The sequence below is a fragment of the Nonomuraea sp. NPDC052265 genome, assembly GCF_044547985.1.
Lineage (GTDB): Bacteria > Actinomycetota > Actinomycetes > Streptosporangiales > Streptosporangiaceae > Nonomuraea.
Genome location: NZ_JBIUBJ010000014.1, coordinates 1 through 56,390 on the forward strand (window position 1 = coordinate 1; position 56,390 = coordinate 56,390).

Consider the following 56,390-nt stretch of genomic DNA (forward strand, 5'->3'; position numbering starts at 1 on the left):
TATGCATGTAATTCATGCACTGGCTTTTAACACACTGTTGAGTTCTCAAGAAACGGACGCGTACTTCCTCACCAGAACCCGTTCCCGGATCCCCGCTCGGAGGCGCTCATTTCGTCTTTTCCATCTTAGCAAGTCCGCCGATTTTGTGTCAAATCCGGAGACTTGAACAAACCGGGCCAAACCTGCGTAGGATTGGATGCCTCGCTTCCGAGGCAACCCTCGTAACTTACCGTGTCATCCGGCACCTGTCGAATCAACCGATTATTCGGCGTGCTTCGGGCGCCTGAAGACAACCCATGCCAAAGCGCGTTGAAGCGCCTCGACCGAGGTGGCTTGTCATCTCAAGGGGCTTGTCCTGGAGCCCGTCCGCCTGTCGGCGTCCGGCTCGCTCCGGGGACGAAGTGAAAGATTAGGTCGCGATCCGCGACACGTCAAATCGCCGGACGGGGACACGGCGGAATGTGGGGCGGATCGGGGGGTGACGGTGTTCGTGGCGGGCCGGCGATGCACGAGTGAAGAGTGCGGTGGGGCGTCGGTAGAGGGTGGGCGGGGTCGGCTCGGATGTGGTCGGCATCAGCAAAGTTGGGACGGTTCGTCGAGGGCCTTCTGCGGGGGAGCACGAGGATGCGTAGCGCACGGCGTCCTGATATGTGGTGTTCGTCGGGTTGCACAGCAGGGGGTCGGTGCCAGGCCGGCGCGCCCGGCGTCGGACGGGCTCTTGCTTGAGGTGGTGACAGGCGACGGCGCCCTCGCGGACACGGGCCGTCAGTGGCGCGGACGGGCGTTCGTAGGGGCGCGTATTCTGCCCCGGTGACCACTGCCGCCACAATCGTTCCCTCTGCCCCGCCGGCGATCCGCTCCCGCTCCTCCGCCCCTTGGTGGATGGCTTTGGTCGCGGGGGCGGTGGCGTTCTCGGGGTCGGGGGCGGCCACCTTGAACGGTGACGAGCTGGCGACCATCAGTGCGGCTTCCCGGTCGCTGCCGGGGTTGTGGGAGTTGGGCCAGAACATCGACGGGCACTTCCTGCCGTACTACCTGTTCATGCACTTCTGGGTGAAGGCGGGCACGGCTGAGCTGTGGTTGCGGTTGCCGTCGGCGGTGGCGATCGGCGTGGCGGCCTGGTTTCTCGCTGACCTCGGGCGGCGGCTGCACAGTGTGCGGGCGGGGGTGATCGGGGCGGCGCTGTTCGCGATCCTGCCGTCCGTTTCCTATTACGGGGCTTTCGCCAGGTCGTATGCGTTCGCGGCGGCCGCGGTGGTGTTCTCGTTCTGGGCGCTGCATCGGGCGGTGGAGCGTCCGGGTGGGCGGCGGTGGGTAGCGTACGGGGTGGCGGTGGCGCTGGTGTGCTGCACGCATCTGTTCGCGGTGCTCGCGCTGCCCGCGCATCTGGCGCCTGCCCGGCGTGGGCAGCTGGTGCGGATGGCGGTGGCGCTGGGGGTCGGAGGGCTGCCCGCGGTCGTGCTGGGGCTGGTCGGGTTCGGGGAGCGGCATGCGATCAGCTGGATCCCGCAGCGGGGGCCGGAGGTGTGGCTCAAGTTCCCCAAGATGGCGGCGGGCTCGGCCGGGCTCGGGGTGCTGCTGTTCGCGGTCGCGATGGCCGGGGCGGTGGTGATGTGGAGGTCGACGGCGGGCCGGGATCCGGTGCGGGGGGACGAGGAGCATTCGTCGGAGCACGGACGGGTGCGACAGGACGAGGGGCGTTCGCGGGGTCGGGGGTTCGGAGAGGGGGGCCGGTGGGCTGTCGCGGGGGTGGGGTGGCTGGTGTTGCCGCCGCTGTTGCTGCTCGCGGTCTCGCAGTTGGTGACGCCCGCGTACGTGGACCGGTATCTGTTCGTGACGGCGCCGGCGCTGGCGCTGCTGGCGGGGGTGGCCGTGGCGGCGGTGCCGCGTTTCCCGGTGCCGGCGGGGGTGGCGATCGTGCTGGTGGGGGGCCTGCTCGCGGTCCCGGACCACCTGACGGTACGCGAGGAGAACGGGCGGTTCGAGAACATCCCGTGGGCGTTGCGGGTGGTCAGGGCCGAGCCCGGGGACGCGATCGTGTACGGGCAGAGCCAGCTGCGGGCCGGATTCGGCTACTACGCGGACTCCGCGATGCCCGACGACGTGCTGAAGACGGGTGAAGCGCCCGAGCCCGACGGCTTCGGCTTTCCGGAAAGGTCGGAGGTCGCGGCGGCGTTGGAGGGGCGCGAGCGGGTGTGGGTGGTGTGGCGCGGCACCAAGCAGGCGGGGTTGCAGGGCGACTCCGTGCCGCGGGTGGCGCAGGTGCGGCGGGCGGGGTTCGAGGCCGTGTCGGTCAAGCACTCGGCGGACCTGCCGGGGCTGACGGTGGCCCTGTTCGAGCGGAAATGACGGAGGCGGGCCCCGAAGGACCCGCCTCGCCGTTACGGGGTCAGGCGACCTCGACGCCACCGATCGACTTCTTGCCGCGGCGCAGCACCATGAACCGGCCCGCCAGCAGGTCGGACGCCCCCGGCACGTACGCCTCGTCGGTGATCTTGACGTTGTTCAAGTACGCGCCGCCCTCCTTGACCGCGCGCCTGGCCGCCGACTTCGACTCGACCAGGCCGCTGTCGGCCAGCAGGTCGACGAAGGTCGCGCCGAGCTCGGTGACGGTGGCCTTGGGGACCTCCGCCAGGGCGGCCTCCAGGGTGGCGGCGGGCAGCTCGTCCAGCGAGCCCTGACCGAACAGCGCCTTCGACGCGGCCACGACCGCCTCCAGCTCGGCGCGGCCGTGGAGCAGCTCGGTCAGGTCTTCGGCCAGCGTGCGCTGGGCCTCGCGCGCGAAGGGACGCTCGGCGACCGCCTTCTCCAGCTCTTCGATCTCCTCACGGCCGCGGAACGTGAACACCTTCAGGTAGTGGATCACGTCGCGGTCGTCGGAGTTGAGGAAGTACTGGTAGAAGGCGTACGGGGAGGTCATCTCGGGGTCGAGCCACAGGGCGCCGCCGGCGGTCTTGCCGAACTTGGTGCCGTCGGCCTTGGTGATCAGCGGCTGGGTGAGGACGTGCACGTGGCCGCCCTCGACGCGGCGGATCAGGTCGGCGCCCGCCGTGATGTTGCCCCACTGGTCGCTGCCGCCGAGCTGCAGCGTGCAGTTGTAGCGGCGGAACAGCTCAAGGAAGTCGTTGGACTGCAGGATCTGGTAGCTGAACTCGGTGTAGCTGAGCCCCTCCCCCGCCAGCCGGGCCGAGACCGACTCCCTGGCCAGCATGCGGTTGACCGGGAAGTGCTTGCCGATGTCGCGCAGGAAGTCGATGGCGCTCAGCTCGCCGGTCCAGTCGAGGTTGCTGACCAGGCGCGCCGGGTTGGCCGCCGCGTCGAAGTCGAGGAACTTGCCGACCTGGCCGCGCAGGCGCTCGACCCACTCGGCGACGATCTCGCTGGAGTTGAGCGAGCGCTCGGTGTTGCGTCCGCTGGGGTCGCCGATCAGGCCGGTGGCTCCGCCGACCAGGCCGATCACGTTGTGCCCGGCGAGCTGGAGGCGGCTCAGCGTGAGCAGCGGCACGAAGTGACCGACGTGCAGGGACGGCGCGGTGGGGTCGAAACCGCAATAGGCCGTGATCGGCGCCTTGGCCATGGACGCCCGCAGGGCGTCGATGTCGGTGGACTGGGCGATCAATCCTCGCCACGCGAGGTCGTCGATGATGTCGGTCACGGTGATGTGGCTTCCCTGAGTCGGATGTCGGTGCCTTTAGCCTGCCCGATCAGTGCGCCTGCGCGCCACTTGGATACGCTCGGTGTCCATGTGGAGGGTCCGTCGGGAGCTGGCCGTTTTCAAGATCTTAGGGGCTCTGGCGTGCGCCGGGCTCGCCGTCTTCTGGTGGGTGGCCGGGGACGTGCGCGGGGTGATCCTGGCGGTGCCGGCGGCCGTTCTGGTGGGCGGGATGGGGCTGCGCGACCTGCTGGTGCCGGTGCGGCTGGCCGCCGACGCGGACGGGATCACGGTGGTGCACGGGTTCGCCGGGCGGCGGCACGTGCCGTGGGAGGCGGTCGAGGACGTCAAGGTGGACGTGCGCAGGCGGTTCGGGTTGCGCAGCGAGATGCTGGAGATCGACACCGGCGACCACCTGCACGTCTTCAGCGCTCACGAGCTGGGGGTCTCCCCCACCGAGGTGGCCGCGGAGCTGCGCCGGCGCGGCACGTGAACCCGGTACGGCGAGACGGTCGGGTCGCCGTCGATCCAGAACCGCCACGGGGTCTCCTTGGCGGTCGAGACGCCGGTGCGCGGGCCTGACCTGATCGTGCCGGGGTCGGCGGGCCGGCCTTCGAGGACGGCGGCCGAGCCGTGGGGCAGGCCGGTGAGCCAGGTGGCGTGCTCCGGTCCGGGGCCGGGATGCCCGGCAATCCCAGGGTTCTCGGGGTTTCCGGCGTTCCCGGGGGTCCCGGTGAGGGGCGGCAGGGCGGTGGGTGAGCCTTCCCAGATCGCGTCGAGGCCGTTGTGCTCGCGCAGCAGGCCCAGCGCGACGGCCAGCCTGGCGGGGCCGCGGGCCAGGTCGCGGTCCGGCACGCCCCTGGCACGTCCGGCCGCGGTGGCCCGTCCCGCGTCGGAGGCCGGGGCGGGGGTGCGGCGGGTGCGGGCCTCGTCGAGGCCGGCGACGATCTCGCCGGCGCGGACCAGCACGGCCGAGCCGTGGCCCTCGGGCAGGCAGACGAGGTTCGCGCAGAAGTGCATGCCGTAGGTGAAGTACACGTACAGGTGGCCGGGCGGGCCGAACATGACGGCGTTGCGGGGGGTCCTGCCGCGGTAGGTGTGGGCCGCCGGGTCCTCGCCGGGGCCGCCGTACGCCTCGACCTCGGTGAGGCGGACGGCGACCGGGCCGTGCACGAGGACGCGCCCGAGCAGGTCGGGCGCGACCTCGTGCGAGGGCCGGTCGAAGAAACTCCGCGGCAGCGGCGCGGCGCTCAGCTTCCCGAGGCCCATGCCGCCTGCGCGTCGACCGCCTCGCGCAGGGCGACGAGCTGGTCGCGTACGCGGTCGGGCGCGGTGCCGCCGTGGGCCTTGCGGGCCGCCAGCGCGCCGGGCACGTTGAGCACGTCGCGGACGTCGGGCGTCAGGTGCGGCGAGACCTTGGCCAGCTCGTCGTCGCTCAGGTCGCCGAGGTCCTTGTCGTTGACCTGGCACCAGACCACCAGGTGGCCGACGGCCTCGTGCGCGTCGCGGAACGGCACGCCGCGCCGCACCAGCAGCTCGGCCAGGTCGGTGGCCAGGGCGAACCCGTCGGGCGCCGAGGCCTCCATGCGGGCGGTGTTGACGCGCATGGTCGCGACCAGGCCGGCCATCGCGGGCAGGACGAGCAGCAGCGTGTCGACCGAGTCGAACACCGGCTCCTTGTCCTCCTGAAGGTCGCGGTTGTAGGTCAGCGGCAGGCCCTTGAGCGTGGTCAGCATCGACATCAGGTTGCCGATCAGGCGTCCGGACTTGCCGCGGGCCAGCTCGGCGACGTCGGGGTTCTTCTTCTGGGGCATGATCGACGAGCCGGTGGAGTAGGCGTCGTCCATCTCGATCCAGCGGAACTCCTGCGAGGCCCACAGGACGATCTCCTCGCCCAGCCGCGACAGGTGCACGCCGATCATCGCCGCGTCGAACAGGAACTCGGCGGCGAAGTCGCGGTCGGCGACGGCGTCCATCGAGTTGGGCGCGGCGGCGGAGAAGCCCAGCTCCTCGGCCACGGCCTGCGGGTCGAGCGGCAGCGAGGAGCCCGCCAGGGCGCCGGAGCCGAGCGGGGAGACCGCGGCGCGCTTGTCCCAGTCGGTGAGACGGTCGATGTCGCGGGTGAAGGCGTGGACGTGGGCCAGGAGCTGGTGGCCGAAGGAGACGGGCTGGGCGTGCTGCAGGTGCGTCATGCCCGGCGCGGCGGTCTCGGCGTGCTGCTCGGCCTGGGCCATCAGCGCGGTCTCCAGCTCGACCAGGCGGGAGACGATGCTGCGCACGTGGTCGCGGAGGTAGAGGCGCAGGTCGGTGGCGATCTGGTCGTTGCGGCTTCGGCCCGCGCGCAGCTTGCCGCCGAGCGAGCCGAGCCGCTCCAGCAGGCCGCGTTCCAGCGCGGTGTGCACGTCCTCGTCGGCCACGGTCGGGCGGAACTCGCCCGCCTTGCAGGCGGCCTCCAGGTCGTCGAGCGCGCCGATCATGCGCTCGAGCTCGTCGTCGCTGAGCAGCCCCGCCCTGTGCAGCACGCGGGCGTGCGCCCTGGACGCCGCCAGGTCGTACGGCACCAGCCGCCAGTCGAAGTGCACGCTCACCGACAGCCGGGCCAGCGCGTCGGACGGACCGCTCTCGAAGCGTCCGCCCCACAGCCGCATCGGCTTGCCATCACTCACCGTCATCTCCTCCATTTCCCACGCGACCATAGTGCAACTCAACCCTTCTTGGCGTCAGGGGCGACCGCGATCCCGGCGACCGGGCTAACCACGCCGGTCCGCCACGCGCAGCAGCGCCTCCGCGACGGCCTGGCCGCCCGTCGGATCGCGGCTGATGACGAGGATCGTGTCGTCGCCCGCGACCGTGCCGAGGATGGACTCCCAGTCGGCGTGGTCGATGGCGGAGGCGAGGAACTGGGCGGCGCCCGGCGGGGTCCTGACCATGACCAGGTTGGCCGAGGCGTCGGCGGCCACGAGCAGTTCCTCGGCGATGCGGTGCAGTCGCGCCGCCGGGGTCTCGCCGCCGCCGGTCCTGGTGAGCGGGATGCGGTCGCCGCCCTCGCCGGGCAGCGCGTACACCAGGGAGCCGTCGTCGGCGCGCAGCTTGAGCGCGCCGAGCTCGTCGAGGTCGCGGGAGAGGGTGGCCTGGGTGACCTCGACGCCGCTCTCGGCCAGCAGCTTGGCCAGCTCGGGCTGGGAGCGCACGGCCTTGCGTTGCAGCAGGTCGGTGATCTTCGCCTGCCGCGCGGCCTTGGTCATCGGGATGGTCATCCGCGCGCCACCAGCCAGTGGAGCAGGGCCTTCTGCGCGTGCAGCCGGTTCTCCGCCTGGTCCCACACGACGCTGGCCGGGCCGTCGAGGACGTCGGCGGTGATCTCCTTGCCGCGGTAGGCGGGCAGGCAGTGCAGGACGATCGCCTCGGGCGCGGCGTGCGCCAGCAGCTCGGCGTTCACCTGGTACGGCGAGAACGCGGCCGCCCGCTCCTCCTTGCCGCTCTGCCCCATCGACACCCAGGTGTCGGTGGCGATCACGTGCGCCCCCTGGACGGCCTCGGCCGGGTCGGTCGTCGCGGCCACCGATCCGCCGGTCCTGGCCGCGACGTCGGCGGCCTGGCCGAGGATCACGGCGTCGGGCTGGTAGCCGGCCGGGGCGGCGATCCGTACGTGCATGCCGGCCGTGGCGCCGCCGAGCAGGTAGGAGTGGGCCATGTTGTTGGCGCCGTCGCCGACGTACGTCAGCCTCAGCCCGGCCGTGCCGCCCAGCCGCTCGCGGACGGTCTGCAGGTCGGCGAGGATCTGGCAGGGGTGGAAGTCGTCGGTGAGCGCGTTGACGACCGGGACCGCGGAGGCGGCGGCCATCTCCTCGACGAGCCGCTGCCCGGTGGTGCGCCACACGATCGCGGCCACCTGTCGGTCGAGCACGCGGGCGATGTCGGCGGTGGGCTCGCCCCTGCCCATCAGCACCGCGACGTTGTCCACGACGAGCGGCAGGCCGCCGAGCTCGCCGATGCCGGTGTGGAAGGAGACGCGGGTGCGGGCCGAGGGCTTGTCGAACAGGACGGCGACGGTCTTGGGGCCCTCGAACGGCCGGTAGCCGAACCGGTCCTTCTTCATCGCGGCGGCCAGGTCGAGGACCTCCGCCTGCTCCTCCGGCGTCAGGTCGTCATCCCGCAAGAAGTGTCTGACCTGCGCCGGGTCCGCGCGGTGCCGGGTCACGCCGACGCCTCCTCGAGGATCGCGGGGAACGCCTCGACGAAGGCGTTCACCTCCTCGTGGGTGACCACCAGCGGCGGCGCGAGGCGTACGGCGTCCGGCTGGAGGGCGTTGACCAGGAAGCCCGCCTCGGCGGCGGCCTGCTGCACGCGCGCCGAACGCTCCTCCTTCAGGACGACGCCCAGCCACAGGCCGCGCCCGCGCACGCCCTTCAGCAGCGGGTGGCGGATCGCCTCCAGGCCGCCGCGCAGCCCGGCGGCCACCGACTTGACGTGGTCGAGGTCGAGGTTGTCCAGCACGGCCAGCGCCGCCGCGCACGAGACCGGGTTGCCGCCGAACGTCGAGCCGTGGTCGCCCTTGTCGAACAGCCGGCCCACCTCGCCGAACCCGACGCACGCGCCGATCGGCAGGCCGCCGCCGAGCCCCTTGGCCAGGGTCAGGATGTCGGGCGTGACGCCGTCGGCCTGGTGGGCGAACCAGTGGCCGGTACGGCCGATCGCCGACTGGATCTCGTCGGCGACCAGCAGCGCGCCGGTGGCGTCGCAGATCTCGCGGGCGGCCTCGAAGTAGCCCTCGGGCGGCGGGACCACGCCGGCCTCGCCCTGCGTCGGCTCCAGGAACACCGCGATGCAGTCGCCGGTCACGGCCTCCTTGAGCGCGTCGGCGTCGCCGTACGGGACGAAGCGCACGTCCACGGGGAACGGGCCGAACTGGTCGCGGATGGCCTTCTTGCCGGTCAGCGACAGGGCGCCGATCGTCCGGCCGTGGAAGCCGTTCTCGGCGGCGACGAAGTAGGAGCGGCCCTCGCGCCTGCCGTACTTGACGGCGAGCTTGTAGGCGGCCTCGTTGGCCTCGGTGCCGGAGTTGGCGAAGAAGATCCGGGCGGGGGCGTTGAGCAGGTCGAGCAGCCGCTCGGCGAGCAGCACCTCGGGCTCGTGCAGGAACAGGTTGCTGGTGTGGGCGAGCGTGGCGACCTGCTTGGAGACCGCCTCGACCAGGGCGGGGTGGGCGTGGCCGAGCGAGCTGACCGCGATGCCGCCGATGAAGTCGAGGTACTCCTTGCCGTCGACGTCCCAGACGCGGGTGCCCTCGCCGCGGGCCAGGGCGATCGGGGGGACGCCGTAGTTGGGCATGAACGCCTGCTCGAACCGCTCGTGGAGGCTCATGAGGGCATCACCATGGTTCCGATTCCTTCGTTGGTGAAGATTTCCAGCAGCATCGAGTGGGGCACGCGGCCGTCGAGGACGTGCGCCTGGGGCACTCCCCCGCGCACGGCGGTCAGGCACGCCTCCATCTTGGGCACCATGCCGCTGGACAGGGTGGGCAGCAGCTTCTCCAGCTCGTCGGCGTCGAGCTGGTCGATCACGTCGGTGTCGTCGGGCCAGTTGGCGTACAGGCCCTCGACGTCGGTGAGGACGATCAGCTTCTGCGCCCCCAGCGCCACGGCCAGCGCGGCGGCCGCGGTGTCCGCATTTACATTGTAGATTTCTCCGTCGGTGCCGGTGGCGACGCTGGAGACGACCGGGATGCGGCCGTCGTCGATCAGCGCGCGCACGGCGCCCGGGTCGACCTTGACGATCTCGCCGACCTGGCCGATGTCCACCGGCTCGCCGTCGACGATGGCGGGCTTGCGCTCGGCGGTGAACAGGCCCGCGTCCTCGCCGGACATGCCGACCGCGAACGGGCCGTGCCGGTTGACCAGGCCGACGATGTCGCGGCCCACCTGGCCGACCAGGACCATCCTGACGACCTGCATGGCCTCGGGCGTGGTGACGCGCAGGCCGGCGGTGAAGGTGGACTCGATGCCGAGCCGGTCGAGGGCGCTGCTGATCTGCGGGCCGCCGCCGTGGACGACCACCGGGCGCAGGCCGGCGTGGTGCAGGAACACGACGTCCTCGGCGAAGCCCTCCTTGAGGGACTCGTCGGTCATGGCGTTGCCGCCGTACTTGACGACGACGGTCGCGCCGTGGAAGCGGGTCAGCCAGGGCAGCGCCTCGATCAGCGCCTCGGCCTTGGTCGCCGCGGTGACGGCCCTCATGAGGAGTACGCCGAGTTCTCGTGGACGTACTCGGCGGTCAGGTCCGTGGTGTGGATCGTGGCGCTGTGGCGGCCGGCCGACAGGTCGATGGTGATCGTCACGTCGCGAGGGCGCATGTCCACCTTGGACCGGTCGTCGCCGACGGAGCCGTCGCGGCAGATCCAGATGCCGTTGATGGCGACGTTGACGCGGTCGGGCTCGAAGGCGGCCTTCGTCGTGCCGACGGCGGCCAGGACGCGGCCCCAGTTGGGGTCCTCGCCATGGATGGCGCATTTGAGCAGGTTGGAACGGGCGACCGTGCGGCCCACCTCGACGGCGTCGTCCTCGGTGGCGGCGCCGACGACCTCGACGGCGATCGCCTTGGAGGCGCCCTCGGCGTCCACGAGGAGCTGCCTGGCCAGGTCGGCGCAGACCTCCTGCACCTTCTGCCCGAACTCGGCCAGGTCGGGCCTGACCCCGGCGGCGCCGCTGGCCAGCAGCAGCACGGTGTCGTTGGTGGACATGCAGCCGTCGGAGTCGAGTCGGTCGAAGGTCGTGGCCGTGGCGGCGCGCAGCGCGGTGTCGAGCTCCTCGCTGGTCAGGTCGGCGTCGGTGGTGATCACGCAGAGCATGGTGGCCAGGGCGGGGGCGAGCATGCCGGCGCCCTTGGCCATGCCGCCGACCATGTAGCCGTCGGCCCGCTTGAAGGAGATCTTGGAGACGGTGTCGGTGGTGCGGATGGCGTCGGCCGCGGCCAGCCCGCCGTCGCGGGAGAGCTGGCCGGCGGCGGTCTGGACGCCGGTCAGCAGGGCCTCCATCGGCAGCCGCTCGCCGATCAGCCCGGTGGAGCAGACCGCGATCTCGCCCGCGCTGTCGCCGATGACCTCGGCGACCTTCTCGGCGGTGGCGTGGGTGTCCTGGAAGCCCTCGGGCCCGGTGCAGGCGTTGGCGCCGCCGGAGTTGAGCACCACCGCGCGCAGCCGCCCGCCCGCCAGGACCTGCTGCGACCACAGCACGGGGGCGGCCTTGACGCGGTTGGCGGTGAAGACGCCCGCGGCGGCGCGGCTGGGGCCGTCGTTGACGACGAGGGCCAGATCACGGGCGTCGCCGGACTTGATGCCCGCGGCGACGCCCGCGGCCCGGAAGCCCAAGGGGGCGGTGACACTCATGGTGCTACTCCTGTCAGGGGAAGGCCGAGCTCTTCCGGCAGGCCGAGGGCGAGGTTGACGCTCTGGATCGCGCCTCCGGCCGTGCCCTTGGCGAGGTTGTCGATGGCGATGACGGCGACCACGCGGCCGGCGCGCTCGTCGAGCGTCACCTGAAGGGCGGCGGTGTTGGCGCCGTACGTCATGGAGGTGGCCGGCCAGACGCCCTCGGGCAGGAGCCGGACGAACGGCTCGGCCTTCAGCGCGACCTCGTAGGCGGTGCGCAGCGACTCGCGGGTGAGGCCGGGGGCGGCGGGTGCGGTGCAGGTGGCCAGGATGCCGCGGCTCATGGGGGCCAGGGTGGGGGTGAAGGAGACGCGTACGGGGGCGCCGGCGACGGCGGACAGCCCCTGTTCCATCTCGGGCGTGTGGCGGTGGACGCCGCCCACGCCGTACGCGCCGACCGAGCCCATGACCTCGCTGCCCAGCAGATTGGGCTTGAGCGCCTTGCCCGCGCCGCTGGTGCCGCTGGCGGCCACCACGACCACGTCGGGACCGGCCAGGCCCGCGGCGAAGGCCGGCCACAGGGCCAGCAGGACCGAGGTCGGGTAGCAGCCGGGGACGGCGATGCGCCGGGCCCGCTTGAGCACCTCGCGCTGGCCGGGCAGCTCGGGCAGGCCGTAGGGCCAGGTGCCGGCGTGGTCGCCGCCGTAGAACTCGCGCCAGGCCGCGGGGTCGGCGAGCCGGTGGTCGGCGCCGCAGTCGACCACGATCGTGTCCTCGCCGAGCCCGGCGGCGACGGCGGCCGAGTGGCCGTGCGGCAGCGCGAGGAAGACCACGTCGTGCCCGGCGAGCACGCCGGGCGTGGTCTCCTCCAGGACGCGGTCGGCCAGCTGCGGCAGGTGCGGCTGGTGGGCGCCGAGGAGGCTGCCCGCGCTGGAGGCCGCGGTGAGCGCGCCGATCTCGAACCCGGGGTGGCCGAGCAGGAGGCGGAGCAGCTCACCTCCGGCATAGCCGCTGGCTCCCGCGATCGCTGCTCTCATCCGGCTCTCCTGCATATTCATGCACCCTATCTCATGACCTTGCTTGTGAAGATGATGCACTCAAGAGGATGATTATGCAAGCTGAGACGGCCCGCGCCGGTGACAGGGGCATGTCCCAGCCCTTTCCAGGCCAATCCCAAGTGGCGGGCGGGATGCTGCCGGGCATGAGCGATTTCCTGTCCGATCTCACCTTCGTCACCCCGTCGCGCGGGCGCGGTCCCGGGCCGTTCGGGCGCGCCGTCCTCGTGCTGCTCTGGGTGGGGATCTGCGTGCTGCCGGCGGTGCTCTCCGTCCCGGACTTCCGGCTGGCGACCGGCCGGACTGGCACGCCGGGGACGCTGACCGTGCTCTCCTGCGCCGACCTGGGCCAGGGGCGTTACGACTGCAAGGGACGCTTCACGCCCGACTCCGGTGGCCCGGCCGTCCCGGTGGACGCCTCCCCCGACTCCGAGGCGGGCGACGTGACGCGGGCGCAGCTCACGCCCGAGGGCGACCGGGCGGCGCCGGCGGGGACCAGGGGTGTGCTGGCCGCGGCGGCCCTGCCCGGGGTGGGGCTGGGCGGGATCGGGTTCCTGCCCTACGTGCTCCTCTACTGGGCCGGGGCGGGACGGCGGGCCAGGCGGGCAGCCGTGGCGGCGGGCTGCGTGATCACCGCCGCCGGGCTGGTGCTGACGATCGCGGGAATGGCCGCGGCCTACTCGTGAGGACGCCGCCACGGGCCCGTGACGGCGAAGAGGCGGTCGGCGGGCCGCCGGAGGGCGGCCCGCCTACGGGTCATCTCAGGAAGGCGGCGGCGACGCCCGCGTCCACCGGGACGTGCAGGCCCGTGGTGTGGGTCAGGTCGGACCCGGCGAGCGCGTAGACCGCGGCGGCCACGTGCTCGGGCAGGACCTCGCGCTTGAGCAGGGTGCGCCGGGCGTAGAACTCGCCCAGGCGCTCCTCCTCCACGCCGTACACCGCCGCGCGGTTGGCGCCCCAGCCGGAGGCGAAGATGCCCGAGCCGCGCACCACGCCGTCGGGGTTGACGCCGTTGACGCGGACGCCGTGCTCGCCCAGCTCGGCGGCCAGCAGGCGGACCTGGTGGGCCTGGTCGGCCTTGGCCGCGCCGTAGGCGACGTTGTTCGGCCCGGCGAAGACGGCGTTCTTGGAGGAGATGTAGACGATGTCCCCGCCCATCGCCTGGCCGATCAGCACCCGGGCGCATTCGCGGGAGACCAGGAACGAGCCCCGGGCCATCACGTCGTGCTGCAGGTCCCAGTCGTCCAGGCTGGTCTCCAGCAGGGAGCGCGACAGCGACAGACCGGCGTTGTTCACCACCAGGTCCACGCCGCCGAAGGCGAGCACGGCGGCCCGTACGGCGGCCACCACCTGCTCCTCGGACGTGACGTCCACCCCCACGGCCACGGCGGCGTCGGACGTCCGGTACGCCCCGGCGCCGATCTCGGCGGCGACCTTCTCCGCGGCGGCCAGGTCGCGGTCGGCGAGCACCACGCACGCCCCTTCGGCCGCCAGCCGCCGCGCGGTCGCCGCGCCGATGCCCGAGCCCGCGCCGGTGACCAGCGCCACCCGCCCGGCCAGCGGCTTCGGCTTCGGCATCCGGCGCAGCTTGGCCTCCTCCAGCTCCCAGTACTCGATCCGGAACTTCTCCGACTCAGGGATGGGCGCGTAGGCCGAGACGGACTCGGCGCCGCGCATGACGTTGACCGCGTTGACGTAGAACTCGCCGGCCACGCGGGCGGTCTGCTTGTCCTTGCCGAAGGAGAACATGCCGACGCCGGGCACCAGCACGATCGCCGGGTCCGCGCCGCGCATCGGCGGCGAGTCCGGGGTGGCGTGGCGCTCGTAGTAGGCGGTGTAGTCGGCGCGGTAGGCGGCGTGCAGCTCGCGCAGCCGGGCGACCGCCTGGTCCAGGGGCGCGTCCGGCGGCAGGTCCAGGACCAGCGGGGCGACCTTGGTGCGCAGGAAGTGGTCGGGGCAGGACGTGCCGAGCGCGGCCAGGCGCGGATGCTCGGCCCGCGAGAGGAAGTCCAGCACCTCGGGGCTGTCGGTGTAGTGGCCGACCTGCCGCGCGTCGGAGGAGGCCAGCCCCCGCACGACCGGGAACAGCGCGGCGGCCCGCGCGTGCCGTTCGCCCTCGGGCAGCGGCTCGTGGATCACCGGCCCGAACGGGTCGGGGCGGCCGTTGGCGGCCAGGTACTCCTCGGCGGTGCGGATGATCTCCAGGGAGCGGGCCTCGCACTCCTGCGAGGTGGCGCCCCAGGCGGTGATGCCGTGGCCGCCGAGCACGCACCCGATGGCCCGCGGGTTGGCCTCCTTGACGGCGGCGATGTCCAGGCCGAGCTGGAAGCCGGGCCGCCGCCAGGGCACCCACACCACGCGGTCGCCGAAGACGCGCCGGGTCAGCTCCTCGCCGTCGCGGGCGGTGGCCAGGGCGATCCCGGCGTCGGGGTGCAGGTGGTCCACGTGGGCGGCCTCGACCAGGCCGTGCATGGCGGTGTCGATCGAGGGGGCGGCGCCGCCCCGGCCGTGCAGGCAGTAGTCGAAGGCGGCGACCATCTCGTCCTCGCGTTCGACGCCGGGGTAGACGGCGGCGAGCGCGCGCAGGCGGTCCAGGCGCAGGACGGCCAGGCCGTCCTCCTTGAGCGTGCCGAGGTCGCCGCCCGAGCCCTTGACCCAGAGCAGCTCGACGTCCTGGCCGGTCACCGGGTCGGGGGCGTGGCCCTTGGCGGAGGTGTTGCCGCCGGCGAAGTTGGTGTTGCGCGGGTCGGCGCCCAGGCGGTGGGAGCGGCCCAGCAGTTCGTTGATGACGTGCATGGTGGTCAGGCCCCCCAGCCGGCCTGCGTGCCGCCGACGCGCTCGGCAGCGATTTTCTCGAAATATCCGGACTTGGCGTACGCGGCCATCGGGTCGGGCGCGAGGCCCGTCTCCTCCCGCAGCTCGGCGAGCAGCGGCCGCACGTCGGTGTTGTAGGCGTCCATGAGCACGGCGTTCGCGCCCAGCACGTCTCCCCCGGTCTGGGCGGCGGCCAGCGCGTCCCGGTCCACCAGCAGCGCCTTGGCCGTGGCCTCCTGGACGTTCATGACCGAGCGGATCTGGCCGGGGATCTTGGGCTCGATGTTGTGGCACTGGTCGAGCATGAACGCCACGCCCGCCTCCAGGCCGCCCCCGCGCACGACCTCGTACATGATGCGGAAGAGCTGGAACGGGTCGGCCGCGCCCACCATGAGGTCGTCGTCGGCGTAGAAGCGGGAGTTGAAGTCGAAGCCGCCGAGCTTCCCCTCGCGCAGCAGGAACGCCACGATGAACTCGATGTTGACGCCCGGCGCGTGGTGGCCGGTGTCCACGACGACCTGCGCCTTGGGGCCGAGCTTCAGGCAGTGGGCGTATGCGGTGCCCCAGTCGGGCACGTCGGTGGTGTAGAAGGCGGGCTCGAACAGCTTGTACTCCAGCAGGAAGCGCTGGTCCTCGCCGAGCCGGGCGTACACCGCGGCCAGGGCCTCGGACAGGCGGTCCTGGCGGGCGCGGATGTCGTCCTGGCCGGGGTAGTTGGTGCCGTCGGAGAACCACAGCTTGAGCGTGGCCGAGCCGGTGGCGTCCATGATGTCGACGCACTCCAGCAGGTGCGCCAGCGCCTTGCGGCGGACCGCGGGGTCGGGGTTGGTGACGCTGCCGAGCATGTAGGCGTCGTCCTGGAAGACGTTGGAGTTGATCGCCCCGATGCCGACGCCCAGCTCGCGGGCGTGGGCGGCCAGGTGGCCGTAGTCGGCCACCTTGTCCCAGGGGATGTGCAGGGCGACCGTGGGGGCGACGCCGGTGTGGGCGTGCACCTGGGCGGCGTCGGCCAGCTTCTCGTACGGGTCGCGCGGCACGCCCTGCTGCGCGAACACCTTGAACCGGGTGCCGCTGTTGCCGTACGCCCACGACGGCGTCTCGATGTGCAGCGCGCGCAGGGCGGCCTTGATGTCAGTGGTCATGACTCCCCGATCAGTCCAGGTGGAACACTTCGTCCAGCGGCCGCATGCCCTCGTCGGGACGGCCGTCGAGATCTTCGAAGAAGGGCGCCATCTCGGCCTGCCAGCGGGCGTTGACCTCGGTGGCGGCCATCGCCGTCCTGGCCGCCTCGAAGTCGGCGGTCTCCAGGTAGCCCACGAGCAGGCCGTCGTCGCGCAGGAAGAGCGAGTAGTTGTGCCAGCCGGCGCGGCGCAGCGCGTCGAGCATGTCCGGCCAGACGGCCGAGTGGCGTTCGCGGTACTCCGCCAGCCGGTCGGGACGGACCTTGAGCCAGAAGCAGACGCGTCGCACGGTCACCCTCTTCAAAACGTTTTAATACGTCGCGGAGGAAACTACGATCAGATTCGTCGGCTGTCAATGCGTCCTGGGCTCTCAGATGGGCGGTACTGGCGAACATCGCGTTGGTACGTTTTAATGTGGCGCCATGGCCATGGTCAGCATCAAGGACGTCGCCGCCCGCGCCGGCGTCTCCCCCGGCACGGTCTCCAACGTGCTGAACAAACCGGCGAAGGTCGCCACGGCGACCCGCGAACGGGTGGAGGCCGCGATCCGGGAGCTGGGGTTCGTCCGGCACGGTTCGGCCTCGACCCTGCGCGCCGGCCACAGCAGGACGATCGGCCTGAGCGTCATCGACATCGGCAACCCGTTCTTCACCGAGGTCGCCGCCGGGGTCGAGGACGTCGCCAGCGAGCTGGGCTACGCGGTGATCCTCGGCAACTCGGCGGGCTCCCCCGGCAAGGAGGAGCGCAACCTGGGCGTGCTGGCCGAGCAGCGGGTGCGCGGCGTGCTGATCACCCCCTCGGGCGAGGACCCGGCCCGGCTGGACCGGCTGCGCGAGCGCGGCATCAGCGTCGTGCTCGTCGACCATCCGGCCCACCGGCCCGACCAGTGCGCGGTCGCGGTGGACGACGTCGCGGGCGGCCGGGCCGCGGTGGCGCACCTGCTCGCCAGGGGTGGGCACGGCGGCGGGCCCAGCGGTGGGCACGGCGGTGGGCACAGTGTCGCGTACGTGACCGGGCCGCTGACCATCCGGCAGTGCGCCGAGCGGCGGCGGGGCGCGGCGGAGGCGCTGGTGGCGGCCGGGCTGGATCCGGGTTCGCTGCGGGTGGCCGAGGCGGCCGCGATGACCGCCCGCGCGGGTGAGCAGGCCGCGGCCGAGCTGATGGCGGACGGCCTGCCCGAGGCCGTGTTCTGCGCCAACGACCTGCTCGCGCTGGGCGTGCTGCGGGCCCTGTTGCGCGCCGGGGTACGGGTGCCCGACGACGTGGCCCTGATGGGCTACGACGACATCGACTTCGCCGCCGCCTCCGCCGTGTCGCTCAGCTCGATGCGGCAGCCGACGTACCAGCTCGGCCGCATCGCCACCGAGCTGCTGCTGGACGAGTGCGACAACCCGGACGAGCACGCCCACCAGCACATCATGTTCCAGCCCGAACTGGTCGCGAGGGAGTCCACCCAATGAGCCGATTCGCCGCCGTGGACCTGGGCGCCTCCAGCGGCCGGGTGATGGTCGCCGACCTGTCGGACGGGCTCGCCACGTCCGAGGTCCACCGCTTCCCCAACGGCCCGGTCCGCCTGGCCGGCCGCCTCCACTGGGACGTCCTGGGCCTCTACCGGGAGATTCTGACCGGCCTGCGCGCGGCCGGCCCGGTCGGCTCGATCGGGGTCGACTCGTGGGCCGTCGACTACGGCCTGCTCGACGAGGCCGGCGCGCTGCTCGGCAACCCGGTCCACTACCGCGACGACCGTACGCGGGGGGTGGCCGGGCAGGTGGCCGAGACGATCGGGGCCGAGGCGCTGTACGCGGTGTCCGGGCTCCAGGTGCTCCCGTTCAACACCGTCTACCAGCTCCTGGCCGACGACCGGCTGGACGGGGCCGCGACGATGCTGCTCGTGCCCGACCTGATCGGCTACTGGCTGACCGGCGAGCTCGGCGCCGAGGTGACCAACGCCTCGACCACGGGCCTGCTCGACGTGCGCAGCCGGTCGTGGGCGGCGCCGCTGATCGACCGGCTGGGCCTGCCCGGGGGGATCTTCCCGCGGCTGCGGCAGCCCGGCGAGCCGGTCGGCGGGCTGCGCCGCGACGTCGCGGCGGAGATCGGCTTCTCCGCGCCGGTGCGGGCGGTGGCCTCGCACGACACCGCCTCGGCCGTGGCCGCCGTACCGGCCGCCGGGCCCGCCTTCGCCTACATCTCGTGCGGCACCTGGTCGCTGGCCGGGGTGGAGCTGGACGCCCCCGTGCTCACCGAGGCGGGCCGGGCGGCCAACTTCACCAACGAGGCGGGGATCGACGGCACCGTCCGCTACCTGCGCAACGTCATGGGGCTGTGGCTGTTGCAGGAGTGCCTGCGGGCCTGGCCCGGTTCCTCGCTCGACGATCTGCTGGCGGCGGCGGCCCGCGAGCGTCCCTTCGCCGCCGTGGTGGACCCCGACCTGCCCGCGTTCCTGCCGCCGGGCGACATGCCCGCGCGGATCGCGGCCGAGTGCCGCCGCACCGGGCAGCGGCCGCCCTCGACGCCCGGGGGCTTCGTGCGCTGCGTGCTGGAGAGCCTGGCGCTGGGGCACCGGCACGCGATCCGGCAGGCGATGGAGTTGTCGGGCCGCGAGGTCGAGGTGGTGCACCTGGTGGGCGGCGGGTCGCGCAACGAGCTGCTGTGCCGGTTCACGGCCGACGCCTGCGGCCTGCCGGTCGTGGCCGGGCCCGCCGAGGCGACCGCGCTCGGCAACGTCCTGGTGCAGGCGCGGGCGGCCGGGCTGGTCGACGACCTGGCCGGGATGCGCGCCCTGGTGGCCTCCTCGCAGGAGTTGCGCCGGTACGAGCCCTCCGGCGACACCGGCGCCTGGGCGGAGGCCGCCGCCCGCCTGGCCTGACCCCACCTGTCCCCAAAATATGCCTTTGACCTGGCACTTCGGTTTCCTCCTTCCGGCGAGGGGGAGGACGGAGACCAGGGGCACGGGCGCCGGGGGGAACACGATGCCGAGCAAGGAGCGGGTGCTGCGGCTGCTGTCGCAGGGGCTGGACTACGCCGAGATCGCCAGGTTGCTGGGCGTGCCCGCGGGGCGGGCGTACCTGATCGCGACGGGCGTGCCGGCCGACGGGAGCGACGCCGTGGCGCGCCGGCGGGGACGGCCGGGCCTGCTGGCCGGGCGCACCCAGCACCTGGTCAACCCGCGCGAGGTCGGGCCGGTCGAACGCGGCGACGTGCACGCCTGGATGCGTGAGCGGGCCTGGAGCGACCGGCGCATGCGCCAGACGGGCGCGTGAGCGGCATGGGGTTCTCCTGGCCGCTGCTGCGGCAGCTCACCGGCAAGGACAGGCTCGGCCGGGCGGCGGCGGTGAAGTCGCCGCGTACGGGCGAGCACCCGGCCCGTACGGCCGCCGCCGACCGCGTGGTCAAGTCGGTGTGCCCGTACTGCGCGGTGGGCTGCGCCCAGAACGTCTACGTCCGCGACGAGAAGGTCGTGCACATCGAGGGCGACCCCGATTCCCCGATCAGCAGGGGACGGCTGTGCCCGAAGGGGGCCTCCAGCCTCCAGCTCACCACCGGATCGGGCCGGCTGCGCAAGGTGCTCCACCGCCCGCCGGGCGCCGCCGACTGGCGGGAGCTCGACCTGGAGACCGCCATGGACATGGTGGCCGACCGGATCATCGCCACCCGCCGGGCGACCTGGGAGTGGGAGAACAAGGGCCGCCGGGTGGCCCGCACGATGGGCATCGCCAGCCTGGGCGGCGCGACGCTGGACAACGAGGAGAACTACCTCATCAAGAAGCTGCTCACCGCGCTCGGCGTGGTGCAGATCGAGAACCAGGCGCGGGTGTGCCACAGCTCGACCGTGGTGGGGCTCGGCACGTCGTTCGGGCGCGGCGGGGCCACGACGTTCCTGCAGGATCTCCAGCACTCCGACTGCGTGCTGATCCAGGGGTCGAACTTCGCCGAGGCGCACCCGGTCGGGTTCCAGTGGGTGATGGAGGCCAAGGCGCGCGGCGCGGTGGTCATCCACGTGGACCCGCGGTTCACCCGTACCAGCGCGCTGGCCGACCTGCACGTGCCGATCAGGGCGGGCTCGGACGTGGCCTTCCTCGGCGCGATCGTCAACCATGTGCTGGAGAACGAGCTGTTCTTCCGCGACTACGTCCTGCACTACACCAACGCGGCGACCATCCTGCGCGAGGACTACCGCGACGCCGAGGACCTCGACGGCCTGTTCTCCGGCTTCGACGCCGAGAACCGCTGCTACGAGGACGACACCTGGCAGTACGAGGGCATGCACACCATCGCGGCCTCCGGCGAGCGCGACGAGGGCTACGACCGCCCGGCGGGCAGCATGCCGGCCGGCCGCCCCGAGGTGCAGGGAGGCACCGGCGTCCCGCTCGGCGGCGAGCCGCGGCGGGACGAGACGCTGCGGCACCCGCGCTGCGTGCTGCAGGTCCTGCGCCGCCATTTCGCCCGCTACACGCCGGAGATGGTGCAGCGGGTGTGCGGGGTGCCGCCGGAGCTGTTCGCCCAGGTCTGCCGGCACCTGACGGAGAACTCCGGCCCCGAGAAGACCGCCGAGTTCGTCTACGCCGTGGGCTGGACGCAGCACAGCGACGGCGCGCAGTTCATCCGCACGGCCAGCATCCTGCAGCTCCTGCTCGGCAACATCGGCCGCCCCGGCGGCGGCATCCAGTCGCTGCGCGGGCACGCCAGCATCCAGGGCTCCAGCGACATCCCGACGCTGTTCAACCTGCTGCCCGGCTACATCCCGATGCCGCACGCCCACGAGCACGAGAAGCTGCGCGACTTCCTGCGCGCCGACGCGTCCTGCCGCGGCCTCTGGGCGAACATGCCCGCCTACCTGGTGAGCCTGCTCAAGGCGTGGTGGGGGCCGGCCGCGACGCGCGACAACGACTTCCGCTTCGACCACCTGCCACGCCTGACGGGCTCGCACAGCACGTACGACACGGTGCTGGCGCAGCTCGACGGCACCTGCAAGGGCTACCTGCTGCTCGGCGAGAACCCGGCCGTGGGCTCGGCCAACTCCCGGATGCAGCGCCTCGGCATGGCCCAGCTCGACTGGCTGGTGGTGCGCGACCTCAACCTGATCGAGAGCGCCACCTGGTGGAAGGACGGCCCCGAGATCGAGACCGGCGAGCTGACCACGTCCGAGATCGGCACCGAGGTGTTCTTCTTCCCCGCCGCGGCCCACACCGAGAAGAGCGGCAGCTTCACCAACACCAACCGCTGGCTGCAGTGGCACCACCGGGCCGTCGAGCCGGACGGCGACGCGCGCAGCGACCTGTGGTTCATGTACCACCTCGGGCGGATCATCCGGCAGAAGCTGGCCGGTTCCGCCGACCCGATGGACCGGCCCCTGCTCGACCTCACCTGGGACTACCCGGTCGAGGGCGAGACGGCCGAACCGGTCGCCGAGGCGGTGCTCGCCGAGATCAACGGCTGGGACGCCGAGGGCCGCCCGCTCGACGCCTACACCCAGCTCAAGGACGACGGCTCGACGGTGTGCGGCTGCTGGATCTACTGCGGCGTGTACGCCGGCGGCGTCAACCGGGCCGCCCTCCGTAAACCGGCCGCCGAGCAGGACTGGGTGGCCGCCGGGTGGGCGTGGGCGTGGCCGGCCAACCGGCGGGTGCTCTACAACCGGGCCTCGGCCGCGCCCGACGGGCGTCCGTGGAGCGAGCGCAAGAAGCTCGTCTGGTGGGACGAGGGGGCCGGCCGCTGGACCGGGCTCGACGTGCCGGACTTCGAGGTGGACAAGCCGCCGTCCTACCGGCCCGAGCCGGGGGCGCAGGGCCCGGCGGCGTTGTCGGGCACCGACCCGTTCATCATGCAGGCCGACGGCAAGGGCTGGCTGTTCGCGCCCTCGGGCGTGGTGGACGGCCCGCTGCCCAGCCACTACGAGCCCCAGGACTCGCCGGTCGCGAACCCGCTGTACGGGCGGCAGCGCAACCCGGCCCGCAAGCTCTACCGGCACGAGGCCAACCGTTACCAGCCGAGCGGGGAGGAGCCGGGGGCGTCGGTCTACCCGTACGTGGTGACCACGTACCGGCTGACCGAGCACTTCACGGCGGGCGGCATGAGCCGGCACACGCCGTACCTGGCCGAGCTGCAGCCGGAGATGTTCTGCGAGGTCTCGCCCGAGCTGGCCGCCGAGCGCGGGCTCGTGCACGGCGAGTGGGCCACGATCATCACCGCGCGCGGCGCCATCGAGGGCCGCGTGCTGGTCACCGACCGGATGGCCCCGCTGCATCTGGACGGCAGGGTCCTGCACCAGATCGGGCTGCCGTTCCACTTCGGCCCCAACGGGCTGGCCACGGGCGACGCGGCCAACGAGCTGGCGGCCATCTCGCTCGACCCCAACTCCCACATCCAGGAGGTCAAGGCCCTGTCGGCCGACATCCGCCCGGGTCGCAGGCCGCGCGGCCCGGCCCTGCCGGAGCTGGTGCTGGCCTACCGGCGGCGGGCGGGCGTGACCGAGGACACCGGAACGGAGGTGTGAGCCGTGGCCTTCGACCTCGACCGGGCGCCGCTCGACGCCGGGTACGACGACCCGCCCGGGCGCATGGGTTTCTTCACCGACACCAGCATCTGCATCGGGTGCAAGGCGTGCGAGGTGGCCTGCAAGGAGTGGAACGAGGTGCCCGAGGACGGCCTGATGTTCACCGGTATGTCCTACGACAACTCCGTCGGGCTCGGCGCCGACACCTGGCGGCACGTCGCGTTCGTCGAGCAGCGCAAGCCGCTCGGCCATCAGGAGACCGGCGCCCGCGACCTGGACTTCCGCTGGCTGATGGCCTCCGACGTGTGCAAGCACTGCACGCACGCGGCCTGCCTCGACGTCTGCCCGACCGGGTCGTTGTTCCGCACCGAGTACGGCACGGTCGTCGTCCAGGAGGACGTCTGCAACGGCTGCGGCTACTGCGTGCCCGCCTGCCCGTTCGGGGTGATCGGCAGGCGCGAGGAGAGCGGCACGGCCGCCAAGTGCACGATGTGCTACGACCGGCTGGAGGTCGGCCAGGAGCCGGCCTGCGCCAAGACGTGCCCGACGGACTCCATCCAGTTCGGCGAGCTGGACGAGCTGCGCGAGCGCGCCGCCCGCCGCCTGGAGCAGGTGCGCGCGGCGGGCGCGTCCTCGGCCCGCCTGTACGGCCACGACCCCGCCGACGGCGTGGGCGGCACCGGCGCCTTCTTCCTGCTGCTGGACGAGCCGCAGGTGTACGGCCTGCCGCCGGACCCCGTGGTGACCACCGCGGATCTGCCGTCGATGTGGCGGCACGCCGGCGCGGCGGCGCTGGTCCTGCTGGCCGGGATGGCCGCGGCGGCCTGGAGGAGAGGCAGATGAGCAACCGGACCGACGTCCGCCTGGAGGAGGGGCGGATGGGCAACCAGACCGACGTGCGCCTGGACGAGGCGCCCGGCCTGCGCACCGAGCGCGAGGCCACGCCCGGCTCGGCGGGCCGCGGCAGCCGCTCCCTGCGCCCGCCCGAGCCGGACGCGGGAAGCTACTACGGCCTGCCGGTCCTGAACGCCACGCCCTGGAGCGACCGCGACATCGCCGGTTACCTGTTCCTCGGCGGCCTGGCCGGGGCCTCCTCCACGCTGGCCGCCGCTGCCGAGCTGACCGGACGGCCGGCGCTGGCCCGCGCCGCGAAGGTCGCCGCCCTGGGCGCGGTCGGCGGCTCGCTGTACGTGCTGATCCACGACCTGGGCAAGCCGTCGCGCTTCCTCAACATGTTGCGGGTGTTCAAGGTGACCTCGCCGATGAGCGTCGGCACCTGGATCCTGACCGCGTACGGGCCGCAGGCCGGGCTCGCCGCGGCCACCGAGCTGACCGGGCTGTTCCCCCGGCTGGGCCGGGTGGCGACGGTGGGCGCGGGGCTGGCCGGGCCGGCGCTGGCGACCTACACCGCCGCGCTGATCTGCGACACCGCGGTCCCGGCCTGGCACGACGGGTTCAGGGAGATGCCGTTCCTGTTCGCGGGCTCGGCCGCCGCGTCGGCGGGCGGGCTCGGCATGCTGGCCGCGCCGGTCGCGCAGGCGGCCCCGGCCCGGCGGGTGGCGCTGCTGGGCGCGGCTCTGGAGTTCGCCGCGGCCACCCGCATGGAACGCCGCATGGGCCTGACCGCCGAGCCGTTGCGGCGCAGCCGCCTGCTCAAGGCGGGCCAGGCGCTGTCGGTCGCGGGCGCCCTGCTCGGGCAGGGCCTCGGCCGCCGCAGCAGGGTCGCGGCGGCGGCCGCGGGGGCGGCCCTGCTGGCCGGGTCGGTCTGCACCCGGTTCGGGGTCTTCCACGCCGGGACGGCCTCGGCGCGCGACCCCCGGTACACCGTCGAGCCGCAACGACAGCGGCTCGCCAAGTCGAGAGCGGAGCGTGATCTCACATGAGAAGAGTCGCCGAGTACCTGCCGTTCATGGGCATCGTGCTGGTGGTCTGCACGGCGTCCTGGATCGCGGGCAGGAGCAGGCCGGCCAGGCGCGCCTGAGCCGGATGCGGCGGTCCCCTGCGGGGATCGGTCGGTGGGGCTTACGCTGTCAGCGGCGGCTCGGGGCATACGATCGGCAGATGACCGAAAAGACCGAAACCGTGCCTGGATGGCTGGCCCCCGAAGAGCTCGAATCGGTGCGCGGCCAGTTGCCGATCCTCTACATCGACGCCGTGCCGGTGCGGGTGGACGAGACCGGCGTGGTGACCCGCGTGGGCCTGCTGCTGCGGATCGCGGCGGACGGGACGGTCAGCCGGGCGCTGGTGTCGGGGCGGGTGCTGCACCACGAGCGCGTCCGCGACGCGCTGATGCGCCACCTGGAGAAGGACCTCGGGCCCGTGGCCCTTCCCCGCATCCCCATCTCGCCGCAGCCCTTCACCGTCGCGGAGTACTTCCCGACGCCGGGCGTCACGCCGTACCACGATCCGCGCCAGCACGCGGTGTCCCTGGCCTACATCGTGCCCGTGGCCGGTGACTGCCGGCCCCGGCAGGACGCCCTGGACCTGGTCTGGTTCACCCCCGAGGAGGCGGCCTCGCCGGCCGTGCAGCAGGAGATGACCGGCGGCCAGGGAGTGCTGCTCAAGCAGGCGCTGGCCCACGTGGGCCGGCTGGTCTAGGGGCGTTCCGCGCCTCCTTGCACCCAGCGGTAGAGGGGGTCGCCGGGGCAGTCGGTGTCGTAGCCGTCCCGGTGGCCCTTGACCTCCTGGCCCGCGTCGCCGTGCTCGCGCAGGTACTCGATGGCGTCGACGAGGGCGTTGAGCAGGTCGTCGTTCGGCTCGGTGAGGCCGGTGTTGCCGATCAGGGCGAGCACGGCGTAGTGGCCGGAGTTGAGCCCGGGGCCGTTGGCGGCGGGCAGGACGTGCGGACCGCGGCCCATGAAGGTGCGCCGGTGCGGGCAGCACACCATGTTGTAGCCGAGGTCGATGTAGGTCTCGCCGCGCCCGCCGGACATGTGCATGCGCTGGATGTCCCTGACCAGGTCGACGCATTTGTCGTGGTTGTCGGCGTCCGGCAGGTCGGTGGGCACCTTGCCGCCGGTGTAGTGGATCTTGACGCCCTTGGTGGAGGCCAGCCGGGTGTAACTGGTGGTGGGCTTCTTCGCGTGCCAGTCGGCACGGGTGATCAGCTGCATGTGGTGTCTCTCCTGGTAGACGATGCCTCGCCACCAGAATGTCAACTTAAAGTAGCCGTGTCATCACTTTTTGTCACTAGATTCACGTGCCGCCAAAGAAAGACTTCCATGCTGGTCAGGCCCCCCGCACCGGTTCACCCCCGCTTGTGCACCGTACGCTCGTGGACGACCGCGTACGTGTTGCGCAGGGCCGCCATCGACTCGTCGTAACTGGCCGCTGCGACGCCGGTGAACAGGCAGTCGACGACCATGAGCTGGGCGATGCGGCTGCCCAGGGCGCCCGAGCGGAACTGGGTCTCACGGGCGGCCGTCGTCAGCGTCACGTCGGCGGCGGCGGCCAGCGGCGAGTCGCGGAAGTTGGTGATCGCCACCGTGGCCGCGCCCGACCGGCGGGCGATGGCCAGGAACTCGACGGTGTCCACGGTCGCGCCGGTGTGCGAGACCGCGACGGCCACGCAGGTGGCGTCGAGCGTGGCCGCCGACGTCCAGGCCGAGTGGGCGTCGTGCCAGTTGATCGCGGTACGCCCGATGCGTGCGAGCTTCTGCTGCAGGTCCAGGCCGACCAGCGCGCTCGCGCCCACGCCGAAGGTGTCGATCCGGCGCGCGGCCAGCAGCAGCGACACCGACCGGGCCAGGGCGCCCATGTCGAGGGAGCGGGCCGTGTCGGCGATGGACAGCGTCTCGTTGGTCGCGACCTTGGAGACGATGCCCTCCAGGCTGTCGTGGCGGTCGATGTCGCCCGACACCTCCGGCAGGCTCGACGTGGTCAGCTCCTCCCGGGCGGCGGCCCGGGTCAGGTCGATCCTGAAGTCCTTGAAGTGCGCGTATCCCATGCGCTGGTAGAAGCGCACGACCGAGGTGGTGGAGGTCGCGCAGCGGGCGGCCAGCTCGGCGATGGACAGGTTCGCGGCGGCGGCCGGATCGCCGGTGAACATCTCGGCGATGCGCCGCTCCGACGGCCGTAATGCGGGCATGGCGGCACGGATGCGGATCAGCAGGCTTCCGTCGTCCTCGACCATTCGTCATCCATCCGTGTTGAGGAAAATTAGTACACCAGTGGTAGGGTCTGCGTAATTTTATGACCTACTGCTCCTGAGGAGACCACATGCCCCGTGGCGCGCTCTCCGCGATCGGCGCCGCCGCAGTGCTGTCCATCGCCCTGACCTCCTGTTCATCATCTTCCGGGCCCGCGACCAGCACCGGGGCCACGGGCAAGTCCGGCGGCGCCCTGGTCGTCGGCGTGACCTCCGACCCCGACACGCTCTTCCCCTGGAAGGCCACCCAGTTCACGGCCGTGAACGTGTTGCAGAACATCTACGGCACCCTCACCGAGTTCGACAAGGACCTGAACGTGGTGCCGGGCCTGGCCGAGTCGTGGCAGACCTCCGAGGACGGCAAGAAGCTGACCCTCACCCTGCGCAAGGGCGTGACGTTCGGCGACGGCAGCGCGTTCGACTCCAAGGACGTCAAGGCGTCCCTGGACAAGATCATGGACGAGAAGACGGCGGCCGTGGCGCGGGCGTCGCTGGCGTCGGTGAAGTCCGTCGAGGCCCCCGACGAAGGCACGGTGGTGCTGGAGCTGACCGGCCCCGACGCCGCCCTCCCGGCGAACCTGGCCACCGTCAACATGGCGATGCTCTCCTCCGACGACACCGAGGAGAAGCTCAACGCCACCCCCAACGGCACCGGCCCGTTCACGCTGGGCAAGCGCGTCCCGAGCCAGTCGCTGACGCTGGCCAGGAACGACAAGTACTGGGGCGCCGAGAAGCCCAAGGTGGGCAGCGTCGAGTTCCGCGTGATCCCCGACGAGTCGTCCATCGTCTCGGCCATGCAGTCGGGCAACGTGCAGCTCGCGGTCTTCAACGACCCGCTGGTCGCCCAGACCGCCCAGGGCGGCGGGACGATCACCGTCACCAAGACGCCGCAGCTCAGCTACCACACCCTCCAGCTCAACGCGCAGCGCGGCGACCTCAAGGACGTCAACGTGCGCCTGGCGATCCAGTGCGCGATCGACCGCAAGCAGGTGCTCGACACCGCCGCGCTCGGCGAGGGCGAGGTGACCGGGCCGATCACCGCCCCGGCCTTCAAGTCCGACCCGGCCAAGCGCCCCTGCCCGAGCCGCGACCTGGCCAAGGCCGCCGAGTACCTGGGCAAGGCGGGCAAGTCCGGCGGCGTGACGGTCAAGGCCATCGTCTCCCAGGGCGAGTACGCCACCTCCGTCAACGAGGCCCAGAACCTCAAGGCGCAGCTCGCCGAGGCGAAGATCACCCTGGACCTGGAGGTGCTGGAGTCGGGCGCGTTCGTGGACCGCTGGGTGGCGGCCGACTTCGACGCGGCCGTCGCGCTCAACGGCGGGCGTCCCGACCCCGACGGCTCCTACGCCCGCTACTTCACCAGCAAGGGCAACCTGAACAAGGTCGCCGGGTACAGCTCGCCCGAGCTGGACAAGCTGTTCGCCGAGGGCAAGGCCACGACCGACCAGGCCGCCCGCAAGGCGATCTACGAGAAGGTCTCGGCCGAGCTGGAGGCCGACGCGCCCTGGATCTGGCTGTTCACCAGCTACACCTACACCGGCACCACCTCCAACGTGTCCGGGTTCGTACCGATGGTCAGCGGGTCGCTGCAGTACCTGCGCACGACGTCCGTCGCCTGATGCGACGGATCCTCGCCAACCGGGCCGTCCGGCGCGTGGCCTCGACGATCGGCACCCTGTTCGGGGTGGCCGTGTTCGTCTTCGTCATGCTCCGGGCGATCCCCGGCGACCAGATCACCGCGGGGCTCGGCACGGAGGCGGCGGCGCTCACCCCGGCCCAGCGGGCGGCCCTGGAGCAGTACTACGGGCTGGACCAGTCGCCGGTCACGCAGTTCTTCTCCTGGCTGGGCAACATGCTCACCGGCAACTTCGGCTACTCGGCCCGCTCGCAGCAGGGCGTGCTGGAGATGACGCTGCACTCGCTGCCGGTGACGTTCGAGCTGGCGGTGTTCTCGATCGTGCTGGCGCTGCTGGTGGGCGTGCCGCTCGGCATGTTGTCGGCGTCCAGGACGAACTCGCCGCGTGACGCCTTCGGCCAGGTCGTGAGCCTGGCCGGGCTGTCGGTCCCGGCGTTCCTGCTGGCCACGACGCTGCTGTCGATCTTCGCGGCGTCGTTCGGCTTCAACCCCAACGGCCAGGGCTTCGCCACGCTCGCCGACAACCCGCTGCTCAACCTGCAGCAGATGTTCCTGCCCGCGCTCGTGCTCGGGTTCGGCATCGCCGCGCCGATCCTGCGCACCACCCGTACGGCGGTGCTGGAGGTGCGCTCGGAGGACTTCGTGCGCACCGCCCGCGCCAAGGGCGTGCCGCCGCGCCGCCTTCAGGTCAGGCACGTGCTGGGCAACGCGCTGGTGCCGATCGTGACGATGACCGGGCTGCAGTTCGGCTACCTGCTCGGCGGCGCGGTCGTGGTCGAGCAGATCTTCTCCGTGCCCGGCGTGGGCCGGCAGGTGCTGCTCGGCATCCAGCAGAAGGAGTACGCGGTCGTGCAGAGCACGGTCCTGGTCATCGCGCTGGCGTTCGTGCTGGTCAACCTGCTGACCGACATGCTGTACCGGATCATCGACCCGCGGGTGAGGGCGTCGTGACCGCGTTGCGCAGGAGCCCCGCCATGCTGGCGGGCACGATCGTGCTGCTGGTGCTGGCCGTGGTGGCGGCGCTGTCGTACGCCGGGCTGCTCCCCTACGACCCGATCGCCCAGAACCCGCCCGAACGGTTCCTGCCGCCGTCCGGCGCGCACCTGTTCGGCACCGACCAGTTCGGCCGGGACGTCTTCTCCCGGGTGGCGTCCGGCGTCGGCAACTCGGCGCTCATCGCGGTGGTCGCGGTGGCCTTCGCCACCGTGGTCGGCACGCTGGGCGGGCTGGTGTCCGGCTTCTACCGCGGCTTCGCCGACGGCGCCATCGGCGGCGTGACGAACGTGCTGTTCGCCTTCCCGCCGCTGCTGCTCGCGCTCTCGCTGGCCTCGGTGCTGGACCGCAACTGGTTCACGGTCGCCGTCGCCATCGCGATCGTGTACGTCCCCATCTTCATCCGTGTCACGCGCGGCCCCGTGCTCTCCCTCAGGGAGATCGAGTACGTCAAGGCCGCGGTCTCCACCGGCCAGAGCCGCTGGCAGATCATGCTCAGGCACGTGCTGCCCAACATCACCTCGATCATCGTCATCCAGGTGGCTCTGTCGCTGTCGTGGGCGGTGCTGACCGAGGCGTCGCTGAGCTTCCTCGGCCTGGGCACGCCGCCGCCCGCCCCCTCGCTGGGCTCGATGATCTTCGAGGCGCGCAGCCTGGTGTTCATCGCCCCCTGGACGCTGATCGCGCCGGGCGCGGTCGTCGTCCTGCTGGTGGTGGGCCTGAACCTGCTCGGCGACGGCCTGCGTGACACTCTCGACCCCAGAACCCGAGGCAAGCGGTGAACCTCTCAGAACTGACCACGGAATCGGCCGACCCGCGTTTCGCGGGCATCGACACCATGAGCGTGGCCGAGCTCGCCGCGACCATGAACGCGGCCGACGCCACCGTCCCCGGCGCCGTCGCCGCGGCGCTGCCGCAGATCACCGGGGCCATCGAGGCCGCCGCCGAGCTGGTACGGGTGGGCGGCCGGCTGGTCTACGTGGGCGCGGGCACGCCGGGCCGGCTCGGCGTGCTGGACGCCTCCGAATGCCCGCCCACCTTCAGCACGCCGCCCGAGCAGGTGTTCGCCGTCATCGCCGGCGGCGAGCGGGCGATCGTGCACCCGTGCGAGGGCGCCGAGGACGACGCGCCGGCCGGTGCGGCGGCGATCGACGCGGCCGGCATCGGGCCCCTGGACACGGTGGTGGGCATCGCCTCCAGCGGGCGCACGCCGTACGTGCTGGGCGCGGTACGGCGGGCGCGCGAGCGCGGCGCGCTGACCGTGGGCCTGTCCTGCAACCCGGGCACGCCGCTCAGCGGGACCGCCGAGCACGCGATCGAGGTGCTGGTCGGGCCCGAGGTGGTCAGCGGCTCGACCAGGCTCAAGGCGGGCACGGCGCAGAAGCTCGTGCTCAACATGTTCTCGACCATCGTCATGGTCCGGCTCGGCAAGACGTACGGGAACCTGATGGTCGACGTCAAGGCCAGCAACGGCAAGCTCAGGGAACGGGCGATCAGGATCGTGCGGACGATCGCCGGTGTGGACCGCGAGGAGGCGGAACGGGTGCTCGACCAGCACGGTTTCAACGTCAAGCAGGCGGTGCTCGGCGCCCGGCTCGGGCTCGGGCCGCAGGAGGCCGCGGCGCTGCTGGCACGCAGCGAAGGCCGGCTCCGGGTGGCGCTGGGAGAGCCGGCATGAAAGTCCTCGGCATGATCTCCGGCACCTCGCACGACGGCATCGACGTGGCCCTGGTCGACTTCGGCCTCGACGGCGACGTGCTGACCGGCCGCGTGCTGCACACCGCGAGCACCCCCTACCCCGCCGAGCTGCGCGCCCGGCTGGTGGCCGCGCTGCCGCCCGCCCCGGCCACGCTGGCCGAGGTGTGCGTGCTGGACACGCTCATCGGCCAGTGCTTCGCCGAGGCTGCCGCGACGGCGGCCGAGCAGGCGGGCCCGGCCGACCTGATCGTCTCCCACGGCCAGACGGTCTTCCACTGGGTGGAGGGCGCGCACGCGCGCGGCACCCTGCAGATCGGCCAGCCCGCGTGGATCGCCGAGCGCACCGGCTCGCCCGTGCTGTCGGACGTGCGCATCCGCGACATCACCGCGGGCGGGCACGGCGCCCCGCTGGTCTCGGTGCTCGACGACCTGCTGCTGGGCGGCCTGCTGCCGGACGGGCGCGAGGGCGGCGCGGCGGCGCTCAACCTGGGCGGCATCGCCAACATGACCGTCGTCCGCGGCACGGACCTGAGCGCCTACGACATCGGCCCGGCCAACGCCCTCATCGACGCCGTGGTGGCCGGCAGGGGCCTGAACCCGCGCGGCTTCGACGAGGACGGCCGGATCGCGGCCTCGGGGCAGGTGGACGAGCGCCTGCTCGCCGTGCTGCTCGACGAGCCGTACTACCGGCTGGCCGCGCCCAAGAGCACCGGCAAGGAGCTGTTCCACCTGGCCTACGTCGAGGCGGCGACGGCCAGGGCGGGTCGCGAGCCGTCCGGCCCTGACCTGGTGGCGACGCTGACCGAGCTGACGGTCCGCACGGTGGCCGCCGACGTCGCCGCGGCGGGCGTGGACGCGCTCGTCGTCTCCGGCGGCGGCTGCCGCAACCCGGTCATCATGGACGGCCTGCGCGCCGCGCTGCCCGGCGTGCGGGTGTCGCTGTCCGACGAGCTCGGCGCCCCGGCCGACGACAAGGAGGCCATCGCCTTCGCGCTCATCGGCTGGCTGACCGCCCACGGCCTGCCGGGCACGGTCCCCGGCGGCACCGGCGCGCGGGCCGCCCGGGTGCTCGGCACGCTGACGCCGGGCGCGGGCCCGCTCGTCCTGCCCGCCCCGCTGCCCACGCCCCCGCGTTCCCTGGTGCTGCGCCGATGAGCGCCGCCCCCGCCCCCGAACCCGTCCCCGCCGCGCCTCCGGGCGTGGTGCGGGCGGCGCGCACGCCGTGGTTCGACCTGACCGAGTGCACCGGCCACCGCACCGTGCGCCGCACGGACGACGGCGCGCTCGCCGGCCAGGCGCCCATGACCCTGGGCACGTACCACGACCTGGCCTCGGTCACGAAGGTCGTCGCCACCACGACGGCCCTCATCCGCCTGGTCTCCGACCGCCTGGTGGACCTGGACGAGCGGGCGGGGGCGTACCTGCCGGGGGGCTGCCCCGAACAGGTCAGCGTGCGGGACCTGCTGCTGCACCGGGCGGGGTTGTGGGAGTGGTGGCCGATGTACCTGGACGCGCGGGTGCCCGCCCCGCGCTACCCGCCCGGCCGCGAACGGCACTACTCCGACCTGGGCTTCATCCTGCTCGGCCGGGTGGTCGAGACCGTCACCGGCACGTCCCTGGACCGGGCGGTGGCCGAACTGGTCACCGGCCCGCTCGGGCTGGCCCACACCACGTACGCGCGGCCGGCGGGCCCCGAGGTGGCCATGAGCGCCCTGGACGACCGGGTCGAGATGCGCATGCTCGACACCTCCGAGCCGTACCCGGTGCCCTTCCGCAGCGCCGACTTCGCCGGCTGGCGGCGCGAACCCGTGCTCGGGCAGGTCGCCGACGGCAACGCCTACCACGCCTTCGGCGGCGTGTCGGGCCACGCCGGGCTGTTCTCCACCGTCCCGGACCTGCTGCGCCACGCCACCGCGCTGTCCCGCTACGAGGAGCACGACCGGTTGTGGCGGCCCGAGGTGGCCCGCGAGTTCTTCCGGCCCGGCCCCGACCCCGGCCAGGCGCTCGGCTTCCGCACCTACGAGCTCGCCCTGCGCGACGAGACCGTCACCGTGCTCGGGCACCCCGGCTACGTCGGCTGCGCCGTCGGGTTCGTCCCCGGCCGGGACGTCGCGATCGCGCTGGCGAGCAACCGCCTGCTGACGCCGGCCGCGCCGACGCCCACCGACGCCCTCTGGACCGGCCTGCTGCAGGCCATCACCCACCGATCGAGGACCGCATGACCCCGCTCCTGGAGATCCGCGACCTCTCCGTCGCCTTCCGCACCCGCAAGCAGGACGTCACCGTCGTCAAGAACGTCTCCATGGACATCCTGCCGGGGCAGACCGTGGCCGTGGTGGGCGAGTCGGGTTCGGGCAAGTCCACCACGGCCGCCGCGGTCAACCGGCTGCTGCCCGCGGGCGGGCGCATCACGACCGGCCAGGTGCTGTTCGACGGCCGCGACCTGGCCGGGGTGAGCGAGCGCGAGATGACCGCCGTCCGGGGCGCGGGCATCGGCCTGGTGCCCCAGGACCCGATGTCCAACCTCAACCCGCTCATGCGCATCGGCGACCAGATCGCCGAGGCGCTGGAGGTGCACGGCCTGGCCACCGGCAGGACGGCGCGCGGTCGCGTGACCGAGCTGCTGGAGATGGTCGGCATCCCCGACCCGGAGCGGCGGGCCGGGCAGTACCCGCACGAGTTCTCCGGCGGCATGCGGCAGCGGGCGCTCATCGCCATGGGCCTGGCCTGCCGGCCGAAGCTGCTCATCGCCGACGAGCCGACCTCCGCCCTGGACGTGACCGTCCAGCGCCGCATCCTCGACCAGCTCGGGCAGCTCACCGCCGAGATGGGCACGGCCGTCTTCCTCATCACGCACGACCTGGCGCTGGCCGCCGAGCGGGCCGACGTGGTGGCCGTCATGTACCGGGGCGAGATCGTGGAGACCGGCCCGGCGGCCGAGCTGCTGGCCGACCCGCGGCACGAGTACACGCGGCGGCTGCTGAAGGCCGTGCCGAGCCTGTCGTCGGTACGGGTGGCCGAGCCCGCCCCCGAGGAGCCGGCCGAGGACCTGGTCGTGGTGGAGGACCTGCGCAAGGTGTTCCCGCTCAGGGGCGGCGCCGGCGAGTTCACGGCGGTGGACGGGGTCTCCTTCACGATCCCGCGCGGCCGTACCGTCTCGGTGGTGGGCGAGTCGGGCTCGGGCAAGTCGACCACCGCGAACCTGCTGCTCGGCCTGGACGGCATCACCTCCGGCCGGATCCTGTTCGACGGCACCGACCTGACCTCGCTCGGCCGCCGGGAGCTGTTCGCCTTCCGCCGCCGGGTGCAGCCGGTCTTCCAGAACCCGTACGCCTCGCTCGACCCCCGCTACACCGTCGAGAAGTCGATCGCCGAGCCGCTGCGCGTGCACCGCGTGGGCACCCCGGCCGAGCGCGCGAAGACCGTCGCCGAGCTGCTGGAGAAGGTGTCGCTGCCGGCGTCGGTGGCCGAGCGGCTGCCGCACGAGCTGTCCGGCGGCCAGCGCCAGCGGGTGGCCATCGCGCGGGCGCTGGCGCTCTCCCCCGAGCTGGTCGTGCTCGACGAGGCCGTCTCCGCGCTGGACGTGCTGGTCCAGGCCCAGATCCTGGAGCTGCTGGCCGACCTGCAACGCGACCTCGGGCTCAGCTACCTGTTCATCAGCCACGACCTGGCCGTCGTACGGATGATCTCGCACCGAGTGCACGTGATGCAGGCGGGCCGGATCGTGGAGAGCGGCACGGCGGCCGAGATCTTCGACTCGCCGCGGGCCGACTACACCCGCGAGCTGCTCGCCGCCATCCCGGGTCAGGCCGCCTGATGGTAGGTTGGAAATCCGGACCTAGCTGAGCGGAGGGGCCTTGTCCCGCCCGAGACAGTGCTCGATCGCCAACGCGCTGGCCGTCGTGGGCGAGCGGTGGAGCCTGCTGGCGATGCGCGAGATCATGCTCGGGGTGCGCCGCTTCGACCAGATCGCCCGCAACACCGGCGCCAGCCGCGACATCCTCACCGCCCGGCTGCGCAAACTGGTCGAGGTGGGCCTGCTGGAGCGGGTGCCGTACGAGCGGCACCCGCCGCGCCACGAGTACGTCCTCACCGAGGCGGGCCAGGCCCTGCACACGGTCCTGCTCGCCCTGATGGACTGGGGCGACCGGTACGTCACCGAGGGCGAGCCGCCCACCGTGTGGCGGCACTCGTGCGGCGAGCCCCTGGAGCCGCTCACGGTGTGCGCGAGCTGCCGGGAGCCGGTGCGCCCGCAGGAGCTGACCGTGATCCGGGTGGACCAGCCGCGGTAGCCGTTCTCCGGCGCGTGGTAGGGCTGACCCTACCGCGTACCGGCCCGGAGCCAGGATCGATCGGCGGGCGCCAAATCCGTAGCGTCATGGCCATGACAACCCTCCGGCACCGCGTCGCCACCGACACCCGCTACGTCCTGCTCGGCCTGCCCATGGCCACCGCGGCCTTCACCCTCGCCGTGGCCGGCGTCTCGGCCGGGCTCGGCGCGGCGGTCGCGTTCGTGGGGCTGCCCGTCCTGGCCGCCACCGCCGCCTCGGCCCGCCACTTCGCCGACCTGGAGCGCGCCGCGCTGCCCGGCGTGCTCGGCCACCCGATCTCCCGCCCCCGCTACGCGCAGACCCCCGCGGGGGCGGGTCTGTTCCGCCGCATGATGAACCCGCTGGCCTCCGGCCAGGCGGCGCTGGACCTGCTGCACGCGATCATCACCTTCCCGGTCTCGCTGGCCGCCGCCGTCGTGAGCGCGGTGTGGTGGGCGGGCGCCGTGCTCGGGCTGACCTTCCCGGTCTACGGCTGGGCGATCGCCGCGATCCCCGGCGTGGACGGCGGCCTGCCCGCGCTGCTCGGCCTCGGCACCGGGACCGTGCCGTTCGTGGTGTTCAACACGGCGGTCGGCCTGCTGTTCGCGCTCACGCTGGTCCCAGTGCTGCGCTCGGCCGCCCTGGTGAAGGCGAGCGTCTCCCAGGCCTTCCTGACCCGCGCCCACGTCCCTTCCCTGGAGAGCCGGTCCCTGGAGACCGCGTCCGCGGCCTGGGTGACAGCCCGATAGGGACGGGCTACCCTCCCAAGTGCCGAAGTCTCCGATCTTGTGAGGGCGGGAAGCCGTGCCGTCGTGGGCAGAGCTGCCGATCGGCCAGGTGGTACGGCTCGACGCCGACCCCGACGCCGTGGCACTGGCCCTCGATCCCCTGCCGGACGACGCCCCGGCCGTCGTCACCTACTTCGCCGCCGAGGAACGTTCCGTCGCCGACCTGGCCGCCTCCGTCCTGCGTGAGCTGGACAAGGCGGCCATCGCGCTGTTCCCGGCCTGGTTGCCGGGCGCCGAGGGCATCGAGGGCCCGTCCGGGGTGAACGTGGCCGCGGTCCAGGCGCTGGCCCGGGGCAGGGCCTCGGTCACCGGCCACTTCGGGCCGTTCCTCGCCGAACTGGCCCGGCGGGCGCTGACGGGCGGGCTCAGCGGGCTGGCGCCGGAGGTCCGGGCGGCGGGGCTGGTCAGGGTGCTGGCCGACAGCTTCGGCCGGGCCCGGCTGGCGGTCCTGGTACGGGTTCCGGACGGGCTCGGCACGGCGGCACGGGACGTGCTGGTCGCCGGGTGCGAGTGGCTGGCGCACCGGGGCAGGGCAGGCGTCTGGCTGGCGGGCGCGCCCCTGGACGACGACCGCGTGCGGACGATCCCCGCACCGCTCCCCGCACCCCTCGGCGGCGTCCCGGAGGACATCCCGCCCGCCGTCCCGCTTCCCGGTACGGCCGATCGGGCGCCCGCCGTCGCGTACCCGCCGGTGGCGGGCAGGCCGCATCCGGGCAGCGCGAGCGAGCAGGCGCTGGAGGCCGCCCTGTCCTCGCGGACGTGGGCCGGGGGACGGGCCTGGAACCAGACGTACCGGCCGGGCCCGCTGGCCGTCCCGATCCGGGTGGACCTGCTCTGGGAGAGGGAACGCTGCGTCGTGGAGATCGACGGCCCCGACCACCGGGCTCCGGCCAAGTTCGCCGCGGACCGGCAGCGGGACGTGCTGCTGCAACTCGACGGTTACGCCGTGCTGCGCTTCTCCGATGGTCAAGTATTGACTGACATGGACACCGTGGTCCGTCAGATCGGCCAGTTTCTGCGGAACCGCCGCAGAGCGGAAGGATGAGATATGCCAGACAAAGGGCTGTCGCTGCCCGAGTTCACTGCCCTGCTGGTGCTGGCCGTCGAAGCCCGCGAGATCTCCAACAGCGAGCTCAAGGAGCACTACAAGCTGACCATCGACGGGCAGCGGCGGCTGAGGCTCAACGACCTGAAGTTAGTCGAGAGCCGGCAGCCCAGGCGCGGGCGCGCCTTCGTGCACGTGCTGACCGACTCCGGATGGGCCAGGCTCGCCGACGACCTGCGGACCGGGACGATCCCGCCCCAGACCGGCTCGTCGGGGGCCATCGCGCGGGCCCTGCTCGAATGGCTGCCCCGGTTCATGCGGCGGACCGACCAGCGGCTGTCGGAGATCTTCCAGCCCGAGCCGGACGCGCCTGCCGCCGGTCCGGAGTCCCGCATCCGTGCCGCGTACGCCGAGCTGGCCGCCGGGCCGGGTTCGTGGGTGAGCCTGACCCCGCTGCGGCGGCTGCTGCCCGGCGTGCCGAAGGCGGAGGTGGACGAGGCACTCGTCCTGATGGAACGCCTCCCGGACGTGAACCTCGTCCCGGAGTCGAACCAGAAGACGCTCACGCCCGAGGACCGCGAAGCGGCGGTGATCATAGGCGGGCAGGACAAGCATCTGCTGTGGATCGGCGAGCTGTGAGCGGCGGCACCGCGGACCTGGCCGCGCTGACGTTCAACTACACCGAGGGCGCCGACGACGTCTGGCGCCGCTCCCCCTTCCACATCGAGGGCCTGCACGGCGCGTCGACGAAGGTCCTCCTCGGCGGCCTGGCCGAGGCCGCCCACCGGCCTGAGGCCAGTCCCATCGGCGTCGTCGTGCAGGGCCAGCGCGGCACCGGCAAGACCCACCTGCTCGGCTGGCTGCGCGAACGTGCCCAGCGCGAGGGCGGCTACTTCGTCCTGGTCGGCCTGCTGGACGCCAAGGGGTTCTGGGAGAGCGTCGTGGTCTCCCTCCTGGACAGCCTCTCCCGGCCCCGCCAGGACGGGCAGACACAGCTCACCGTGCTCCTGGACCGCCTGGCCATCATGGCGGGGCTGTCCCGCATGGCACGCCGCTCGGTCACCGGCAAGCGCGGCCTCACCAGGGACGAGCTGGACGCCTTCGTCACCGCCTTCCGCCGGGTCGGGGGCCAGGTCGGCCGCGACAGCCAGGACGCCGCGCGGGCCCTGGTCCTGCTGGCGGGCGAGGATCCGGGCCTGCAGGACCTGGGTGAGGCGTACCTGTCGTCGGCGCCGGAGGGCGAGCCGGGCGAGCGGGCCCGGTGGGGCATCCGCGGGCTCGGCCGGACACCGCAGGAGATCGTCAGGGACCTCTCGCGCCTGATGGCCCTCACCGGCCCCACGATCGTCGCCGTGGACCAGATCGACCCGCTCGTCGCCCAGTCACGGGTCTCGACCGCCGGCGGCGCCGAGCACGACCCGGCCGAGCAGCTCATGATCGAGCGCATCGCGGGCGGACTGATGGCGTTGCGCGAGGTCGCCCGCCGGACCCTGACGGTCGTGACGTGCATCCCCGCCACGTGGGCGCTCATCGAACGGGTGGCGGTCGACACCGTGCGCGACCGCTTCCGCCAGGCGGTCCAGCTCATGACCATCCCCGACGCGGCCACCGCCCGCACCCTGGTCGCCACGCGCTTCGAGGTGCAGTACGGCGAGGCGGGCATCAAGCCGCCGTACCCGACCTGGCCGGTCCGGCCGGAGGCGTTCGAGCAGGCGCCCGGGTTCACCCCGCGGGAGCTGCTCATCCGGATCGACCGGCATGTCCACGCCTGCCTGCTGGACGGCGAGGTCAGGGAGCTGACCGGGTTCGCGGCGGAGCCCGCGCCGCGTCCCCGGCCGCCCGCGCCCACGGCCGACCTCGGCGCGCTCGACGCCCGCTTCGCCGAACTGCTGGAGGCCGCGCAGGCTCCGGTGATCGACCAGGGCAGCGAGGACACCGCGATGCCGGCGCTGCTGGCCGCCGGTCTGCACGCGTGGATCGCCGAGCAGGGTGAGGCCGGCCGGGCCTTCAGCGTGGACCCGCCGCCGAGCGCCAAGCCTCCGCTGCACGCCCGGCTGCGCCGCACGCTCGACGAGAGCAGGGAGGACGAGGTCCACTGGGCCTTCCGCGCGGTCAGCGCCGGGCACGGGAACGCGGCGCTGAACCGCGTCCGCAAGGCGTGCGTGGCGGCCGGGCTGGACGCGGAGGTGCCCAAGCGGCGGCTGTTCCTGCTGCGCAACACCCCCTGGTCGCAGGGGCCGGCGACGCGGGAGACGATCACGGCGTTCGAGCGGGCGGGCGGCAGGACGCTGCGGATGAGCCGGCAGGACCTGGTGATCCTCGCCGCGCTCCGGGCCCTGGTCTCGGCGAGCCCGCCGGATCTGGCCGCCTGGCTCGCCGCGCGGCGGCCGACGTCCGGGATCGGCTTCCTCACCGAGGCTCTGTCCGACGTGTGGAGCGTTCCCGCCGCGCCGGGCGCCGCCGTACCGGCCCCCGAGGTCCCTGTGGAGGCGACGGGCCAGGGCGGCGGTGACCGGGATCGGTCCCTGACCATCGGCCGGCGGATCGCGGACGGCGCGCCGGTGGGGATCGCGCTGGAGGCGCTGCGCAAGCACACAGCGATCTTCGCCGGTTCGGGCTCGGGCAAGACCGTGCTGATCAGGCGGCTGGTCGAGGAGTGCGCGCTGCGCGGCGTCTCCTCCATCGTGCTGGACCCGAACAACGACCTGGCCAGGCTGGACGAGCCGTGGCCCGAGCCGCCGCGCGCATGGGAGGAGGGGGACGCGCGCCGCGCCGAAGAGTATCTGGCGGCCACCGACGTGACCGTCTGGACGCCGGGACGGACGGGCGGGCGGCCACTGAGCTTCCAGCCGCTGCCCGACCTGGCGAGCCTGGCCGGCGATCCCGACGAGTTCGCCGAGGCGGTCGAGGCGGCGGTCGCGTTCATCGTGCCCCGGGTCAGGCTGGACGCCAACACCGACAAGGCGTTGCGCGGGCAGGCCGTGCTCAGGCGGGCCCTGGCCGCCTACGGAGGCGGCGGCGCGACCAGCCTGAGGGGTTTCGCGGCGTTCCTGGCCGACCTGCCGGACGGCGTCAGCGAGCTGGCCAGTGCCCAGCGCATCGCGGCCGACCCTGTCCCAGTCGCTGACCGCGGCCATGGACAACGACCCGCTGTTCGGCGGGGCGGGCGAACCGGTCGATCCCGGATTGCTGGTGACGCCGCCCCCGGGCAGGCGGGCCCGCGTCTCGGTGATCAGCCTGGCCGGGCTGCCGGGCCTGGAGCAGCGGCAGAGCTTCGTCAGCCGGCTGCAGATGGAGTTGTTCGTCTGGTTCAAGCGGCACCCTGCCCAGGGCCGTCCGCTGGGCGCGCTGTTCGTCATGGACGAGGCGCAGACGTTCGCGCCGGCGGCGGGAGGCGCGTCGGTCTCCACCCGCAGCACGGTGATGCTCGCCTCCCAGGCCCGCAAGTACGGCCTGGGCCTCGTCTTCGCCACGCAGGCGCCCAAGGGGCTGCACAACCAGATCCCCGGCAACTGCGCCACCCAGTTCTTCGGCCTGCTGAACGCCCCGATCCAGATCGGCGCGGCCAGGGAGATGGCCCAGTTCAAGGGCGGCGGCGACGTGCCGGACATCTCCCGGCTGGGCTCGGGCGAGTTCTACGTGGCCGGCGAGGGCGGCGGGTTCGCCAAGGCGCGCGTGCCCATGTGCCTGACGCACCACCCGAAGGCGCCGCTCACCACGGAGGAGGTCGTCGCCAGGAGCCGCAGGCACACCTGATCGCCGCGGTCCCGGCCGGGGAAGGGCCCCGGCCGGGTCAGGGGCGGGGTGGGTCAGGGGGCGGGGTGGGCCGGGTGCGGCTTGGGGCGGCGGGCCGAGGTGAGCAGGCGGTGGCCGAGTACGGCCAGGTAGAGTGCCCAGCCGGCGCCGACCACGACCAGGGCGGCGACCGGCTGCCAGCCCGGCGGCTCCTCGACGGCCCGGCGGCACACGGCGACCGTCACCGGGACCGTGTAGAGGGCGAAGAAGGCCAGCCCGAGCACCCGTCCCACGACGAGGAACCAGGCGTACACCCGTACGCCGCGCGGCGCCGTACGGGTGCGGCGCGCCCGCAGGTACGCCTGGGCGTCGGCCATGAGGTTCTTGTTGCCGCCGGCGTTCGCGATGGCGTAGTAGACGTCGGTGCGCATGAAGAACAGGAACTGCCAGGCGATCTGCGACAGGCAGATGACCACGACGAGCCGTACCGCGGGCAGGTCGGCGACGTACAGCAGGCAGGTCCCGGCGCAGGCGAGGAACCAGTCCACCCGCATGCCCGCCAGGTGGGCGCGGTAGCGGGCGCGCCTGGGCACGCCCCAGATGCCGGTGATCCTGGTCTGCACGACGAGGAACTGCAGGCGGGTGCCGAGCGACAGCTCGGCCCGCACGCCCAGCGACCGGGCCGCGGCGATGTGGCCGAGCTCGTGGACCAGCACGAGGAGCCACGAGCCCGCCGCGAAGGCGACGGTGAAGGTGAGGCTGTCCGACCAGACCAGTGAGGACAGGGACGGCAGCACGCCGGGCCTGGTGACCGCCACGGCCAGGGCGCACACGGTCAACGCGGCCAGCACGGCGTGCGCGGGGCGGGAGAACAGCCAGGCCACGTGGCCGGGGCGGATGCGGTCCCACAGGTTGGGCGGGCGCCGGGGCCGGTCGAGCAGCCCGGCCGCGCCGAGCCCGGTCACGAACTCGGCCACGTCCACGTCCAGGCCGCGTTCGGCCAGGACCAGGGCGCGGGCCTCGGCGGTCGTCCTGGTGCCGTCGAGGGCCTCGACCACGGCCGCCGCCACGCCGGGCACGTTGACGAACGTCTCGCCGTTGCCGATCACGTAGTCGTCCGGGCCGTCGGCCACCACGCTGAGGAACGACAGGTCGGTCAGCGGCTCGGTCTTCACCCGCACACCTCGCAGCCGTCCAGGCGGTCGAAGTCGTAGGCGGTGGTGGTGAGCGTCAGCAGGTCGAGCCAGCGGCTGCGGCCCTCGACGGCCGGGGCGCCGGTGCCGGTCAGGAAGCGGATCACCTCGGCGGCCAGCATGCCCGACACGATCCCGCACAACGGCCCGAACGACGGGACGGCCCGTCCGGGGTTGTCGCTGGCGGGCAGGACGGTGGAGCCGTACCGCTCGGCCAGGGCGGCCTCCTGGCAGGCCAGGCAGCCGGTCTTGCCGGGCACGACCAGCGGGCCGAGCAGGCCGACGTGCTGGTTGAACCCGCCGGTGAGGAACGGCGTGCCGGCCCGCACGCATGCCTCGTTGACCCAGCGGCGGATGTGCGGCTGCGGGGTGTCGACGGTGTTGACCACGAGGTCGGCGTCGGTGACCACGTCGGAGGGGCCGGTGATGCGCCGCTCGACGCGGGTGACGCGGACGTCCGGGCAGTGCTCGCGGAGCCTGCGGGCGGCCGCGGCCGTCTTGGGCTCGCCGAGGTCGCGGACGGTGTAGAGGTGCTGGCGGTGCAGGTTGCCGATCTCGACGCGGTCGTCGTCCAGGATGGTCAGGCGGCCGACGCCCGAGGTGGCGAGGTGGAGGGCGACCTGGCCGCCGATCGCGCCGGCGCCGAGCACCGCCACGTGCCGGCCGGCGAGGTCGCCGAGCGCGGCCACGGCCCGGTCGGCCGGGTGGAACATGGCCATGAACAGGGCGAACCTCGACAGCCTCGCGTCGGCGGCCAGCGTGACGAGTTCGGCGTCGGTGACCAGGAAGCGGGCCGCGCGCAGCTGCTCGACGGCCGAGTCGATCTCGGCGGGGGTGAGGTCGTCGAGCAGGGCGTACAGGTCGGACTGCTCGACGGGGGTCTCGGCGCACAGGCGCAGCAGGCGGCGCAGGGGTGGCGGAGCGGGATCGAGGATCTGGCCGGTCGGGGGGAAGTCGCCGAGCCGTACGCGTCCACGGACGTCGTCGATGAACAGGGGGAAGACCGGATTCACCTGAATCCTGGGCATGAAGGGCGGCTCCCGGACGAGTGAGGGCCTCCCGCGGGGTCGGGCCGCGTCGCGGGAGGCCCGAAACGGTCAGCAGCTGTTGCTGTTACCGGTGGTTTCGACTTCTTCGACCTTCTTGATCTCGATCGTCATGAGCGGTCCTTCCGTCGATCTTGATGGGCCGTTGCGATCATAAAGTAAAGATCACCCCTTTTGATAGACCCAAGTACGAAATATCCGGGAAAACGTCTTATATCCGCGCAATAAAGTCGCGCGAGCGTTTCCACATAAGCGCCGCCGACTCCTCCGAGTATCCGGGAAGATCGGGATCGGCGAACAAGTGCACATTTCCCGGATAAATGAAGCACTCGAATATCGGACCCAGCTCCGTGCGCAGACTGCGGACGTCGTCGGCGTCCACCCACGGGTCGCCCTCCGCGTAGTGGAGCTGCACCGGCACCGAGACCGGCCACCCCTCCACGCCCACCTCGGGCACGGCCGCGCAGCCGTGGTAGAGCAGCAGACCCCGGGCCAGGGGATGCGTGGCGGCCAGGAGCTGGGCCCCGTACCCGCCCAGCGAGAACCCGGCGAACACGACCGGACCGCGCGCCTGCCCGGCGATCTCCCGCCAGCGGCGTTCGAGCTCGTCGAAGCCGATCGCGTCCCGCTTGCGCAGCCCGGATTCGAGGTCGTCGAAGACCTCGCCGTCGTAGTAGTCGGGCGTGCGCACGACGTGCCCGCCCTCGCCAAGCGCCTCCGCGGCCCCCAGTACCCCCGGTCGCAGGCCCTGTGCGGAGTGCAACAGGATGATCTCTGCCATGTGCACTGTGTACCACCGCGCGAAGGCCCCACCAAGGGGCCCGTTCGGCCACGCTCCGGTCGCCGTGCGGGCGCCTCACGACGTCCGCCCGAAGCTCGCCGGACGACGGCGGTCGCTACGCTCCTGGGCATGATCGCTCCCGTGGGCGCCGCCGCCTCGTTCAACGTGCTGGTCTTCTCCAGGACGGCCGCTGACCGGCCCCCCGGGCGGTGGCCATGTCCGCCCGGGAAGTCCGGCGGGTCAGGAGCAGGTGTAGCCGGACGGCGTCGCGGTGTCGCCGCCCGGCCTGGCGACCTGGAACCCGAAACTGGTGTTCGCGCCGGGCGCGAGCGTGCCGTTGTACCCGGCGTTCCTGGCGGTGACGTTCTGCCCGCTGACGGTGAGCGTGGCGTTCCAGGAGCCGGTCACGGTGTGCCCGGCGGGCAGGGTGAAGGTGACCGTCCAGCCGTTGATCGCCGACGTGCCGGTGTTGGTGACGGTCACGGGCTGGATGACGTACCCGCCGCCCCACTGGGTCTGCACGGTGCCGGCGGCGGTGCAGCCGCCCGTGCCGCCCCCGGTGAGGGTGGTGAAGGTGACCGTCGCGGAGTCGCCGGACAGGTTGCCCGCGCCGTCGCGCGCCCGCACGTAGACCTGGTACTGGGTGTTCGCGGTCAGGCCGGTCAGGTTGATGCTGTTGCCGGTGGACTGGCCGAGCTGGGTGTCGGAGCTGCCCTGCTCGCGGTAGACGTTGTAGCCGGCCAGGCCGCTGCCGCCGCTGTCGGTGGAGGCGGTCCAGGTCAGGGTGGCCGAGTTCGCGGTGACGTTGCTCGCCGCGGGGGTGCCCGGCGTGGTGGGCGGGGTGGTGTCGGTGCCGGTGCCGCCCGCCAGGGCGTCGTGCACGGCGGTGTACGACGGCTTCTGCTGGTAGCTCTCGTTGTAGATCAGCGCCGCGCCCTGGCCGGGGAAGGTGTCGGGCACCCAGGAGTACTTGTCGGTGAAGCCCCAGATCGTCACGCCCTGGCAGGCGGTCACGGCCAGGCAGGCGTTGACGACGTTGCGGTAGTAGGTGGCCTGGGTGGCGTCCTTGGTGGCGTCCCTGGGGGTCTGCATGCGCACGTCCAGCTCGGTGATGCGGACCTGGACGCCGAGGGCGGCGAAGCGCTGCAGGTTCTGCTGGAAGTCGCCGGGGAAGCCGTACTGGATGGCCAGGTGGGACTGGAATCCGACGCAGTCGACCGGGACGCCCTGCTGGCGCAGCGAGGAGACCAGGTTGTAGATCGCCGTGCTCTTGGCGTTGATCCCCTCGGTGTTGTAGTCGTTGATGCACAACTTGGCGTCGGGGTCGGCGGCGCGGGCGGCGCGGAAGGCGTCTGCGATGTAGCCCGAGCCGAGCGTGTTGTACCAGAACGACGTGCGCAGGTTGCCGTTGTCGTCGAAGACCTCGTTGACGACGTCCCAGGAGACCACGGCCGGGTTGTCGGCGAAGTGGCCGACCACGTTGGCGATGTGGTTCTGCATGGCCGCGCGCATCGCGGTCGCGCTCAGGCCCTGCACCCAGCCCGGCGTCTGGCTGTGCCACACGAGGGTGTGGCCGTGCACCTGCTGGTCGTTCTGGGCGGCGAAGGCGACGATCGCGTCGGCGCCGGAGTAGTTGAACTGGCCCTGGCTGGGCTCGGTGGCGTCCCACTTCATCGCGTTCTCGGGGGTGACCTGGCTGAACTCGGTCGCCGCGATGTTCTTGTAGGAGGTCTCACCGGCCAGTGGGCTGGTGGCGAGCGCCGTGCCGATGAACTTGCCCTTGGCGGCCGCGTGCGTCCGCAGGGGCGCCGAGGCGTCGGCCGACGTGGCGGGGAGGAGGAATGCTGTGAGAATCCCCAGCAGGGCGAGGACTCTGACGGACAGGGACGAGAGCACGGGCATCTACCTCCGGAGGCAGGCACTTCATTCCGAAACCTTTCGATCCTCGGCGGATCGCATCGCAGACGGTATTGACATGCGAGGGGACGGTCAATGCCACCCGCCGACCAGCTCCAAACCAGCAGCTTGCACGCTGAAAATATCGCTAGCATAATGAAACTTTCACCGAGCCGGACGCCGGGGTGGCACAAGGCGACCCTCGGGAGCACCCCGGGCGCCGGTTTCCGCTGCTCTAGCGCGACGTACCTACCGGTCGGTACTGTGAAATCGTCCGGAATAATCCTCTGATGCGGGAGTTCTGCGCATGTCCCTTTCGCACGCCCAGGTCCAAGCTCAGCTCACCGGCCCCGGCCAGCTTTTCGAGACCGAGGAGATCGGCGACACCGGGGTACGTACGTGGAAGCACGCACCGGGACACTTCCGAGCCCTGCTGGAGACCAGCAGATTCCACGGCGAGCAGGTCTTCCTGGCCTACGAGGACGAGCACATCACCTTCGAGGAGCACTTCCGCCGCGCCGCCACCCTGGCCAACCGCCTGGTCGAGGAGTACGGCGTGACCAAGGGCGACCGCGTCGCCATCGCCATGCGCAACTACCCGGAATGGGTGGTCTCGTTCTCGGCCGCGCTGGCCGCCGGAGCCATCGCCGTACCGCTGAACGCCTGGTGGACGGAGGCCGAGCTGGCCTACGGCGTGAGCGACTCCGGGGCCAAGGTCCTGATCGCCGACGGCGAGCGGGCGGTCAGGCTGGCCGCCACGGGCGTGCCGATGATCGTGACCAGGGGCGAGGTCCCCGAGGGCGCGCGGTCCTTCGGCGACGTGCTGGGCGAGGTCACCGCCGACGTCACGCTGCCCGACGTGGAGCTCTCCCCCGAGGACCCGGCGACGATCTTCTACACCTCCGGCACCACCGGCCGCCCCAAGGGCGCGCTGGGCAGCCACCGCAACCTCGGCCAGTCCCCCATGACCGTGGCCTACGGCCTCATGCGCTCGGTCACCATGGCCGGCAAGGACGCGGGGGCGGCGGCGAGCGTACGGCGGGTGACGCTGCTGACCGTCCCGCTGTTCCACGTCACCGGCTGCTTCTCCGGCATGACCACCTCGATGTTCACCGGGGGCGGCGTGGTCCTCATGTACAAGTGGGACCCCGAGCAGGCCCTGCGGCTGATCGAGCGGGAGCGCGTCACCACGATGATCGGCGTGCCGACCAACGCCTGGCAGCTGATGTCGCACCCGGACTTCGGCAAGTACGACCTGTCGTCCCTGACCACCCTCGGCTACGGCGGCGCGCCCGCCCCTCCCAAGCTGCTGGAGCGCATCACCACGAACCTGCCCGACCGCGCCCCCTCCAACGGCTACGGCATGACCGAGACGACCGCGCTGGCCATCGGCAACGGCGGCGCCGAGTACCACGCCAGGCCCGACAGCATCGGCATGCCGTCGGCCGTGGTGGACGTCCGCGTGGTGGACCCCATGGGCGCCGAGCTGCCCGCCGGCGAGGTCGGCGAGCTGTGCGTACGCGGCCCGAACGTGATCATGGGCTACTGGAAGCAGCCCGAGGCCACGGCGCAGACGTTCGTGGACGGCTGGCTGCACACCGGCGACCTGGCCAGGATCGACGAGGAGGGCTTCGTCTACATCGTGGACCGCGCCAAGGACATGGTGATCAGGGGCGGCGAGAACGTCTACTGCGCCGAGGTCGAGGCGGCCCTGTTCGAGCACCCGGCCGTGGACGACGTGGCGGTGATCGGCGTCCCGCACGACGAGCTCGGCGAGGAGGTCGGCGCGGTGATCCGGCTTGCCCCGGGCCGGTCGGCCACGGCGGAGGAGCTGCGCTCGTTCCTGACGGACCGGATCGCCAAGTTCAAGATCCCGGTGCACGTGTGGTTCCGCGAGGGCGAACTGCCCCGCAACCCGGGCGGCAAGATCCTCAAGACCCATTTGCGCCGCGAGGTCCTCGGCTCCTGACCCTCCACACCGCCTCCCGGGCCCCTGCACCTCCCTGAACCCCCACCCCGGCCCACCGGACACTCCCGAACCCCGCTCCCCGACCCTGCACACACTCCCGAACCCCCTTCCCGACCCCCGCGCACTCCCCAACCCCCTCCCGGGGCGCCTCCGCAAGGGGGCGCCCCGTTCTTTTCCCCGAAGAATCCGCAGGTCGGCGGCCGGTTCGCAGTCCCCATTACCTGGCGCGTAATCGCGGCCCCTACGCCCCGCCTGACATCTTTCAAGTGTCGCAACCAGCACTTGAAGGAGCCGAGAATGACCGCCCTCACCGTCACCGCCGACCGGACCAAGTTCCTGCGCCTCGCGCTGGCCGCAGACGCCGTCGTCACCGGCGTCAACGGGCTGGTCTACCTGGCCCTGGCCACCCCCGCGAGCGACCTGCTCGGCCCGGGCGCGGGCCTGCTGCGCGAGATCGGGATCTTCCTCCTCGTGTACGGCGCCGCCGTCGGCCTGCTGGCCTCGCGCCCCACGATCAACCAGACCGCCGTCAAGGCCGTCATCGCCCTGAACATCGTCTGGACCCTCGGCAGCGTCGCGGCCGTCGTGACCGGCGCGCTGGAGTTCAGCACGATCGGCGCCGTCTGGGCCATCGCCCAGGCTCTGGTCGTGGGGCTGTTCGCCGAGCTCCAGATCACCGGCCTGCGCCGGACCCGCCGCTGACTTCCCTGTGAAAACCCTTAACAGCAACACCTGAAGAAAGAGAGATCATCATGACCTCCGAACTCGTCGAGCGCTACCTGGCCGTCTGGAACGAGACCGACGCCGACGCCCGCGCCAAGGCCGTGGCCGAACTGTGGACCGAGGACGCGACCTACACCGACCCGATGGCCGACGTGGCCGGGCACGCCGGGATCGCCGCCGTGATCGAGGGCGCGCAGGGCATGTTCCCCGGCCTGGTGTTCACCGCCGGCGAGGTGTTCGACGCCCACCACCACATCGCCCGCTTCACCTGGCACCTCGGCCCGGCCGGCGAGGAGCCCCTGGCCGTCGGCTTCGACGTGGTCGAGCTGGCCGAGGACGGCAGGATCCGCAGGGTCCTCGGCTTCCTCGACAAGGTGCCCGGCGCCTGACGACCCCGCCCGCCAAGGCCCCCGGTTCCCCGGGGGCCTTCGCCGTCCCAAAATGATTTGCCCTGACCACGGACGTCATCGGACAATCAGACTTCGTGCCCGCACCACTCATACGCCTGCTCCGTCACCTCTCCCCCGACCTGAGCCCGCTGCGCGACTCCCGCGACTACCGCCTGCTGTTCGGCGCCGGGGTCGTCACCATGTTCGGCACGATGATCACCATGGTGGCGCTGCCGTACCAGATGAAGGAGCTGACCGGCTCCTACGTCGCGGTCGGGCTGATGAGCCTGGCGGAGTTCGTGCCGATGGTGGTGTGCGGGCTGTGGGGCGGCGCGATCGCCGACGCGCTCGACCGCCGCCGGATCATCGTGCTGAGCGAGCTGGGCCTGCTGGTGACCACCACCGCCCTCGTGGTCAACGCGATGCTCCCCCACCCGCAGATCTGGGTCCTGTACGTGATGGGCGCCCTGTCCACCGGCATCGCCTGCCTGCAACGTCCGAGCCTGGAGGCCGTGATGCAGCAGGTGGTCAGGCACGACCAGCAGGCCGCGGCCGCGGTGCTGAACAGCCTGCGCTGGAACTTCGGCGCGATCCTGGCCCCGGCGCTGGGCGGTCTGCTGCTGGTCCACCTCGGCACGCACGTCGCCTACGCCATCGACGCGATCACCTTCGCGCTCTCCCTGGCGCTGCTGTGGCGCATCAGGTCGCTGCCGCCCGTCGAGGACGCCGCGCCCGCCTCGCTGAGGTCACTGGTCGAGGGCGTGCGGTACGCCACCGGCCGCAGAGACCTGATGGGCACGTACCTGGTGGACATCGCGGCCATGGTCTTCGCCATGTCCAACGCGCTGTTCCCGTTCCTGGCCGACGAGCTGGGCTCGCCCGACTCGCTGGGCCTGCTGTACTCGGCGGCGGCCGTGGGCGCCCTGGCCGCCTCGGTGACCGGCCGCTGGACGGCCCGCGTCCAACGGCAGGGCCTCGGCGTGATCGTGGCGGCGGCGCTGTGGGGCGTGGCGATGACGCTGACCGCGCTGGCCCCCGGCGTGTGGCTGGTCTTCCTCTGCATCGCGCTCGCCGGGGCGGCCGACATGATCAGCGGCATCTTCCGCACGACGATGTGGAACCAGACCATCCCGCAGGAGCTGCGCGGGCGCCTGGCGGGCATCGAACTGCTCTCGTACGCCAGCGGCCCGATGCTGGGCAACGCCCGCGCGAGCCTGATGGCCAACTTCGGCGGCACCCGCTTCTCGCTGGGCGCGGGCGGCCTGCTGTGCGTGGGCGCCGTCCTGGGCCTGGCCGCCGCCCTCCCCGGGTTCCGCCGCTACGACGCCAGGACCGACGAACACGCGGTCGCGGAACGCACCCGCCGCACCCGGCAGTCCACCGACCAGCCCACCCCCGCCTGACCGGCCCCTGCCCACCTGACCAGCGCCGACGACCGCGGCGGGCGGCGCGGGCCGCGGGCCGCCGGCGGCGCGCCTACTCCGCCTCCCGCCACCCTTCGTACCGCTCCACCAGCTCGTCCACCTTCGCCAGAGCCCCTTCGTCGAGCCCCTCCACGACGACGAGCCACTGGGCGTCCTCGGCGTCGTCCTCACCGGCGAGCGTCTCCCGCACCACCCTCGGCACCCCGAGCCCGGGGAACCACTCGCCCAGCGCCTCGGCGACCTCCTCGGCGTCCTCCCGCTCGGCGAACACCAACAACTGCCTCATGCCCCACATTCTCCCGCGAGTTGAACACGTGTACGTTCGTTCACCGGGCGTGAGCGGAATACATTGATTAGCGTTGGACCATGACTGCCGAAGCGGTGATCCTCAAGATGGAGTCCTCTTCCTCACTCCCCGACTGGGCCTTCCCGCCGCCGCAGGGCTACGTCGCCGAAGACCTCGATCACATTCCGGATCTGCCTGCGCACACAGAGTTGATTGACGGAAGCTTGGTCTTCGTGAGCCCCCAGCGCGACTTCCATCACACGGTGATCTTCCAGCTGCATGTGCACCTGCGAGAGGCGGCCCCCAGCGGCTACCGGCTCCGCCAGGAGATGAGCGTGAAGCTGGGGCCGGAACAGCGGCCGGAGCCGGATCTCATCGTCCTGGCCCCCAACGCCGTCATCCGGCAGGACGTCACCTACTTCGACGCCAAAGACGTCGTTCTCGCGGTCGAGGTCGTCTCCCCCGACTCGGTGGTGCGCGACAGGAAGCGGAAGCCCACCCTCTACGCCGAGGCGGGCATCCCCCACTTCTGGCGCATCGAAGAAGTCGAGGGCCTGCCGGTGGTCTACGTCTACGAGATCGACCCCGCCACCAACACCTATTCCAACACCGGCGTCCACCACGACCGGCTCAAGCTCACCGTGCCGTTCGACATCGACATCGACCTCACAACGCTTTACACCGCCTGACGAACAGGGCCGGTACGGAGATCCGTACCGGCCTTTCGTGTGTCAGGCGCCGCGCAGTTGCGCTCCCACGCGGTCGGCCGCCATCGCCACCGCCGCGTCCCTGGCCGCCGTCGTCTCCTCGACCGTCAACGTACGGTCGGCCGCCCGGAACCGCATCGTGTAGGCGAGCGACTTGTTCCCCTCGCCCACCTGCTCACCCGCGTAGACGTCGAACAGCCGCACCGACTCCAGCAACTCCCCGGCCCCGTCACGCAGCGCCGCCTCCACGTCGGCCACCGGCGTGAAGTCGGGCACGATCAGCGCCACGTCCTGCGTCGCCACCGGGTACGGGGACACCGGCGGCGCCTGCGCCGGCCCCGGCATGCCCGACTCCAGCCGCGACAGCTCCAGTTCCATGGCGGCGGTGCGCGGCGGCAGCCCGTACGCCTCGATGACCCGCGGGTGCAGCTCACCGGCATGCCCCACCAGCGTGTCGCCCACGTAGAGGGCGGCGCACCGGCCCGGGTGCCAGGGCTCGTGCTGGTCGGCGCTGATGGACAGCTCGATCCGCGACTCGGCCGCGACCAGCCGGGCGGCCTGCACCGCGTCGGCCCACGAGGCCTGGCGGCCGGAGCCCCACCAGCCGGACCGCTCGAACTCCCCGGCCAGCACGACCGCGACCCGCAGCGGCTGGTCGGGCAGCGCCGCCTCGATCGAGGCCAGCTCCTCCTCGGTGGGACGGCGCGCGACGCCGAGCACCGGAGCGGCGGCGGGGGCGTTCTCCCGGGGCCGGTAGACCGCGCCCGTCTCGAACAGCGCCACGTCGCCGAAGCCACGCCCGGCGTTGCGGACCAGCGTCTTGAGCAGGCCGGGCAGCAGCGTCGTGCGCATCAGCGGCTCGTCCTCCGACAGCGGGTTGGCCAGGCGCATGGCCCGGCGCCGCGCGTCGTCGGCGGGCAGTTGCAGCCGGTCGAAGTCGTCGGCCCCGATGAACGGGTAGCTGAGGACCTCGACATAGCCGCCCTCGGCCAGCGCCCGGCCGACCCGCCTGCGCAGCCGCTGCCCCTCGGTCAGCCCGGCGCCCGCCGGAGCGCCGGGCAGCACCGACGGCAGCCGGTCGTAGCCTTCGAGCCGGATGACCTCTTCGGCCAGGTCGTTGGGGTCGGTGAGGTCGGGACGCCACGACGGCGGGGTCACCGTGATCATGTCGGGCCCGGTGACGGCCAGCCTGGCCGCCAGCTCGCCGCCGGTCACGACACCGGTCGGGTCGACGCCGCCCTGGCGCACGGCCGGGTCGTCACCGTCGGCCACGAGGCAGCCCACCTGCTCCAGGCGGCCGACGACGACCTCCTTGGAGTACGGGACGCCCGCCACGGCCGACGGATGACCGGCCGGGATCGCGATGCGCGCCGGCGTGACGTCGACCTCGGCGTGCGTCACCCCGGGCTGCACGGTCGCGCCGCCCAGCTCGGCCAGCATGCGCACCGCCCGCCAGGAGGCGACCAGCGGCAGCTCGCGGTCGACGCCGCGCTCGAACCGCTTGGACGCCTCCGACACCAGCCCGTGCCGACGCGACTCGCGCGAGATGCCGGTCGCCGAGAAGTGGGCGGCCTCGATGACGATGTCGGTCGAGCCGTCGGAGATCTCGGTCTCCAGGCCGCCCATCGTGCCCGCCATGGAGATCGGGCCCGACTGGTCGGTGATGAGGATGTCGTCGGGGTCGAGCTCGCGCACGACGTGGTCGAGCGTCTCCAGCCGCTCGCCCTCCCGGGCCCGCCGCACGACGATCTCGCCGGTCAGCTTCGACCGGTCGAAGGCGTGCAGCGGCTGGCCCAGCTCCAGCATCAGGTAGTTGGTGATGTCGACGGCCAGCGACACCGGACGCATGCCGGCCCGGCTCAGGCGCACCCGCATCCACAGCGGGCTCTGGGCGGCCGGGTCGAAGCCGCGCACCTCGCGCAGCACGAACCGGTCGCAGGCCGTCGGGTCGCCGATGGAGGCCGGCCAGGACGGCTCGGTCTCGGCGGGCACCTCGACGTCGGCCGGGTCGCGGAAGGCCACGCCGAACGCGGTGGCCACCTCGCGGGCCACGCCCCGGACGGACAGCGCGTAGCCGATGTCGGGCGTGATCTCCAGCTCGATCACGTCGTCGCGCAGGCCGAGCAGCTCGACCACGTCGGTGCCGATGGGCGTGCCGGCGGGCAGCACCATGATGCCGTTGTGGTCGTCGCCGAGGCCCAGCTCGCGCTCGGAGCAGATCATGCCCTCGGACATGCGCCCGTACGTCTTGCGCGCCCCCACCTCGAACCCGCCCGGCAGCACGCCGCCGGGCAGCACGACGGGCACACGGTCGCCGACGACGAAGTTCGTGGCGCCGCAGACGATCTCGCGCGGCGTCGCCTCGCCCACCTCGACCTTGCAGTGCCTGATCGGCTTCTTGAAACCGGACAGCTCCTCGATCTCCAGCACCTCGCCGACGACGACGTTCTTGACGTCGTGGCCGTAGGAGGTGATGGCCTCGAGCTTGAGCCCGGCCATGGTCAGCCTGTCGGCCACCTCGTGCGCGGTGGCCGCCGGGAGATCGACGTACTCCCGCAGCCAGGAAAGCGGGACCTTCATCAGATCTCCATTCCGAACGGGAGCGTGAAGCGCACGTCCCCCTCGATCATGTCTCGCATGTCTTCGGCGTTGTGGCGGAACATCAGCGTGCGCTCGATCCCCATGCCGAACGCGAATCCGGAGTAGCGCGAGGGGTCGACGCCGCAGGCGATGAGCACGCGCGGGTTGACCATGCCGCAGCCGCCCCACTCGATCCAGCCCTCGGACTTGCAGGTGCGGCACGGCGGGTTGCCGGGGACCGCCGAGGCACCGCGGCAGACGAAACACTTCAGGTCCATCTCGGCGGACGGCTCGGTGAAGGGGAAGTAGTTCGGCCGGAACCGGGTGGTGATGCCCTTGCCGAACATGACCTCGGCGAACCTGTCGAGCGTGCCCTTGAGGTGGGCCATGGTCAGGCCCTCGTCGACGGCCAGCCCCTCGGTCTGGTGGAAGACCGGGGTGTGGGTGGCGTCGAGTTCGTCGGTGCGGAACGTCTTGCCCGGCGAGATCACGTAGACCGGCAGCTCGCGCTGCAGCAGCGCGCGGATCTGCACCGGCGAGGTCTGGGTGCGCAGCACCATGCCCGATTCGGTGGAGTCCACGAAGAACGTGTCGTGCTCGGAGCGGGCCGGGTGGTCGGTGGCGATGTTGAGCGCGTCGAAGTTGAACCACTCGCCTTCGAGCTCGGGGCCCTCGGCCACCTCGTAGCCCATGGCGACGAACGCGTCGGCGATGCGCTCCTGCAGCGTGGTCAGCGGGTGGCGGGCGCCGCGCGGCCGGCGGTCCCACGGCAGGGTGACGTCGACGGTCTCCTCGACGAGCACCCGGGCGTCGCGCTCGGCCTCCAGCTCGGCCTGGCGGGCGGCCAGCGCCTCGCCGATCGCTCTGCGGGCGCCGCCGACGCGCTTGCCGGCCTCGGCGCGGGCGGCCGGCGGCAGGGCGCCGATCTCGCGGTTGGCCAGGGCGATGGGCGAGCGGTCGCCCGCGTGCGCCAGCCTGGCCTGCTTGAGTGCGTCGAGGCTGTCGGCCGCCTTGATCGCCGTGAGGGCGTCGGCCTCCATGCGGGACAGCTCGTCGGCGTGCAACGGTGTCACCTCGACGGGGTCGTAGTCAGACAAGAGTGAGCTCCGTATCCAGGGCTTGAGCGGAAATGAGTCTAGTGGGGCCCGCCCACCGGACCGACTTCGACGGGCGCCAAGCCGCTCGGGGCTTCAGACCGTGGCGAAGTCGGGTGTGCCGGTGGGCACGGTAAATCGGAACTCCGCGCCGCCCTCGGGCGCGCGCTGCACGGTGATCGTGCCACCGTGCGCCTCCACCAGGCCCTTCACGATGAACAGGCCGAGCCCGGTGCCGCCGCGCCTGCGGCTGTTGCCGCCCCGCCAGAACTGCCGGAAGACGCGCGGAGCCAGCTCGGGCTCGATGCCCTCGCCCTCGTCGCGCACCGACACGGCCACTCCCCATCCGACGGACTCGATCTCGATCGTCACGGTGCCACGCCCGTGGCGCACCGCGTTCTCCACCAGATTACCCAGAATCTGGTCGATCTTGTCCTGGTCGAGCCACATCTCGGGCAGCCGGTCGCCGACGATCAGGCGGTAGCGGTCCTCGGAGTCGCCCGCCGCGACCCTGCCGGCCACGAGCCGGCGCGCCCTGGCCGGCAGGTCGACGACCTGGCGGCGCACCTCCAGCCGCCCGGACTCGATGCGCGAGACGTCGAGCAGCTCGGTGATGAGGCGGGTGACGCGGTCGGCGTCGTTGTTGACGGTCTCCAGCATGACGCGCTTCTGCTCGTCGGTGAAGCGCGTCCACTTGGCCAGCAGGGTGGCGGTGAAGCCCTTGACGCTGGTCAGCGGCGAACGCAGCTCGTGGGCCACGGTGGAGACCAGGTCGGCGCGGCTGCGCTCCAGCCGCGCGCGGGCGCCGCCGTCGCGCAGGGTGATCGTCACGCGTTCGACCTCGCCGCCGCGCTCGGGCTCGCGCACCAGCCGGGCCGCGACGTAGAGCTCCTGCCCGCCCGGCAGGTGCAGCGGCCGCTCGGGGACCCTGGTCCTGGTACGCAGCCCGCCCTCGGGATCGAGCCCCTTCCACCACTCGCGCCCGTCGTGGTCGCGGAAGGGGAAGACCTCGTTCATCTCCCGGCCCACCGCGCGTTCCATGGCGACCCGCGTGAGGCGGACGGCGGCCCGGTTGACGGCCAGCACGCACCCATATCGGTCGGTCACGATGAGGCCGTCGGGGAGGTCGTCGATGGAGATCGTGCACGCGGCGGCCACGACTCGTCCGTCGGTTTCTGCGCCGTGCACGACCTCGCCTCCTCCGCCTACAACGCCGACAATAGCGGGTTTCCGGTCCTCTAGGGCACTCGCTGAGCCCTGGCGGAGGAGTAAAGGCACACCGCCGCGGCGGTGGCCAGGTTGAGACTTTCAGCCTGTCCGTAGATGGGCACTCTGACCACATCGTCCGCCTCGGCGCGTATCTCCTCCGGCAGTCCCCAGGCCTCG

50 protein-coding genes and 1 pseudogene (1 of these 51 running past the window's edge) are annotated in these 56,390 nt (G+C 72.3%); 28 read left to right on the forward strand and 23 right to left on the reverse strand.

What is annotated here, in order from left to right; genetic code table 11:
* Nucleotides 1–882 precede the first annotated feature (882 nt).
* Nucleotides 883–2,349: a glycosyltransferase family 39 protein gene (locus ACIHAD_RS32645; protein ID WP_397358542.1), complete on the forward strand. Its 1,467-nt coding sequence runs from the start codon at nt 883–885 to the stop codon at nt 2,347–2,349.
* 40 nt (nt 2,350–2,389) lie between these two features.
* Here the strand turns inward: ACIHAD_RS32645 and tyrS are convergent, their stop codons facing one another.
* Complete coding sequence (tyrS, locus tag ACIHAD_RS32650; RefSeq protein ID WP_397358543.1) at nt 2,390–3,655, reverse strand: tyrosine--tRNA ligase; 1,266 nt, start codon at nt 3,653–3,655, stop codon at nt 2,390–2,392.
* A gap of 88 nt (nt 3,656–3,743) precedes the next feature.
* Here tyrS and ACIHAD_RS32655 point away from each other — a divergent pair, with 88 nt between their 5' ends.
* A complete protein-coding gene (locus ACIHAD_RS32655) occupies nt 3,744–4,145 on the forward strand; it encodes a PH domain-containing protein (protein ID WP_397358544.1) in 402 nt (133 codons plus the stop codon).
* Here ACIHAD_RS32655 and ACIHAD_RS32660 read toward each other — a convergent pair.
* The 8 genes from ACIHAD_RS32660 to argC all read right to left on the reverse strand — a co-directional run bounded on the left by ACIHAD_RS32660 (nt 4,085) and on the right by argC (nt 12,055).
* Entirely contained in the window at nt 4,085–4,921 is an 837-nt protein-coding gene (locus ACIHAD_RS32660) for a DNA-3-methyladenine glycosylase (protein WP_397358545.1), read from the reverse strand. The genes ACIHAD_RS32655 and ACIHAD_RS32660 overlap by 61 nt on opposite strands.
* The gene (gene argH, locus ACIHAD_RS32665; protein ID WP_397358546.1) at nt 4,903–6,324 is read right to left on the reverse strand and encodes an argininosuccinate lyase; all 1,422 of its coding nucleotides are present in this window, start codon (nt 6,322–6,324) and stop codon (nt 4,903–4,905) included. The genes ACIHAD_RS32660 and argH overlap by 19 nt, the downstream gene beginning before the upstream one ends.
* A 78-nt stretch (nt 6,325–6,402) precedes the next feature.
* Nucleotides 6,403–6,909: an arginine repressor gene (locus ACIHAD_RS32670; RefSeq protein ID WP_397358547.1), complete on the reverse strand. Its 507-nt coding sequence runs from the start codon at nt 6,907–6,909 to the stop codon at nt 6,403–6,405.
* Nucleotides 6,906–7,853: an ornithine carbamoyltransferase gene (gene argF / locus ACIHAD_RS32675; protein ID WP_397358549.1), complete on the reverse strand. Its 948-nt coding sequence runs from the start codon at nt 7,851–7,853 to the stop codon at nt 6,906–6,908. The genes ACIHAD_RS32670 and argF overlap by 4 nt, the downstream gene beginning before the upstream one ends.
* Nucleotides 7,850–9,016, reverse strand: coding sequence for an acetylornithine transaminase (locus tag ACIHAD_RS32680; RefSeq protein ID WP_397358550.1), 1,167 nt, complete (start codon nt 9,014–9,016; stop codon nt 7,850–7,852). The genes argF and ACIHAD_RS32680 overlap by 4 nt, the downstream gene beginning before the upstream one ends.
* Entirely contained in the window at nt 9,013–9,888 is an 876-nt protein-coding gene (gene argB, locus ACIHAD_RS32685) for an acetylglutamate kinase (RefSeq protein ID WP_397358551.1), read from the reverse strand. The genes ACIHAD_RS32680 and argB overlap by 4 nt, the downstream gene beginning before the upstream one ends.
* Nucleotides 9,885–11,036, reverse strand: coding sequence for a bifunctional glutamate N-acetyltransferase/amino-acid acetyltransferase ArgJ (gene argJ, locus ACIHAD_RS32690; RefSeq protein ID WP_397358552.1), 1,152 nt, complete (start codon nt 11,034–11,036; stop codon nt 9,885–9,887). The genes argB and argJ overlap by 4 nt, the downstream gene beginning before the upstream one ends.
* Nucleotides 11,033–12,055 (reverse strand): N-acetyl-gamma-glutamyl-phosphate reductase, encoded by a 1,023-nt coding sequence (argC, locus tag ACIHAD_RS32695; protein ID WP_397358553.1) that lies wholly within the window; start codon nt 12,053–12,055, stop codon nt 11,033–11,035. The genes argJ and argC overlap by 4 nt, the downstream gene beginning before the upstream one ends.
* A gap of 164 nt (nt 12,056–12,219) precedes the next feature.
* Between argC and ACIHAD_RS32700 the strand changes: the two genes are divergently transcribed.
* Nucleotides 12,220–12,759: a hypothetical protein gene (locus ACIHAD_RS32700; protein WP_397358554.1), complete on the forward strand. Its 540-nt coding sequence runs from the start codon at nt 12,220–12,222 to the stop codon at nt 12,757–12,759.
* Nucleotides 12,760–12,829: 70 nt separating this feature from the next.
* Here ACIHAD_RS32700 and ACIHAD_RS32705 read toward each other — a convergent pair whose 3' ends face one another.
* From ACIHAD_RS32705 to ACIHAD_RS32715, 3 genes are read right to left on the reverse strand one after another with little or no spacing between them, the layout of a single operon-like run.
* Nucleotides 12,830–14,869, reverse strand: coding sequence for a bifunctional aldolase/short-chain dehydrogenase (locus ACIHAD_RS32705; RefSeq protein WP_397358555.1), 2,040 nt, complete (start codon nt 14,867–14,869; stop codon nt 12,830–12,832).
* A gap of 5 nt (nt 14,870–14,874) precedes the next feature.
* Entirely contained in the window at nt 14,875–16,029 is a 1,155-nt protein-coding gene (rhaI, locus tag ACIHAD_RS32710; RefSeq protein ID WP_397358556.1) for an L-rhamnose isomerase, read from the reverse strand.
* Between the two features lie 10 nt (nt 16,030–16,039).
* Entirely contained in the window at nt 16,040–16,357 is a 318-nt protein-coding gene (locus tag ACIHAD_RS32715) for an L-rhamnose mutarotase (protein WP_397358557.1), read from the reverse strand.
* Between the two features lie 133 nt (nt 16,358–16,490).
* Between ACIHAD_RS32715 and ACIHAD_RS32720 the strand changes: the two genes are divergently transcribed.
* The 7 genes from ACIHAD_RS32720 (at nt 16,491) to ACIHAD_RS32750 (ending at nt 25,162) form a co-directional block, all read left to right on the forward strand.
* Nucleotides 16,491–17,528: a LacI family DNA-binding transcriptional regulator gene (locus ACIHAD_RS32720; RefSeq protein ID WP_397358558.1), complete on the forward strand. Its 1,038-nt coding sequence runs from the start codon at nt 16,491–16,493 to the stop codon at nt 17,526–17,528.
* Nucleotides 17,525–18,937 carry a rhamnulokinase family protein gene (locus tag ACIHAD_RS32725; protein WP_397358559.1) on the forward strand — a complete coding sequence of 471 codons (1,413 nt, stop codon included), beginning with the start codon at nt 17,525–17,527 and terminating at the stop codon, nt 18,935–18,937. Before ACIHAD_RS32720 ends, ACIHAD_RS32725 begins: the two co-directional genes overlap by 4 nt.
* Before the next feature lie 103 nt (nt 18,938–19,040).
* Nucleotides 19,041–19,331 carry a hypothetical protein gene (locus tag ACIHAD_RS32730; RefSeq protein ID WP_357986058.1) on the forward strand — a complete coding sequence of 97 codons (291 nt, stop codon included), beginning with the start codon at nt 19,041–19,043 and terminating at the stop codon, nt 19,329–19,331.
* Between the two features lie 5 nt (nt 19,332–19,336).
* On the forward strand, nt 19,337–22,564 hold the full coding sequence (gene fdh, locus ACIHAD_RS32735) for a formate dehydrogenase (RefSeq protein WP_397358765.1): 3,228 nt from the start codon (nt 19,337–19,339) through the stop codon (nt 22,562–22,564).
* Between the two features lie 63 nt (nt 22,565–22,627).
* Nucleotides 22,628–23,407 (forward strand): 4Fe-4S dicluster domain-containing protein, encoded by a 780-nt coding sequence (locus ACIHAD_RS32740; RefSeq protein WP_397358766.1) that lies wholly within the window; start codon nt 22,628–22,630, stop codon nt 23,405–23,407.
* Nucleotides 23,404–24,447 carry an NrfD/PsrC family molybdoenzyme membrane anchor subunit gene (nrfD, locus tag ACIHAD_RS32745; protein WP_397358560.1) on the forward strand — a complete coding sequence of 348 codons (1,044 nt, stop codon included), beginning with the start codon at nt 23,404–23,406 and terminating at the stop codon, nt 24,445–24,447. Before ACIHAD_RS32740 ends, nrfD begins: the two co-directional genes overlap by 4 nt.
* Before the next feature lie 178 nt (nt 24,448–24,625).
* Complete coding sequence (locus tag ACIHAD_RS32750; RefSeq protein WP_397358562.1) at nt 24,626–25,162, forward strand: NUDIX hydrolase family protein; 537 nt, start codon at nt 24,626–24,628, stop codon at nt 25,160–25,162.
* Here the strand turns inward: ACIHAD_RS32750 and ACIHAD_RS32755 are convergent.
* Both ACIHAD_RS32755 and ACIHAD_RS32760 read right to left on the reverse strand, forming a co-directional pair.
* Complete coding sequence (locus ACIHAD_RS32755) at nt 25,159–25,677, reverse strand: peptidoglycan recognition family protein (protein ID WP_397358563.1); 519 nt, start codon at nt 25,675–25,677, stop codon at nt 25,159–25,161. The genes ACIHAD_RS32750 and ACIHAD_RS32755 overlap by 4 nt on opposite strands.
* A 134-nt stretch (nt 25,678–25,811) precedes the next feature.
* On the reverse strand, nt 25,812–26,696 hold the full coding sequence (locus ACIHAD_RS32760) for a MurR/RpiR family transcriptional regulator (RefSeq protein ID WP_397358564.1): 885 nt from the start codon (nt 26,694–26,696) through the stop codon (nt 25,812–25,814).
* Nucleotides 26,697–26,782: 86 nt separating this feature from the next.
* Here ACIHAD_RS32760 and ACIHAD_RS32765 point away from each other — a divergent pair, with 86 nt between their 5' ends.
* From ACIHAD_RS32765 to ACIHAD_RS32825, 13 genes and pseudogenes are all read left to right on the forward strand, one after another.
* Complete coding sequence (locus ACIHAD_RS32765) at nt 26,783–28,330, forward strand: ABC transporter substrate-binding protein (RefSeq protein WP_397358565.1); 1,548 nt, start codon at nt 26,783–26,785, stop codon at nt 28,328–28,330.
* On the forward strand, nt 28,330–29,298 hold the full coding sequence (locus ACIHAD_RS32770) for an ABC transporter permease (protein ID WP_397358566.1): 969 nt from the start codon (nt 28,330–28,332) through the stop codon (nt 29,296–29,298). The genes ACIHAD_RS32765 and ACIHAD_RS32770 overlap by 1 nt, the downstream gene beginning before the upstream one ends.
* Entirely contained in the window at nt 29,295–30,122 is an 828-nt protein-coding gene (locus ACIHAD_RS32775; RefSeq protein WP_397358567.1) for an ABC transporter permease, read from the forward strand. Before ACIHAD_RS32770 ends, ACIHAD_RS32775 begins: the two co-directional genes overlap by 4 nt.
* Complete coding sequence (murQ, locus tag ACIHAD_RS32780) at nt 30,119–31,018, forward strand: N-acetylmuramic acid 6-phosphate etherase (protein ID WP_397358568.1); 900 nt, start codon at nt 30,119–30,121, stop codon at nt 31,016–31,018. Before ACIHAD_RS32775 ends, murQ begins: the two co-directional genes overlap by 4 nt.
* A complete protein-coding gene (locus ACIHAD_RS32785) occupies nt 31,015–32,193 on the forward strand; it encodes an anhydro-N-acetylmuramic acid kinase (protein WP_397358569.1) in 1,179 nt (392 codons plus the stop codon). Before murQ ends, ACIHAD_RS32785 begins: the two co-directional genes overlap by 4 nt.
* Complete coding sequence (locus ACIHAD_RS32790; RefSeq protein ID WP_397358570.1) at nt 32,190–33,260, forward strand: serine hydrolase domain-containing protein; 1,071 nt, start codon at nt 32,190–32,192, stop codon at nt 33,258–33,260. The genes ACIHAD_RS32785 and ACIHAD_RS32790 overlap by 4 nt, the downstream gene beginning before the upstream one ends.
* On the forward strand, nt 33,257–34,855 hold the full coding sequence (locus ACIHAD_RS32795) for an ABC transporter ATP-binding protein (protein ID WP_397358571.1): 1,599 nt from the start codon (nt 33,257–33,259) through the stop codon (nt 34,853–34,855). Before ACIHAD_RS32790 ends, ACIHAD_RS32795 begins: the two co-directional genes overlap by 4 nt.
* A gap of 40 nt (nt 34,856–34,895) precedes the next feature.
* The gene (locus ACIHAD_RS32800; RefSeq protein ID WP_357703354.1) at nt 34,896–35,330 is read left to right on the forward strand and encodes a helix-turn-helix domain-containing protein; all 435 of its coding nucleotides are present in this window, start codon (nt 34,896–34,898) and stop codon (nt 35,328–35,330) included.
* 92 nt (nt 35,331–35,422) lie between these two features.
* On the forward strand, nt 35,423–36,097 hold the full coding sequence (locus ACIHAD_RS32805) for a sensor domain-containing protein (RefSeq protein ID WP_397358573.1): 675 nt from the start codon (nt 35,423–35,425) through the stop codon (nt 36,095–36,097).
* A 55-nt stretch (nt 36,098–36,152) separates the two neighbouring features.
* Nucleotides 36,153–37,181 (forward strand): endonuclease domain-containing protein, encoded by a 1,029-nt coding sequence (locus ACIHAD_RS32810; RefSeq protein WP_397358574.1) that lies wholly within the window; start codon nt 36,153–36,155, stop codon nt 37,179–37,181.
* Nucleotides 37,182–37,184: 3 nt separating this feature from the next.
* Nucleotides 37,185–37,820, forward strand: a complete 636-nt coding sequence (locus ACIHAD_RS32815) for a hypothetical protein (RefSeq protein WP_397358575.1) — start codon at nt 37,185–37,187, stop codon at nt 37,818–37,820.
* Nucleotides 37,821–39,475: 1,655 nt separating this feature from the next.
* Nucleotides 39,476–39,901, forward strand: a pseudogene (locus tag ACIHAD_RS32820) (helicase HerA domain-containing protein); the annotation flags it as partial.
* A 367-nt stretch (nt 39,902–40,268) separates the two neighbouring features.
* Nucleotides 40,269–40,937: an ATP-binding protein gene (locus ACIHAD_RS32825; RefSeq protein ID WP_397358775.1), complete on the forward strand. Its 669-nt coding sequence runs from the start codon at nt 40,269–40,271 to the stop codon at nt 40,935–40,937.
* 53 nt (nt 40,938–40,990) lie between these two features.
* Here the strand turns inward: ACIHAD_RS32825 and ACIHAD_RS32830 are convergent, their stop codons facing one another.
* The 4 genes from ACIHAD_RS32830 to ACIHAD_RS32845 all read right to left on the reverse strand — a co-directional run bounded on the left by ACIHAD_RS32830 (nt 40,991) and on the right by ACIHAD_RS32845 (nt 45,838).
* Nucleotides 40,991–42,091, reverse strand: a complete 1,101-nt coding sequence (locus ACIHAD_RS32830) for a hypothetical protein (RefSeq protein ID WP_397358577.1) — start codon at nt 42,089–42,091, stop codon at nt 40,991–40,993.
* Complete coding sequence (locus ACIHAD_RS32835; protein ID WP_397358578.1) at nt 42,088–43,137, reverse strand: HesA/MoeB/ThiF family protein; 1,050 nt, start codon at nt 43,135–43,137, stop codon at nt 42,088–42,090. Before ACIHAD_RS32835 ends, ACIHAD_RS32830 begins: the two co-directional genes overlap by 4 nt.
* Before the next feature lie 229 nt (nt 43,138–43,366).
* Nucleotides 43,367–43,936 carry a dienelactone hydrolase family protein gene (locus ACIHAD_RS32840; RefSeq protein WP_397358579.1) on the reverse strand — a complete coding sequence of 190 codons (570 nt, stop codon included), beginning with the start codon at nt 43,934–43,936 and terminating at the stop codon, nt 43,367–43,369.
* Nucleotides 43,937–44,176: 240 nt separating this feature from the next.
* Nucleotides 44,177–45,838 carry an endo-1,4-beta-xylanase gene (locus ACIHAD_RS32845; protein ID WP_397358580.1) on the reverse strand — a complete coding sequence of 554 codons (1,662 nt, stop codon included), beginning with the start codon at nt 45,836–45,838 and terminating at the stop codon, nt 44,177–44,179.
* A 301-nt stretch (nt 45,839–46,139) separates the two neighbouring features.
* Here ACIHAD_RS32845 and ACIHAD_RS32850 point away from each other — a divergent pair, with 301 nt between their 5' ends.
* The 4 genes from ACIHAD_RS32850 (at nt 46,140) to ACIHAD_RS32865 (ending at nt 50,316) form a co-directional block, all read left to right on the forward strand.
* Nucleotides 46,140–47,801, forward strand: coding sequence for a class I adenylate-forming enzyme family protein (locus ACIHAD_RS32850; protein ID WP_397358581.1), 1,662 nt, complete (start codon nt 46,140–46,142; stop codon nt 47,799–47,801).
* Nucleotides 47,802–48,098: 297 nt separating this feature from the next.
* Nucleotides 48,099–48,503 carry a hypothetical protein gene (locus ACIHAD_RS32855; protein ID WP_397358582.1) on the forward strand — a complete coding sequence of 135 codons (405 nt, stop codon included), beginning with the start codon at nt 48,099–48,101 and terminating at the stop codon, nt 48,501–48,503.
* A gap of 50 nt (nt 48,504–48,553) precedes the next feature.
* Nucleotides 48,554–48,913 (forward strand): nuclear transport factor 2 family protein, encoded by a 360-nt coding sequence (locus ACIHAD_RS32860; RefSeq protein WP_397358583.1) that lies wholly within the window; start codon nt 48,554–48,556, stop codon nt 48,911–48,913.
* Between the two features lie 95 nt (nt 48,914–49,008).
* Nucleotides 49,009–50,316, forward strand: a complete 1,308-nt coding sequence (locus ACIHAD_RS32865) for an MFS transporter (RefSeq protein ID WP_397358584.1) — start codon at nt 49,009–49,011, stop codon at nt 50,314–50,316.
* 73 nt (nt 50,317–50,389) lie between these two features.
* Here the strand turns inward: ACIHAD_RS32865 and ACIHAD_RS32870 are convergent, their stop codons facing one another.
* Nucleotides 50,390–50,623, reverse strand: a complete 234-nt coding sequence (locus ACIHAD_RS32870; protein WP_397358585.1) for a hypothetical protein — start codon at nt 50,621–50,623, stop codon at nt 50,390–50,392.
* Between the two features lie 80 nt (nt 50,624–50,703).
* Between ACIHAD_RS32870 and ACIHAD_RS32875 the strand changes: the two genes are divergently transcribed.
* Nucleotides 50,704–51,312, forward strand: a complete 609-nt coding sequence (locus ACIHAD_RS32875) for a Uma2 family endonuclease (protein ID WP_397358586.1) — start codon at nt 50,704–50,706, stop codon at nt 51,310–51,312.
* A gap of 42 nt (nt 51,313–51,354) precedes the next feature.
* On the opposite strand, the gene ACIHAD_RS32880 is transcribed toward ACIHAD_RS32875, so the two are convergent.
* The 4 genes from ACIHAD_RS32880 to ACIHAD_RS32895 form a co-directional block, all read right to left on the reverse strand.
* The gene (locus ACIHAD_RS32880; protein ID WP_397358587.1) at nt 51,355–53,910 is read right to left on the reverse strand and encodes a phenylalanine--tRNA ligase subunit beta; all 2,556 of its coding nucleotides are present in this window, start codon (nt 53,908–53,910) and stop codon (nt 51,355–51,357) included.
* Nucleotides 53,910–54,950: a phenylalanine--tRNA ligase subunit alpha gene (gene pheS / locus ACIHAD_RS32885; RefSeq protein ID WP_397358767.1), complete on the reverse strand. Its 1,041-nt coding sequence runs from the start codon at nt 54,948–54,950 to the stop codon at nt 53,910–53,912. Before pheS ends, ACIHAD_RS32880 begins: the two co-directional genes overlap by 1 nt.
* A 150-nt stretch (nt 54,951–55,100) precedes the next feature.
* Entirely contained in the window at nt 55,101–56,192 is a 1,092-nt protein-coding gene (locus ACIHAD_RS32890) for an ATP-binding protein (protein WP_364097387.1), read from the reverse strand.
* A 50-nt stretch (nt 56,193–56,242) separates the two neighbouring features.
* Nucleotides 56,243–56,390 carry the final stretch of a TrmH family RNA methyltransferase gene (locus tag ACIHAD_RS32895; RefSeq protein ID WP_397358588.1) on the reverse strand. Its footprint extends 656 nt past the window's final position, so the window shows 148 of its 804 coding nt (coding positions 657–804); its start codon lies beyond the right edge, outside the window; the stop codon is at nt 56,243–56,245.

Coding starts and splice junctions, on each gene's coding strand:
- ACIHAD_RS32725 (WP_397358559.1), top strand. CDS start 17,525: ATGAGCCGATTCGCCGCCGTGGACCTGGGCGCCTCCAGCGGCCGGGTG.
- nrfD (WP_397358560.1), top strand. CDS start 23,404: ATGAGCAACCGGACCGACGTCCGCCTGGAGGAGGGGCGGATGGGCAAC.
- ACIHAD_RS32850 (WP_397358581.1), top strand. CDS start 46,140: ATGTCCCTTTCGCACGCCCAGGTCCAAGCTCAGCTCACCGGCCCCGGC.
- argB (WP_397358551.1), bottom strand. CDS start 9,888: ATGAGGGCCGTCACCGCGGCGACCAAGGCCGAGGCGCTGATCGAGGCG.
- ACIHAD_RS32680 (WP_397358550.1), bottom strand. CDS start 9,016: ATGAGCCTCCACGAGCGGTTCGAGCAGGCGTTCATGCCCAACTACGGC.
- argC (WP_397358553.1), bottom strand. CDS start 12,055: ATGAGAGCAGCGATCGCGGGAGCCAGCGGCTATGCCGGAGGTGAGCTG.
- ACIHAD_RS32750 (WP_397358562.1), top strand. CDS start 24,626: ATGACCGAAAAGACCGAAACCGTGCCTGGATGGCTGGCCCCCGAAGAG.
- ACIHAD_RS32855 (WP_397358582.1), top strand. CDS start 48,099: ATGACCGCCCTCACCGTCACCGCCGACCGGACCAAGTTCCTGCGCCTC.
- ACIHAD_RS32805 (WP_397358573.1), top strand. CDS start 35,423: ATGACAACCCTCCGGCACCGCGTCGCCACCGACACCCGCTACGTCCTG.
- ACIHAD_RS32840 (WP_397358579.1), bottom strand. CDS start 43,936: ATGGCAGAGATCATCCTGTTGCACTCCGCACAGGGCCTGCGACCGGGG.
- ACIHAD_RS32660 (WP_397358545.1), bottom strand. CDS start 4,921: ATGGGCCTCGGGAAGCTGAGCGCCGCGCCGCTGCCGCGGAGTTTCTTC.
- ACIHAD_RS32845 (WP_397358580.1), bottom strand. CDS start 45,838: ATGCCCGTGCTCTCGTCCCTGTCCGTCAGAGTCCTCGCCCTGCTGGGG.
- ACIHAD_RS32720 (WP_397358558.1), top strand. CDS start 16,491: ATGGCCATGGTCAGCATCAAGGACGTCGCCGCCCGCGCCGGCGTCTCC.
- ACIHAD_RS32875 (WP_397358586.1), top strand. CDS start 50,704: ATGACTGCCGAAGCGGTGATCCTCAAGATGGAGTCCTCTTCCTCACTC.
- ACIHAD_RS32730 (WP_357986058.1), top strand. CDS start 19,041: ATGCCGAGCAAGGAGCGGGTGCTGCGGCTGCTGTCGCAGGGGCTGGAC.
- ACIHAD_RS32870 (WP_397358585.1), bottom strand. CDS start 50,623: ATGAGGCAGTTGTTGGTGTTCGCCGAGCGGGAGGACGCCGAGGAGGTC.
- ACIHAD_RS32765 (WP_397358565.1), top strand. CDS start 26,783: ATGCCCCGTGGCGCGCTCTCCGCGATCGGCGCCGCCGCAGTGCTGTCC.
- argJ (WP_397358552.1), bottom strand. CDS start 11,036: ATGAGTGTCACCGCCCCCTTGGGCTTCCGGGCCGCGGGCGTCGCCGCG.
- ACIHAD_RS32785 (WP_397358569.1), top strand. CDS start 31,015: ATGAAAGTCCTCGGCATGATCTCCGGCACCTCGCACGACGGCATCGAC.
- ACIHAD_RS32705 (WP_397358555.1), bottom strand. CDS start 14,869: ATGCACGTCATCAACGAACTGCTGGGCCGCTCCCACCGCCTGGGCGCC.
- ACIHAD_RS32770 (WP_397358566.1), top strand. CDS start 28,330: ATGCGACGGATCCTCGCCAACCGGGCCGTCCGGCGCGTGGCCTCGACG.
- ACIHAD_RS32755 (WP_397358563.1), bottom strand. CDS start 25,677: ATGCAGCTGATCACCCGTGCCGACTGGCACGCGAAGAAGCCCACCACC.
- argH (WP_397358546.1), bottom strand. CDS start 6,324: ATGACGGTGAGTGATGGCAAGCCGATGCGGCTGTGGGGCGGACGCTTC.
- ACIHAD_RS32645 (WP_397358542.1), top strand. CDS start 883: ATGGCTTTGGTCGCGGGGGCGGTGGCGTTCTCGGGGTCGGGGGCGGCC.
- ACIHAD_RS32655 (WP_397358544.1), top strand. CDS start 3,744: ATGTGGAGGGTCCGTCGGGAGCTGGCCGTTTTCAAGATCTTAGGGGCT.
- pheS (WP_397358767.1), bottom strand. CDS start 54,950: ATGGAGGCCGACGCCCTCACGGCGATCAAGGCGGCCGACAGCCTCGAC.
- rhaI (WP_397358556.1), bottom strand. CDS start 16,029: ATGACCACTGACATCAAGGCCGCCCTGCGCGCGCTGCACATCGAGACG.
- ACIHAD_RS32670 (WP_397358547.1), bottom strand. CDS start 6,909: ATGACCATCCCGATGACCAAGGCCGCGCGGCAGGCGAAGATCACCGAC.
- fdh (WP_397358765.1), top strand. CDS start 19,337: ATGGGGTTCTCCTGGCCGCTGCTGCGGCAGCTCACCGGCAAGGACAGG.
- ACIHAD_RS32760 (WP_397358564.1), bottom strand. CDS start 26,696: ATGGTCGAGGACGACGGAAGCCTGCTGATCCGCATCCGTGCCGCCATG.
- ACIHAD_RS32880 (WP_397358587.1), bottom strand. CDS start 53,910: ATGAAGGTCCCGCTTTCCTGGCTGCGGGAGTACGTCGATCTCCCGGCG.
- ACIHAD_RS32790 (WP_397358570.1), top strand. CDS start 32,190: ATGAGCGCCGCCCCCGCCCCCGAACCCGTCCCCGCCGCGCCTCCGGGC.
- ACIHAD_RS32815 (WP_397358575.1), top strand. CDS start 37,185: ATGCCAGACAAAGGGCTGTCGCTGCCCGAGTTCACTGCCCTGCTGGTG.
- ACIHAD_RS32835 (WP_397358578.1), bottom strand. CDS start 43,137: ATGCCCAGGATTCAGGTGAATCCGGTCTTCCCCCTGTTCATCGACGAC.
- ACIHAD_RS32700 (WP_397358554.1), top strand. CDS start 12,220: ATGAGCGATTTCCTGTCCGATCTCACCTTCGTCACCCCGTCGCGCGGG.
- ACIHAD_RS32740 (WP_397358766.1), top strand. CDS start 22,628: ATGGGTTTCTTCACCGACACCAGCATCTGCATCGGGTGCAAGGCGTGC.
- ACIHAD_RS32860 (WP_397358583.1), top strand. CDS start 48,554: ATGACCTCCGAACTCGTCGAGCGCTACCTGGCCGTCTGGAACGAGACC.
- ACIHAD_RS32795 (WP_397358571.1), top strand. CDS start 33,257: ATGACCCCGCTCCTGGAGATCCGCGACCTCTCCGTCGCCTTCCGCACC.